The organism is Streptomyces sp. NPDC056128 (assembly GCF_042263835.1).
Lineage (GTDB): Bacteria > Actinomycetota > Actinomycetes > Streptomycetales > Streptomycetaceae > Streptomyces.
Map to the genome: position 1 here is coordinate 1 of NZ_JBHJVQ010000001.1, position 56925 is coordinate 56925.

Annotated in this window: 51 protein-coding genes (1 of these 51 only partly in view); 28 read left to right on the top strand and 23 right to left on the bottom strand. The window is 72.7% G+C overall.

The genetic code is table 11. The features are described 5' to 3' along the window. The first annotated feature begins 341 nt into the window (after nucleotides 1-341). From ACFC1X_RS00005 to msrB, 4 genes are all read left to right on the top strand, one after another. Nucleotides 342-1139: a pyrimidine reductase family protein gene (locus ACFC1X_RS00005; RefSeq protein ID WP_376347268.1), complete on the top strand. Its 798-nt coding sequence runs from the start codon at nucleotides 342-344 to the stop codon at nucleotides 1137-1139. A 215-nt stretch (nucleotides 1140-1354) separates the two neighbouring features. Next, the gene (locus tag ACFC1X_RS00010; protein WP_185832646.1) at nucleotides 1355-1828 is read left to right on the top strand and encodes an indole-3-glycerol phosphate synthase; all 474 of its coding nucleotides are present in this window, start codon (nucleotides 1355-1357) and stop codon (nucleotides 1826-1828) included. A 73-nt stretch (nucleotides 1829-1901) separates the two neighbouring features. Then, nucleotides 1902-3299: a UDP-N-acetylmuramate--L-alanine ligase gene (gene murC, locus ACFC1X_RS00015; RefSeq protein WP_376347270.1), complete on the top strand. Its 1398-nt coding sequence runs from the start codon at nucleotides 1902-1904 to the stop codon at nucleotides 3297-3299. A gap of 14 nt (nucleotides 3300-3313) precedes the next feature. After that, nucleotides 3314-3721, top strand: a complete 408-nt coding sequence (gene msrB, locus ACFC1X_RS00020; RefSeq protein WP_376347272.1) for a peptide-methionine (R)-S-oxide reductase MsrB — start codon at nucleotides 3314-3316, stop codon at nucleotides 3719-3721. 1 nt (nucleotide 3722) lies between these two features. On the opposite strand, the gene ACFC1X_RS00025 is transcribed toward msrB, so the two are convergent. Both ACFC1X_RS00025 and ACFC1X_RS00030 read right to left on the bottom strand, forming a co-directional pair. Then, on the bottom strand, nucleotides 3723-5174 hold the full coding sequence (locus tag ACFC1X_RS00025; RefSeq protein ID WP_376347274.1) for a sensor histidine kinase: 1452 nt from the start codon (nucleotides 5172-5174) through the stop codon (nucleotides 3723-3725). Next, complete coding sequence (locus tag ACFC1X_RS00030; protein WP_376347276.1) at nucleotides 5171-5860, bottom strand: response regulator transcription factor; 690 nt, start codon at nucleotides 5858-5860, stop codon at nucleotides 5171-5173. The genes ACFC1X_RS00025 and ACFC1X_RS00030 overlap by 4 nt, the downstream gene beginning before the upstream one ends. A 124-nt stretch (nucleotides 5861-5984) precedes the next feature. Between ACFC1X_RS00030 and ACFC1X_RS00035 the strand changes: the two genes are divergently transcribed. From ACFC1X_RS00035 to ACFC1X_RS00065, 7 genes are all read left to right on the top strand, one after another. After that, entirely contained in the window at nucleotides 5985-7334 is a 1350-nt protein-coding gene (locus tag ACFC1X_RS00035; protein ID WP_376347278.1) for a ferric reductase-like transmembrane domain-containing protein, read from the top strand. Nucleotides 7335-7350: 16 nt separating this feature from the next. Beyond that, entirely contained in the window at nucleotides 7351-7746 is a 396-nt protein-coding gene (locus tag ACFC1X_RS00040; protein WP_376347280.1) for an FMN-binding protein, read from the top strand. Between the two features lies 1 nt (nucleotide 7747). Further along, the gene (locus tag ACFC1X_RS00045) at nucleotides 7748-8503 is read left to right on the top strand and encodes an FAD:protein FMN transferase (RefSeq protein ID WP_376347282.1); all 756 of its coding nucleotides are present in this window, start codon (nucleotides 7748-7750) and stop codon (nucleotides 8501-8503) included. Between the two features lie 136 nt (nucleotides 8504-8639). Continuing rightward, the gene (locus ACFC1X_RS00050; protein WP_376347284.1) at nucleotides 8640-9791 is read left to right on the top strand and encodes an ABC transporter ATP-binding protein; all 1152 of its coding nucleotides are present in this window, start codon (nucleotides 8640-8642) and stop codon (nucleotides 9789-9791) included. Then, nucleotides 9788-10498: an ABC transporter permease gene (locus tag ACFC1X_RS00055; RefSeq protein WP_376347286.1), complete on the top strand. Its 711-nt coding sequence runs from the start codon at nucleotides 9788-9790 to the stop codon at nucleotides 10496-10498. The genes ACFC1X_RS00050 and ACFC1X_RS00055 overlap by 4 nt, the downstream gene beginning before the upstream one ends. Next, a complete protein-coding gene (locus ACFC1X_RS00060) occupies nucleotides 10495-11160 on the top strand; it encodes an ABC transporter permease (RefSeq protein ID WP_122618303.1) in 666 nt (221 codons plus the stop codon). The genes ACFC1X_RS00055 and ACFC1X_RS00060 overlap by 4 nt, the downstream gene beginning before the upstream one ends. Before the next feature lie 84 nt (nucleotides 11161-11244). After that, nucleotides 11245-12207, top strand: coding sequence for an ABC transporter substrate-binding protein (locus ACFC1X_RS00065; protein ID WP_376347288.1), 963 nt, complete (start codon nucleotides 11245-11247; stop codon nucleotides 12205-12207). A 21-nt stretch (nucleotides 12208-12228) separates the two neighbouring features. Here the strand turns inward: ACFC1X_RS00065 and ACFC1X_RS00070 are convergent, their stop codons facing one another. The 5 genes from ACFC1X_RS00070 to ACFC1X_RS00090 form a co-directional block, all read right to left on the bottom strand. Continuing rightward, nucleotides 12229-12840 carry an ATP/GTP-binding protein gene (locus ACFC1X_RS00070; protein WP_376347290.1) on the bottom strand — a complete coding sequence of 204 codons (612 nt, stop codon included), beginning with the start codon at nucleotides 12838-12840 and terminating at the stop codon, nucleotides 12229-12231. Then, complete coding sequence (locus ACFC1X_RS00075) at nucleotides 12827-13186, bottom strand: DUF742 domain-containing protein (protein WP_376347292.1); 360 nt, start codon at nucleotides 13184-13186, stop codon at nucleotides 12827-12829. The genes ACFC1X_RS00070 and ACFC1X_RS00075 overlap by 14 nt, the downstream gene beginning before the upstream one ends. Nucleotide 13187: 1 nt before the next feature. Further along, entirely contained in the window at nucleotides 13188-13607 is a 420-nt protein-coding gene (locus tag ACFC1X_RS00080; RefSeq protein WP_376347294.1) for a roadblock/LC7 domain-containing protein, read from the bottom strand. Further along, a complete protein-coding gene (locus ACFC1X_RS00085; RefSeq protein WP_376347296.1) occupies nucleotides 13604-16066 on the bottom strand; it encodes a nitrate- and nitrite sensing domain-containing protein in 2463 nt (820 codons plus the stop codon). Before ACFC1X_RS00085 ends, ACFC1X_RS00080 begins: the two co-directional genes overlap by 4 nt. Before the next feature lie 68 nt (nucleotides 16067-16134). Continuing rightward, nucleotides 16135-17148 carry a substrate-binding domain-containing protein gene (locus tag ACFC1X_RS00090; RefSeq protein ID WP_376347298.1) on the bottom strand — a complete coding sequence of 338 codons (1014 nt, stop codon included), beginning with the start codon at nucleotides 17146-17148 and terminating at the stop codon, nucleotides 16135-16137. 329 nt (nucleotides 17149-17477) lie between these two features. Here ACFC1X_RS00090 and ACFC1X_RS00095 point away from each other — a divergent pair, with 329 nt between their 5' ends. The 4 genes from ACFC1X_RS00095 to ACFC1X_RS00110 all read left to right on the top strand — a co-directional run bounded on the left by ACFC1X_RS00095 (nucleotide 17478) and on the right by ACFC1X_RS00110 (nucleotide 22322). Beyond that, nucleotides 17478-18125 carry a ScbR family autoregulator-binding transcription factor gene (locus ACFC1X_RS00095; protein WP_122618297.1) on the top strand — a complete coding sequence of 216 codons (648 nt, stop codon included), beginning with the start codon at nucleotides 17478-17480 and terminating at the stop codon, nucleotides 18123-18125. Nucleotides 18126-18156: 31 nt separating this feature from the next. Then, nucleotides 18157-19365, top strand: a complete 1209-nt coding sequence (locus tag ACFC1X_RS00100; protein ID WP_376347300.1) for a damage-control phosphatase ARMT1 family protein — start codon at nucleotides 18157-18159, stop codon at nucleotides 19363-19365. 95 nt (nucleotides 19366-19460) lie between these two features. Next, nucleotides 19461-21653 carry a germacradienol/geosmin synthase Cyc2 gene (cyc2, locus tag ACFC1X_RS00105; RefSeq protein WP_376347302.1) on the top strand — a complete coding sequence of 731 codons (2193 nt, stop codon included), beginning with the start codon at nucleotides 19461-19463 and terminating at the stop codon, nucleotides 21651-21653. 75 nt (nucleotides 21654-21728) lie between these two features. Beyond that, nucleotides 21729-22322 (top strand): PDZ domain-containing protein, encoded by a 594-nt coding sequence (locus tag ACFC1X_RS00110; protein WP_376347303.1) that lies wholly within the window; start codon nucleotides 21729-21731, stop codon nucleotides 22320-22322. Here ACFC1X_RS00110 and ACFC1X_RS00115 read toward each other — a convergent pair. Then, on the bottom strand, nucleotides 22315-23067 hold the full coding sequence (locus ACFC1X_RS00115; RefSeq protein WP_376347304.1) for a phosphodiesterase: 753 nt from the start codon (nucleotides 23065-23067) through the stop codon (nucleotides 22315-22317). The two genes, ACFC1X_RS00110 and ACFC1X_RS00115, sit on opposite strands and share 8 nt — an antisense overlap. A 169-nt stretch (nucleotides 23068-23236) precedes the next feature. On the opposite strand from ACFC1X_RS00115, the gene ACFC1X_RS00120 reads away from it, so the two are divergent. Together ACFC1X_RS00120 and ACFC1X_RS00125 are read left to right on the top strand one after the other, a co-directional pair. Beyond that, nucleotides 23237-24367: an aminopeptidase P family protein gene (locus ACFC1X_RS00120; RefSeq protein WP_376347306.1), complete on the top strand. Its 1131-nt coding sequence runs from the start codon at nucleotides 23237-23239 to the stop codon at nucleotides 24365-24367. A gap of 55 nt (nucleotides 24368-24422) precedes the next feature. Further along, nucleotides 24423-25367 carry an aminoglycoside phosphotransferase family protein gene (locus ACFC1X_RS00125; protein WP_376347307.1) on the top strand — a complete coding sequence of 315 codons (945 nt, stop codon included), beginning with the start codon at nucleotides 24423-24425 and terminating at the stop codon, nucleotides 25365-25367. Nucleotides 25368-25399: 32 nt separating this feature from the next. Here the strand turns inward: ACFC1X_RS00125 and treZ are convergent, their stop codons facing one another. Next, nucleotides 25400-27145 (bottom strand): malto-oligosyltrehalose trehalohydrolase, encoded by a 1746-nt coding sequence (treZ, locus tag ACFC1X_RS00130; protein ID WP_376347309.1) that lies wholly within the window; start codon nucleotides 27143-27145, stop codon nucleotides 25400-25402. 268 nt (nucleotides 27146-27413) lie between these two features. On the opposite strand from treZ, the gene ACFC1X_RS00135 reads away from it, so the two are divergent. The 3 genes from ACFC1X_RS00135 (at nucleotide 27414) to ACFC1X_RS00145 (ending at nucleotide 30788) form a co-directional block, all read left to right on the top strand. After that, nucleotides 27414-28646: an acetyl-CoA carboxylase biotin carboxylase subunit family protein gene (locus tag ACFC1X_RS00135; RefSeq protein WP_376347311.1), complete on the top strand. Its 1233-nt coding sequence runs from the start codon at nucleotides 27414-27416 to the stop codon at nucleotides 28644-28646. A gap of 60 nt (nucleotides 28647-28706) precedes the next feature. Next, complete coding sequence (locus ACFC1X_RS00140; RefSeq protein ID WP_376347313.1) at nucleotides 28707-29258, top strand: FHA domain-containing protein; 552 nt, start codon at nucleotides 28707-28709, stop codon at nucleotides 29256-29258. Between the two features lie 204 nt (nucleotides 29259-29462). After that, a complete protein-coding gene (locus ACFC1X_RS00145) occupies nucleotides 29463-30788 on the top strand; it encodes a M14 family zinc carboxypeptidase (protein ID WP_376347315.1) in 1326 nt (441 codons plus the stop codon). Between the two features lie 7 nt (nucleotides 30789-30795). Here ACFC1X_RS00145 and treY read toward each other — a convergent pair whose 3' ends face one another. Together treY and glgX are read right to left on the bottom strand one after the other, a co-directional pair. Beyond that, on the bottom strand, nucleotides 30796-33216 hold the full coding sequence (treY, locus tag ACFC1X_RS00150) for a malto-oligosyltrehalose synthase (RefSeq protein ID WP_376347317.1): 2421 nt from the start codon (nucleotides 33214-33216) through the stop codon (nucleotides 30796-30798). Between the two features lie 94 nt (nucleotides 33217-33310). Beyond that, a complete protein-coding gene (glgX, locus tag ACFC1X_RS00155) occupies nucleotides 33311-35428 on the bottom strand; it encodes a glycogen debranching protein GlgX (protein ID WP_376347319.1) in 2118 nt (705 codons plus the stop codon). A 356-nt stretch (nucleotides 35429-35784) separates the two neighbouring features. Between glgX and ACFC1X_RS00160 the strand changes: the two genes are divergently transcribed. Both ACFC1X_RS00160 and ACFC1X_RS00165 read left to right on the top strand, forming a co-directional pair. Then, nucleotides 35785-37032, top strand: a complete 1248-nt coding sequence (locus ACFC1X_RS00160) for an SAV2148 family HEPN domain-containing protein (RefSeq protein ID WP_376347321.1) — start codon at nucleotides 35785-35787, stop codon at nucleotides 37030-37032. 115 nt (nucleotides 37033-37147) lie between these two features. Then, nucleotides 37148-37870: a 3'-5' exonuclease gene (locus tag ACFC1X_RS00165; protein ID WP_376347323.1), complete on the top strand. Its 723-nt coding sequence runs from the start codon at nucleotides 37148-37150 to the stop codon at nucleotides 37868-37870. A gap of 70 nt (nucleotides 37871-37940) precedes the next feature. Here the strand turns inward: ACFC1X_RS00165 and ACFC1X_RS00170 are convergent, their stop codons facing one another. Then, a complete protein-coding gene (locus ACFC1X_RS00170; protein ID WP_376347325.1) occupies nucleotides 37941-38804 on the bottom strand; it encodes a phosphotransferase enzyme family protein in 864 nt (287 codons plus the stop codon). Between the two features lie 170 nt (nucleotides 38805-38974). Between ACFC1X_RS00170 and ACFC1X_RS00175 the strand changes: the two genes are divergently transcribed. The 5 genes from ACFC1X_RS00175 to ACFC1X_RS00195 all read left to right on the top strand — a co-directional run bounded on the left by ACFC1X_RS00175 (nucleotide 38975) and on the right by ACFC1X_RS00195 (nucleotide 44429). Next, nucleotides 38975-39913, top strand: coding sequence for a carbohydrate ABC transporter permease (locus ACFC1X_RS00175; protein ID WP_376347327.1), 939 nt, complete (start codon nucleotides 38975-38977; stop codon nucleotides 39911-39913). Beyond that, nucleotides 39910-40743: a carbohydrate ABC transporter permease gene (locus ACFC1X_RS00180; protein ID WP_122618277.1), complete on the top strand. Its 834-nt coding sequence runs from the start codon at nucleotides 39910-39912 to the stop codon at nucleotides 40741-40743. Before ACFC1X_RS00175 ends, ACFC1X_RS00180 begins: the two co-directional genes overlap by 4 nt. Next, nucleotides 40743-42026, top strand: a complete 1284-nt coding sequence (locus ACFC1X_RS00185) for an ABC transporter substrate-binding protein (RefSeq protein ID WP_376347329.1) — start codon at nucleotides 40743-40745, stop codon at nucleotides 42024-42026. The genes ACFC1X_RS00180 and ACFC1X_RS00185 overlap by 1 nt, the downstream gene beginning before the upstream one ends. A 361-nt stretch (nucleotides 42027-42387) precedes the next feature. Then, nucleotides 42388-43167 carry a 23S rRNA (adenine(2058)-N(6))-methyltransferase Erm(O) gene (erm(O), locus tag ACFC1X_RS00190; protein ID WP_376347330.1) on the top strand — a complete coding sequence of 260 codons (780 nt, stop codon included), beginning with the start codon at nucleotides 42388-42390 and terminating at the stop codon, nucleotides 43165-43167. Beyond that, a complete protein-coding gene (locus ACFC1X_RS00195) occupies nucleotides 43164-44429 on the top strand; it encodes a glycosyltransferase (protein WP_376347332.1) in 1266 nt (421 codons plus the stop codon). The genes erm(O) and ACFC1X_RS00195 overlap by 4 nt, the downstream gene beginning before the upstream one ends. A 77-nt stretch (nucleotides 44430-44506) precedes the next feature. On the opposite strand, the gene ACFC1X_RS00200 is transcribed toward ACFC1X_RS00195, so the two are convergent. Then, nucleotides 44507-46774, bottom strand: a complete 2268-nt coding sequence (locus ACFC1X_RS00200; RefSeq protein WP_376347333.1) for an MMPL family transporter — start codon at nucleotides 46772-46774, stop codon at nucleotides 44507-44509. 373 nt (nucleotides 46775-47147) lie between these two features. Between ACFC1X_RS00200 and ACFC1X_RS00205 the strand changes: the two genes are divergently transcribed. Next, nucleotides 47148-47696 carry a DUF1697 domain-containing protein gene (locus tag ACFC1X_RS00205; protein ID WP_376347335.1) on the top strand — a complete coding sequence of 183 codons (549 nt, stop codon included), beginning with the start codon at nucleotides 47148-47150 and terminating at the stop codon, nucleotides 47694-47696. 21 nt (nucleotides 47697-47717) lie between these two features. Here ACFC1X_RS00205 and ACFC1X_RS00210 read toward each other — a convergent pair whose 3' ends face one another. The 10 genes from ACFC1X_RS00210 to sirA all read right to left on the bottom strand — a co-directional run. Beyond that, nucleotides 47718-48455 carry a sirohydrochlorin chelatase gene (locus tag ACFC1X_RS00210; RefSeq protein WP_376347337.1) on the bottom strand — a complete coding sequence of 246 codons (738 nt, stop codon included), beginning with the start codon at nucleotides 48453-48455 and terminating at the stop codon, nucleotides 47718-47720. An 8-nt stretch (nucleotides 48456-48463) separates the two neighbouring features. Continuing rightward, the gene (locus ACFC1X_RS00215) at nucleotides 48464-49360 is read right to left on the bottom strand and encodes an ABC transporter permease (protein WP_376347339.1); all 897 of its coding nucleotides are present in this window, start codon (nucleotides 49358-49360) and stop codon (nucleotides 48464-48466) included. After that, entirely contained in the window at nucleotides 49347-50141 is a 795-nt protein-coding gene (locus tag ACFC1X_RS00220) for an ABC transporter ATP-binding protein (RefSeq protein ID WP_376347341.1), read from the bottom strand. The genes ACFC1X_RS00215 and ACFC1X_RS00220 overlap by 14 nt, the downstream gene beginning before the upstream one ends. 36 nt (nucleotides 50142-50177) lie before the next feature. Beyond that, nucleotides 50178-51281, bottom strand: coding sequence for an aliphatic sulfonate ABC transporter substrate-binding protein (locus tag ACFC1X_RS00225; RefSeq protein WP_376347342.1), 1104 nt, complete (start codon nucleotides 51279-51281; stop codon nucleotides 50178-50180). Between the two features lie 239 nt (nucleotides 51282-51520). Next, nucleotides 51521-52876 (bottom strand): sulfate adenylyltransferase subunit 1, encoded by a 1356-nt coding sequence (locus ACFC1X_RS00230; RefSeq protein WP_376347344.1) that lies wholly within the window; start codon nucleotides 52874-52876, stop codon nucleotides 51521-51523. Between the two features lie 2 nt (nucleotides 52877-52878). Then, a complete protein-coding gene (gene cysD, locus ACFC1X_RS00235; protein WP_376347345.1) occupies nucleotides 52879-53817 on the bottom strand; it encodes a sulfate adenylyltransferase subunit CysD in 939 nt (312 codons plus the stop codon). After that, the gene (cysC, locus tag ACFC1X_RS00240; RefSeq protein ID WP_376347347.1) at nucleotides 53814-54350 is read right to left on the bottom strand and encodes an adenylyl-sulfate kinase; all 537 of its coding nucleotides are present in this window, start codon (nucleotides 54348-54350) and stop codon (nucleotides 53814-53816) included. Before cysC ends, cysD begins: the two co-directional genes overlap by 4 nt. 43 nt (nucleotides 54351-54393) lie before the next feature. Further along, on the bottom strand, nucleotides 54394-55104 hold the full coding sequence (locus ACFC1X_RS00245) for a phosphoadenylyl-sulfate reductase (protein ID WP_376347349.1): 711 nt from the start codon (nucleotides 55102-55104) through the stop codon (nucleotides 54394-54396). Then, entirely contained in the window at nucleotides 55101-55280 is a 180-nt protein-coding gene (locus ACFC1X_RS00250; RefSeq protein ID WP_376347351.1) for a hypothetical protein, read from the bottom strand. The genes ACFC1X_RS00245 and ACFC1X_RS00250 overlap by 4 nt, the downstream gene beginning before the upstream one ends. Continuing rightward, nucleotides 55277-56925: the 3' portion of a sulfite reductase SirA gene (sirA, locus tag ACFC1X_RS00255; protein ID WP_376347352.1), read on the bottom strand. Its footprint extends 49 nt past the window's final position; the window shows 1649 of its 1698 coding nt (coding positions 50-1698); its start codon lies off the right edge, out of view — the gene reads right to left on this strand; its stop codon occupies nucleotides 55277-55279. The genes ACFC1X_RS00250 and sirA overlap by 4 nt, the downstream gene beginning before the upstream one ends.

A 56925-nucleotide genomic window follows, 5' to 3' on the forward strand; every position in this document is an offset into this window, starting at 1 on the left:
CGGCAGACCCTGTCCCCGCCGGACCGCCGGACCGCCGGACCGCCGGACCGCCGGACCGCCGGACCGCCGGACCGCCGGACCGCCGGACCGACGGACCGCCGGACCGACGGACCGTCGGCCCCACCGCCCCCACCGACGGCTCCGGGGCCGGATCGGCCGCGTGCTCGGACGCTGGGGTGCCGGGCCTGGCCGGGTGCGCGGACCGGGCGCCCCCGGCGCTGCCTGGTGGCTGCGGCCGGTTCGGGCGTGCGGCGCCCCCCGGCGTCGGCTGGTGGTGGATGCGGCCCGGGGCCGCACGACCCGGCCGGTTCGGGGTCCCGGGGCGTGGAAGACTGCATCGCATGCGACGTCTGTTCCCTGTGATCGATCGGACAGCCGGCCCCGGGCCGGGCCCTGGCCCCGACGGGGGTGATCGGGAGTGGAGCCTGGCCGAGCTGGCGGAGGCCTACGCCTACCCCGCGCCGGACGGGCGGCGTGCGGCGTGGCTGCGGGCCAACATGGTGTCCACCCTCGACGGCGCCGCCCAGCACGAGGGCCGTTCCCAGCCCATCTCCAGCGCGGCCGACATGCGCGTCTTCGGCACCCTGCGCGCCCTCGCCGACGTGGTGGTCGCCGGCGCCGAGACCGTACGGCAGGAGGGGTACCGGCCCGCACGCGCGCGTGCGGAGTTCGCCGAGGCGCGGCGGGCGGCCGGGCAGACGCCCGTGCCCGCGGTCGCGGTGGTCAGCGCGAGCCTGGAGTTGGACCTCTCCCTGCCGCTGTTCACGTCCCCGCTGGTGCCCACCCTGATCCTGACCGGGGCCGCCGCGCCCCCTGACCGGATCACGGCCGCAGATAAGGCGGGCGCCCGGGTCGTGATCGCCGGGGACGGTGCCGGTGTGGACCCCGTCCGCGCCGTCAGCGCGCTGGCCGGGCTCGGACACACCCGGCTGCTGACCGAGGGCGGCCCGCGGCTGCTGGGCCAGTTCGTCGCGGCCGATGTGCTCGACGAGCTGTGCCTGACCGTGTCCCCGATGCTCACCGCCGGGGACGCCCAGCGGATCGCGGGCGGGCCCCCGGTGGAGGTGCCGCGCCGGTTCGCCCTGGCGTCGCTCCTGGAGGAGGAAGGTTTCCTCTTCAGTCGCTACCGGCGCGACTAGGACCCCCCGTCCCGGGCAGGCGACGGCCACCGGACACGGGTTCGGTCGTTACCGCACATCCGGGAATCGACGGAATCTCCCGTTCCGTTTAGTCCGCGCCGGGCACACTGATTCCGGCAGTACCCGTGCGATCACGGGGCAGGATGGTTTCCGCAGGGTTCGGTTCGGCCTACGGAGGGTGGGCCCACGGGCCCTCGAAGGAGAAGGGGCGCCTGGTGTTCACAAGCGTTTTGATGATCGAGAAGGCCCTGACGTCCGCCGACGTGGAGTTCGTCACCACCTTGCACGGCGAGGAGACGGTCGCCTTCCACGTGCTGCTCCAGCCGCGCGGCGATCAGGCCGACAGGCTGCTGAGAGCGATCGACGACGTCGCGCTCGGCGAACTGGACGACGCCGTCCGGGAGGGCGAGACGCCGGAGGGCGACGACGCGCAGAGCGTCGGCCGGCGCGCACTGGAGGTGTCCCTCACCGCCCTGCGCGCCTCCGGCGCCGAGGCGGACGGCCGGCTGATCGAGGACCATCCGCTGGACGAGCTGAAGTCCCTGGTCCTGGAGATCGGCGCCGACGAGGTGATCGTCCTGACCGACCCGCACTACGTGGAGGAGTTCTTCCACCGCGACTGGGCCTCCCGGGCCCGGCACAAGGTCGGCGTGCCGGTCCTGAAACTGTTCTCCCACAGCAAGGCATAGGCTGGTGCCGCGCCCCCGCCCAGGGGGCGCGCCCACCAGCAGACCACCCGCCGCACCCCTGGGAGAACAGCACATGGCACCCGGCCTTCCCACCGCCATGGACCGACCGCACTTCATCGGCATCGGCGGCGCCGGAATGTCGGGCATCGCCAAGATCCTCGCCCAGCGCGGCGCCCAGGTGGCGGGCAGCGACGCAAAGGAGTCCGCGACCGCCGAGGCGCTGCGCGCCCTGGGCGCCACCGTGCACATCGGGCACGCGGCGGAGCACCTCGCCGACGACGCGAGCTGCGTGGTCGTCTCGTCGGCGATCCGCGAGGACAACCCGGAGCTGGCCCGCGCCGCCGAGCTGGGCGTCCCGGTCGTGCACCGCTCCGACGCCCTCGCCGCCCTGATGAACGGCGCGCGCCCGATCGCGGTCGCCGGCACCCACGGCAAGACCACCACCACCTCGATGCTGGCGGTCAGCCTGTCCGAGCTGGGCCTGAACCCCTCGTACGCCATCGGGGGCGACCTGGACACGCCCGGCTCCAACGCCCTGCACGGCGACGGCGAGATCTTCGTCGCCGAGGCGGACGAAAGCGACCGCAGCTTCCACAAGTACGCCCCCGAGGTCGCCATCGTCCTCAACGTCGAGCTGGACCACCACGCCAACTACGCCTCGATGGACGAGATCTACGAGTCCTTCGAGACCTTCGCCGACCGGATCGTCCCCGGCGGCACCCTGGTGATCGCGGCCGACCAGCAGGGCGCCCGGGAGCTGACCCGCCGCCTGGCCGGCAAGGTGCGGACCGTGACGTACGGCGAGTCCGAGGACGCCGACGTGCGCATCCTGTCGGTCGTCCCGCAGGGCCTGAAGAGCGAGGTCACGGTGGTGCTGGACGGCACGGAGCTGACCTTCGCGGTCTCCGTCCCCGGCCGCCACTACGCCCACAACGCCGTCGCCGCCCTCGCCGCGGGCGCCGCCCTCGGCGTCCCCGCCGCCGAGCTGGCCCCCGCCCTGGCCGCCTACACGGGCGTCAAGCGGCGCCTCCAGCTCAAGGGCGAGGCTGCCGGCGTCCAGGTCGTCGACTCCTACGCGCACCACCCCACCGAGATGACGGCCGACCTGGAGGCCATGCGCGCCGCGGTCGGCGACGCCCGCATCCTGGTCCTCTTCCAGCCGCACCTCTTCTCCCGCACCCAGGAACTGGGCAAGGAGATGGGCCAGGCGCTGTCCCTGGCGGACGCCTCGGTCGTCCTGGACATCTACCCGGCCCGCGAGGACCCGATCCCGGGCATCACCAGCGACCTGATCATCGAGGCGGCCCGGGCCGCGGGCGCCGACGTCACCCCGGTCCACGACAAGGCCGGGGCGCCCGCGGTGGTCGCGGGAATGGCGAAGGCCGGCGATCTCGTTCTCACCATGGGCGCGGGCGACGTCACCGACCTCGGACCGCGCATCCTGGACCAGCTGTCGAGCACCGGAAACTAAGGGGCTGAGGACTCATGTCGTACGACGTCGAGAAGCCGGACGAGCAGTGGCGCGCGGAGCTGGCCCCGGCCGAGTACGCCGTGCTGCGCCAGGCCGGCACCGAACCGGCCTTCACCGGTGAGTACACCGACACCAAGACCGAGGGCGTCTACTCCTGCCGGGCCTGCGGCGCGGAGCTGTTCACCTCCACCACCAAGTTCGAGTCGCACTGCGGCTGGCCGTCCTTCTTCGACCCGAAGGACACCGACGCGGTCGAGCTGATCGAGGACCGCTCGCACGGGATGGTCCGCACCGAGGTGCGCTGCGCCCGCTGCGGCTCCCACCTCGGGCACGTCTTCCAGGGCGAGGGCTACCCGACCCCGACCGACCAGCGGTACTGCATCAACAGCATCTCGCTGCGGCTGACGCCCGCGGAGGGCTGAGTCACCGGGCGGCGGACGCGTCACGGGCGGCAGCCGGGAGCGTCACGGTGAACATCGTCGCGCCCGGCTCGCCGTCCACCTCGACCGTGCCGCCGTGCGCCCGCACCAGCGAGGCGGCGACGGACAGGCCCAGGCCGCTGCCGCCCCGGTCGCGGCTGCGGGCCTTGTCGACGCGGTAGAAGCGGTCGAAGATCCGTTCCCGGTCCGCCGCCGGGATGCCCGGCCCCGCGTCGGCCACCGACACCCGGACCGCGTCCGCCCCGCCGGAGACGGTGACCGAGACCGCGGTGCCCGGCGGGGTGTGCACGGCCGCGTTGGTGAGCAGGTTGTCGAGCACCTGCCGGATCCGCAGCGGGTCGAGCCGCAGCTTCACCACCGCCGCACCCGTCCGCACCGTCAGCGGACGGTCCGGGTGCCCGGCGCGGAAGGCGTCCGCGGCCTGCCGCACCAGCTCCGTCAGATCCGCGTCCTCCCGGCGCAGCGGCGCCTCCACCTCGTCGGCGTCCAGCCGGGCGAGCAGCAGCAGGTCGTCGAGGAGCACCCCCATCCGGGCGGCCTCGGCCCGCAGCCGGGCCAGGTGCCGCTCCCGTTCCGCGGGCTCGTTGGCCGCCGCGTACTGGAAGAGGTCGGCGTAACCGCGCACCGACATCAGCGGCGTGCGCAGCTCGTGCGAGGCGTCGGCGACGAACCGGCGCAGCCGCTGCTCCGCCTCCGCCCGCACCGCCAGCGACGCGTCGATGTGCTCCAGCATCGTGTTGAACGCGGTCCGCAGCTCCGCCACCTCCTGCCCGCCGTCCCGCCCGTCGGCCCGCAGCGGGAGCCGGGCCGCGGACTCGGTCAGGTCGTGCGAGGCGATGCCGTGCGCCGTGCTCGCCATGTCGCTCAGCGGCTTCAGGCCGCGCCGCAGCATCCGCCGCCCGAACACCACGAGGGCGAGCAGTGCCAGCCCGAAGGCGACGACCTGCACCGTGACGAGCTGGTCGACGGTGTCCTCGACGTCCCCCATGGGCGCCGCGCTGACCAGCACCACCCCGGGCTCCACCTCGCAGGCGCGCAGCAGGTAGGGGCCGTGCCCGCCGATCCGCACGGTGCGGGTGATGTCCTCCTCCGAGCGGGCCATCGTCCGCGCCAGGTCGGTCAGGGCCCGGCTGTCGGCCGGCACCTCGGCGGGCGTGCGCAGGTCGGCCGCGCCGCCGGAGACGTCGTACACGGCCGTGTACCAGCCGTAGTACGGCTTGCGTTGCACCGTGCCGTGCGTCGCCGCGTCCTTGGACTGCACGACCTGCACCAGCTTCATCTGGTCGGCGAGCTGCCGCTCCAGGTAGTCCCGCATGTACGCGGTCAGCACCGTGCCGACCACCGCGAACACCACCAGCGACAGCACCCCGAGGCCCAGCGCCAGCCGGGTCCCGAGCCGCAGCCCCCGGTAGGCGCGCCACCACCGCCGTATCACCGGGCCGCCTCCCGGATCGCGTATCCGAAGCCCCGCACCGTCTGGATCAGCGGCTCACCCGTGTCGTCGAGCTTGCGCCGCAGCCGGCTGACGACCAGCTCGACGACGTTGGACCGGCCGCCGAACCCGTACTCCCACACATGGTCGAGGATCTGCGCCTTCGTCAGCACCGTCGGCGACTTGCGCATCAGGTAGCGCAGCACCTCGTACTCGGTCGGGGTCAGCGACAGCCGCCGCTCGCCGCGCCGCACCTCGCGCGTGTCCTCGTCCATCGCCAGGTCCGCCACCCGCAGCACCGACCGCTGGAACCCCGGCCCGGCGCTGCGCCGCAGCACCGTCCGCAGCCGGGCCATCAGCTCCTCCACCGCGAACGGCTTGACCAGGTAGTCGTCACCGCCCCGGGTCAGCCCCGCCACCCGGTCGGCCACCCCGTCCCGCGCCGTCAGGAACACCACCGGCACCATCGTGCCCGAGCGGCGCAGCCGGTCCAGGACGCCGAAGCCGTCGACGTCCGGCAGCATCAGGTCGAGCACCACGATGTCCGGACGGAACCCGGCGGCCAGCCGCAGCGCCTGCTCGCCGGTGTTCGCGGTGACCGCCTCCCAGCCCTCGTAGCGGGCGACCGTGGCCACGAGATCGGCGATGGGCGGGTCGTCGTCCACCACGAGGAGTCGTACTTTTTCCACCCGCTCATACTGCGCCACCGGCCGCCCGCACCCCATACCCCGCCGACAGCCGTTCCGTGATCGATAAGTACTTGAAAGTCGCCCGACAGGAAAACGACAGGCCCGGCGGGTGAAGCTCGGTGCCGTGACCACTGCTTCGAGCGTCCCCCACCGCAAGCCGCCCCCCACACCGGCCCTCCGCCCCAAGGCGGTCGCCCGGACCGGCCTCCACACGGTCCTCGCCGCCAACGCGGCCGTCGTGGCCGTCCTCTTCGTCCGGGCGGGCTTCGCCGCCAACACGCTCGTCGTCCTCGGCCGGCTCGCCGGGCTCTACGGCGCCCTGCTGATGGCCTTCCAACTGGTGCTGGTGGCCCGGCTGCCCTGGTTCGACCGGCGGATCGGCATGGACCGGCTGACCTCCTGGCACCGCTGGACCGGGTTCGCCGTCCTGTGGACGCTGCTCGCCCACGTCGTCCTCATCACCTTCGGCTACGCCGAGTCGTCCTCCCTGGACCCGCTGAACCAGCTCGTCGACCTCGCCGAGACCGTCGAGGGCGTGCTGCGCGCCCTGGTCGCCCTGGTCCTCCTGACCGTCGTGGGCGCCGTCTCCGCGCGCGCCGCCCGGCGCAGGATGGCGTACGAGACCTGGCACTTCGTCCACCTGTACACGTACGTCGCGGTGGTGCTGGCCTTCACCCACCAGGTCGCCGCCGGGACGACCTTCACCGCCTCGCCCTTCGCGAAGACCTACTGGTACGCGGTGTGGGGCGGGGCGCTCGGCGCGGTCCTGGCGGGCCGGGTCGTGCTGCCGCTGTGGCGGAACCTGCGCCACCGGCTGCGCGTCACCGCCGTCGTCCCCGAGAACGACCACGTCGTCTCCGTGTACCTGAGCGGCCGCGACCTCGACCGGCTGCCCGCGCGCGCCGGACAGTTCTTCCTGTGGCGGTTCCTGACCCCGGGCCGCTGGTGGCAGGCGAACCCCTTCTCGCTGTCCATGGCCCCCGACGGCCGCCAGCTGAGGCTCACCGTCAAGACCGCCGGCGACGGCACCGCCGCCCTGCGCCACCTGACACCGGGCACCCGCGTCTTCGCCGAGGGCCCCTACGGCGCCTTCACCGCCCTGCACCGCACCCGACCGGACACCCTGCTGATCGCCGGAGGCGTCGGTGTCACCCCGACCCGGGCCCTGCTGGAGGAACTGCACGGCCACACGGTGCTCGTCTACCGGGTGGCCACCGACCACGACGCCGTCCTCTACGGCGAACTGCGCGACCTCGCCCACGCCAGGGGCGCCGAACTGCACCTGGTCACCGGGCCCGCCGTGCCGGACCGGCTGGGCCCGCGCGACCTCGCCGCACTCGTCCCCGACATCGCCGAACGGGACGTCTACGTCTGCGGACCGCCCGGCATGACCGGCGCGCTGCTGCGCACCCTGCGCGAACTGGGCGTCCCCCGGCCGCAGATACACGCCGAACGCTTCAGCCTGGCCGGATGAGAGGAACCACCGCACCGTGAAACGCGCACTGCCCGTCCTGGTCCTGAGCATCGCCGGTCTCGTGCCGGTCTGGCGCTACGCCCCCGCCCACCCCACGGCGGACGAGGCCGCCGTCGCCCCGTCCACCGCCCCCTCCGCGACGCCCGCCGGGGCCACCGTGGTCGCGGGCACCACCGTCGACACCGAGAAGGGCCCCGTGCAGGTGGAGGTGACCTTCCAGGACCGGCGCATCACCGCCGTCCGCATGCTCCGGCAGCCCGACCACCCGCAGACCACGGCCGCCGTGCCGACGCTGATCGAGGAGACCCTCGACGCGCAGAGCGCCGACGTGGACACCGTCTCCGGCGCCACCGTCACCAGCGACGGCTACCGGGAGTCCCTCCAGGCCGCCATCGACGCCCGGGGTGCCTGACGTGCGACGGATCGAGCACGTCATGGGCTTCCCGGTGTCGCTGCGGGCCGACGACCCCGGCCTGCCCGTCGAGGCCGCGGACGCCGTCTTCGCGTGGCTGCGGGAAGTCGACGCCCGCTTCAGCCCGTTCCGCCCGGACAGCGAGGTCTCGCGGCTCGACCGGGGCGAAGTGCCGCGCGTCAGCGACGACCTGCGGGAGGTGCTGGCCCTGTGCGAGGAGTACCGGGTCGCGACCGGCGGCGCCTTCGACGTCCGGCTGCCCGGACGGGGCCTGGACCCCTGCGCGGTCGTCAAGGGCTGGTCGGTGCAGCGGGCCGCCGAGTCGCTGCGCGCGGCCGGGGCCCAGCGGTTCTGCCTCAACGCCGGCGGTGACGTGGTCGCCGCCGGCGGCCCCTGGCGGGTCGGCGTCCGCCACCCCGAACACACCGACCGGCTCTGCGCCGTGCTGCGGCTCACCGACGCCGCGGTCGCCACCTCCGCCCGCTACGAGCGCGGCGACCACATCGTCGACGGGCGCACCGGCCGTCCGGCGACCGGGCTGCTCGGCGTGACCGTCGTGGCGCCGACGCTCACCGAGGCGGACGCGGTCGCCACGGCGGCGTTCGCGATGGGCACCGACGGCGTCGAGTGGGCCGCCGCGCGCGAGGGGTGCGAGGTGTTCGCGGTGGACGCGCGGCGCCGGGTGCTGCGGACGCCCGGCCTGCCGCTCGCGGGTGACGACGAGGACGGAGAGGAGCACGGAAACGGCCCGGTGTGAACGCCCGGCCAGGGGGAAGGAGTCGCCCCGGACCAACGGGCCCCGCAGATCCGCCGTCTACACTCGACCGGCGACGGCCCCACCGACCGCGGCCGGAGCGGGCAGCTTCTGCCAGACCCGAAGGGTATTCGGCGTTTTGATACGGATGGACTCAGTCACCAAGCGGTACCCGGACGGCACCGTGGCGGTCGACCACCTGTCGCTGGAGATACCCGACCGCGCGATAACCGTCCTCGTCGGACCCTCGGGCTGCGGCAAGACGACGACCCTGCGAATGATCAACAGGATGGTCGAGCCCACCGAGGGCACCATCCTCCTCGACGGCGAGGACCTCGGCCGGCAGCCGGTCACCACACTGCGCCGCTCGATGGGCTACGTCATCCAGAACGCCGGGCTCTTCCAGCACCGGACGATCCTCGACAACATCGCGACCGTGCCCCGCATGATCGGCTGGGGCAAGCAGAAGTCCCGGGAACGCGCGGCCGAGCTGATGGAACGCGTGGGGCTGGACGCCTCCCTCGGCAAGCGCTACCCGTACCAGCTCTCCGGCGGTCAGCAGCAGCGCGTCGGCGTGGCCCGGGCGCTCGCCGCCGACCCGCCGGTACTGCTCATGGACGAGCCGTTCTCTGCCGTCGACCCCGTGGTCCGCAAGGGACTCCAGGACGAACTCCTGCGCATCCAGGACGAACTGGGCAAGACCATCGTCTTCGTCACGCACGACATCGACGAGGCCATCAAGCTGGGCACCATGGTCGCGGTGATGCGCACCGGCGGCCGGCTGGCCCAGTTCGCGCCGCCCGCCGAGCTGCTGTCCGACCCCGCGGACGAGTTCGTCGAGGACTTCCTCGGCGCCGACCGCGGCATCCGGCGGCTCTCCTTCTTCCCGTCCGCCGGCCTGGAGCTGACCCGCGACCCGGTCGTGCGCACCGGCGCCACCGAGGCGCCGCCCGCCGCGGCCGACGCCCCCCACCTGCTGGTGACCGACGCGGACGACAGGCCGCTGGGCTGGGCCCGGCCGGAGGACCTGACCGCCGGGGACATCGCCCCCGAGCGGCTGCTGTCCCACGGGCGGCCCTTCACGCCCGGCACGGACTCGCTGCGCGCCGCCCTGGACTGCGCCGTCCTCTCGCCCACCGGCTGGGCGGTCGCCGTGGACGCCGACGGCCGGGTGACCGGGGTCGTCTCCCAGCAGACCATCGCCGAGGCGATCCGCGCCGCCCACGACGGCACGGCCACCGCCCGGGCGTCCATCGCCGGGTCCGCCGAGGTCACGAAGGTCGCGCCGTGAACGGCTTCTTCGACATCCCGAGCGACCTCGACAACACCTACTTCGGCCTGATCGGTCTGCACCTGCGCGAGGCGCTGCTGCCGGTGCTGGCCGGACTGCTGGCCGCGCTGCCCGTCGCCCAGCTGTGCGTGCGCTTCCGCTGGCTGTACCCGCCGGTGCTCGGCGTGACCACCGTCTTCTACGCCGTCCCGTCGCTGGCCGTCTTCGTCGTCCTCATCGACTACACCGGCCAGACCGAGCTGACGGTGATGATCCCGTTGGCCGTGTACAGCCTGGTCGTGCTGGTCCCGGCGATCGTGGACGGCGTGCGGTCGGTGCCCGAGGAGACCCTGGCCGCGTCGACCGCGATGGGCTTCGGTCCGGTACGGCGCTATCTCCAGGTGCAGTTGCCGATCGCGGTGCCCGCCATCCTCGCCGGGCTCCGCGTCGCCGTGTCGGCGAGCATCTCGCTGGTCAGCGTCGGCGCCCTGATCGGCAACCAGGGCGCCCTCGGCAACCTGCTCGCGGACGCCCAGAAGTACGGCCGGCCGGAACTGGCGGTCAACTCCGTCCTGACCACCGCCGTACTGGCCGTCCTGTGCGACGCGGTGCTCGTCCTGATCCGGAACCTGCTGACCCCGTGGATGCCGCGCGGCAAGGGCCGGCGCCCCAAGGAGTCCGCCGCCCGGCAGGAACAGCCCGAGCCGAAGGAGGCGTCGGCCCGGTGAACGTACTCAACTTCGTCAACGCCTTCTTCAGCGACAGCGCCCACTGGCACGGCTACGACGGCATCCCGCAGCGCCTGCTGGAGCACGTCCAGTACACGCTGATGGCCCTCGGCCTCGCCACCGCGATCGGCCTGCCCATCGGGCTGCTGACCGGGCACACCGGGCGCGGCGGCAACGCCGTCGCGTTCGTCGCCACCGCCGCCCGCGCGCTGCCCAGCTTCGGTCTGCTGGTGCTGATCGCCGTCGTGGTCGGCATCGGCCTGCTGCCCGTGATGGTCCCGCTGGTCATCCTCGCGATCCCGCCGATCCTGGTGACCACCTACGAGGCGGTCCGCTCCGTCGACCCCTCACCCGTGGACGCCGCGCGCGGCATGGGCATGCACGAGTCGAGCATCCTGTTCCGGGTGGAACTGCCCGTCGCCCTGCCGCTCGTCCTCAGCGGGCTGCGCTCCGCCGCCATCCAGGTCGTGTCGACGGCGACCATCGCGGCGTACGTCTCCCTCGGCGGGATCGGCCGGTACATCATCGACGGCCTCTACCAGCGCGACTACGAGAAGGTGGTCGGCGGCGCCACACTGGTGGCACTCCTGGCGCTGGTCACCCTCGCGGCGTTCTGGGCGGCGGGACGGCTGGCGGTGTCACCGGGCGTGCGGCGGCGCTGAGAAGCGGCGGCTGTGACCGCCGTAAAAGAAACCGTAACCAGGCCGTTCTTGACTGACCGACATGTGGCTCGTTTGGATCGACGGATGACTTCTACCAGGAAGAGCAGCTGGTCCAGGACGAGGCACTCCGGCGCGGCGGCCGTCGCGCTCACCGCCGCGGCGGCGCTGCTCGCGGGCTGTTCCTCCGGCTCCGACGACACGTCCGACAATCCGCTGGCCGGCGAGAAGGCGAAGGCCGGCACCGTCGTCGTCGGCTCGAACAACTTCGCCGAGAGCACCCTGCTCGCCGACATCTACGGCGAGGCGCTGAAGGCCAAGGGCCTCAAGGTCACCTACAAGCACAACATAGGCAGCAGGGAGACGACGTACGGCCTGATGAAGAACGGCTCGGTCACGGTGCTGCCCGAGTACAACGGCTCCCTGCTGGCCTACCTCGACCCCGAGGCCCAGCAGGAGTCCGCCGACGCGGTCAACGAGGCCGTGAAGGCCAAGCTCGACAAGAAGCTGACCGTGCTGGAGTCCTCGCCGGCCGAGAACAAGGACTCGGTGAGCGTCAACGCCGAGACCGCGAAGAAGTACGGACTCACCGCCGAGTCGACCCTCGCCGACCTCAAGGACGTCGCCCCGGACCTGACGATCGGCGGCTCGCCCGAGTTCCAGACCCGGCAGCAGGGCTTGAAGGGCCTGGAGTCGGTGTACGGGCTGAAGTTCAAGTCCTTCAAGGCGCTCGACGCGGGCGGCCCGCTGACCCAGTCCGCGCTGACGAAGAACACCGTGCAGGCGGCGGACGTCTTCACCACCGACCCGACCATCATCAAGGAGAAGTTCGTCGTCCTGAAGGACCCGGAGAACCTCTTCGGCTACGCGAACGTGACCCCGCTGGTCACCAAGGACGGGCTGTCCAAGGAGGGCGTGGCCACGCTCAACGCGGTCTCCGCCAAGCTGGACACCAAGACCCTCCTGGACCTGGACGCCCAGGTCCAGCTGGACAAGAAGGACCCGCTGGACGTGGCCAAGGAGTGGCTCAAGTCCGCGGGTCTCATCTGACGGACGCCCGCAGACGACCGGCTACGACGCCGCGGCCCCGGTCGCGGCGTCGATCAGCTGGTCGATCAGGGCGATGAGGACGTCCCGGCTGGAGGTCCGCTCCCGCGCGTCGCACAGCAGCACCTGCACGTGCTCCGGCAGCGCGAGGGCCTCCCGGATCTCCGCCGCCGGGTACGGATGCCGCCCGTGGAAGCCGTTGACGCCGACCACGAACGGGATGCCCCGCCGCTCGAAGAAGTCGATGGCCGCGAAGCTCGACTCGGGCCTGCGGACGTCGACCAGCACCACCGCCCCGAGCGCGCCGATCGCCAGGTCGTTCCACATGAACCAGAACCGCTGCTGACCGGGCGTGCCGAAGAGGTACAGCACCAGTTCCCGGCCGATGGTGATCCGCCCGAAGTCCAGGGCCACGGTGGTGGCCCGCTTCTCCTCGATGCCGGCGAGGTCGTCGACGTCGAGTCCCGCCGCGGTCAGCGGTTCCTCGGTGCGCAGCGGGGCGATCTCGCTGACCGAGCCCACCATGGTGGTCTTGCCGACGCCGAAACCGCCGGCGATCAGGATCTTGACGGCGTCGGGCGCGGTCGCGCGCGCCGATGCCGTGGGCGCCTCACCGGCGCGGTCAGAGCCGGCCAAGGCCGTCCCTCACTTTCTGCAGCAGGTCCAGGTCCGGGTTGGCGCGGGAGACGAGGTGCGGCGGCCGGGCGGTGATCCGGCCGGCCTCCAGCAGGTCGGAGAGGAGGATGACCACCACGCTCACCGGCAGGTCGAGGCGGGCCGCGACCTCCGCCACGGCCACCGGCTCGGCGCACAGCCGCAGGATCCGCAGGTGCTCGGGCTGCGGCCGCGCGCCCCGGGTGGGCTGGGGGTCGACCGCGGTCACCGTCGTGATGAGGGTGAAGTCGGCGCGGCTGGGCCGGGTCCGGCCGCCGGTCAGGGTGAACGGCCGCACGAGCCGGCCCCCCGTCTCGCCTCCGGTCACGTCACTCGCCGGGGCGGGCGGTGGCCCGCGGTGCCGCGCTCAGGTGCTCGCCGATCTTCTTCACCAGCATGTTCATCTGGTACGCCACCACACCGACGTCCGCGTTCGGCCCGGTGAGCACGACCAGGTGGGCGCCGGGACCCGCGGAGCTGAGGATCAGGTAGCTGTTGGCCATCTCGATCAGCGCCTGACGCACCGGGCCGCCGCGGAAGTCCATGCTGACGCCCTTGCTGAGGCTCATCAGGCCCGACGCGGTCGCCGCCAGCCGCTCGGCGTCGTCCCGCAGGAACCCGGTGGACTTGCTGACCACCAGCCCGTCCTCGGAGAGCACCACCGCCTGGTTCACGTCGGCGACCCGCTCCACGAGTCCGGTGAGCAACTGGTCCAGCTCGGTGTGCGTGGCGGGGGAGGGTCGGGTCATCGGGTGTCCTTCGTCGGCGGTCGGCGGTCGGCGGTGGGAGTGGAGGGGGCGGCGGAGGAGGAGAACACCTGCTCGTCGGTGTCGTCGGTGTCGTCGGAGGCGTCGTCGGCCTGGGCCCGCAGCGTGCCGCGCTGGAATCCGCCGAGGGACGACGCGGCGCGCTCGGCCGTGAAGTCGGCATAGTCGTCGGGCGCGTCGTCCCGGCCGCCGACGGTGTCCTCGTCCCGCAGTTCGGCGGCGAGGCTGGTCTGCGGAACCCTGCGGGGCAGCGGCGCGAGGCCGTTCGGCTCGGCGGCAGAGGCAGAGGCAGAGGCAGGGGCAGGGGCAGAGGCGGAGCCTCCTGGGGCGGCGGGCGTGGCGGGTTCGGCCCGGCTCGCCGGTACCGGCCGCGGCCGTACGATCGGCCCGGCGGGGACCGGGTCCCGCTCCGACGGGCCCGACGCGGCGGGGCCGATGGACTCACCGGACGTGGAGCCCCCGGAGCCCGGCCCGTCCGCCAACGCCGACGCGGCTGCGGCGGGCGCCTCGTCGACCGGCTCCCGCACCACGATGTCGTGCGGGATCAGCACGATCGCCGTGGTCCCGCCGTAGGGCGAGGAACGCAGCGTGACGGTGATGCCGTGCCGGTGCGCGAGGCGGGCGACGACGAACATGCCGAGCCGCAGGTCGTCGGCGAGCGCCACCACGTCGAACTGCGGGGCCACCGCCAACTGCTCGTTGAACGCCGCGTAGTCCTCCTCGGACAGCCCGAGCCCGCGGTCCTCGATCTCCACGGCCAGCCCCTTGGCCACCAGCGCCGCGCGCACCCCGACCGGGTTGGGCGCGGGGGAGTAGGCCGTCGCGTTGTCGATCAGCTCGGCGAGCAGGTGGATCACGTCGGCGACCGCGGGCGGCGCGAGCGCCACCTCCTCGTCGGTGTGCAGCTCCACGCGCTGGTACTCGGCCACCTCACCGACGGCGCTGCGCAGGATGTCGACCAGCGAGACGGGCTCGCGCCAGGTGCGCCTGGGCTGCTCGCCGCTGATGATGACGAGGTTCTCCTCGTACCGGCGCAACTGGCTGGCCGTGGAGTCCAGTTCGTACAGACCCTTCAGGATCTCGGGGTCGGTGTGCTCGCGCTCCAGGGCGTCCAGCTTGCCGAGCTGCATGTTGACCAGGTTCTGGCTCTGCCGGGCGATGCCCAGGATCACCTTCTGGAAGCCGCGCCGGGTGTCGGCCAGTTCGACGGCGGTGTGCACGGCGGTGCGCTGCGCCGTGTTGAACGCCTGGGCGACCTGGCCGAGTTCGTCGCGGCCGTAGTCCAGCGGCGGGGTCGCCGACTCCACGTCCACCTTCTCGCCCCGCTCCAGTCGCGCCACCACGTCCGGCAGCCGCTCCTCGGCCAGGCTCAGCGTGGCCAGCCGCAGCCCGCGCAGCCGCCTCGACAGCGAGCGCGTGATGCGCCAGGACATGCCGACGCACAGGAGCAGGGCGACCAGGCCGCCGGCGCTGAGGGAGGCGGCCGTGATCAGCAGCTGGCGCGCCTCGTCGGCGCTGCGGTCGAGGAGCCCGCCCGTCTGCTGCCGGATCAGTTTCCCGTACGCGTCGGAGACCTTCGCGAACGCCGCGGTCCACTGCTCCCGCAGGTCCGGCAGGTCGATCCGGTCCGCGCCGTCCGCCGCGCGGGCCGCGAGCACCTGGTCCTCGACCTTCTGGAGGGTCTGCCACTCGGGGCTGGCGAGGATCCGCTCGGTCTGCGTCTTCGCGCTGCCGCTCAGGGAGGGGACGATCTGGTCCTGGACCAGCCAGCGCCGGGTGTGCACCAGTTGCGCGAAGTGCGCCCACTGCTGCTCGTCCATCCGGTCGGACGGCCAGGCCAGGGTGAGCCGGGCGTCCTCCTGGGAGGCCAGTTCCGCCGCGTGCTCCAGGGCGACCAGCGGGCCGGCCTGCGAGGTGAGGTCGCCGTCGTCGACCTGGGACAGTTCCTGGAAGGCGTGGACCTGCTCGTCGACGATCGAGGTGTACTGGTCGAGCGCCTGCTCCGGGGTGATGTCGCTCGGGTCGTCGACCTGGTTGCGGTAGTACTCCAGGCTGCCCACCGAGCCGAGCACCGAGTACAGCCGGTCCGAGACCCGGGAGGGCGCGTGCTCGATCGCGTCGGACTGGCCGACCAGCTGGGCGACCGCCTCGTCCGTCTTCCTGCGCTGCGCCTCCAGTTCCGCCCGGTCGCCCTCGGGCGCGGCCAGCCAGGCGGCCGACAGGCTGCGCTCCTTCTGCAGGGCGAGCGTCGCCTCGGTGCCCATGGCCCCGGTGTCGCGGCTCAGTTCCGTCTGCGCGCGCAGCCGCAGGCCCTCCGAGAACATCTGGATCGTCGTCACCCCCCACACGGCGGCCAGCGTGACGCCGGGAACCAGGGCCAGGAGGATCAGGGAGAGACGTATGGAGCCGAGGCGGCGCCGGGCTCCCTTCCGTGCGGGCATCGTCGTCCTAGGCGATCATCGGGGGAGGATGTCGGAGCTGCGGGGGAGCCGGCGGCGGCGGGGCCCGGTCACCGGGTGCCGCCCGCGGCGAACTTCGCGACCGTGTCGGCGTTCGTGCGGGTCACGAACGCGGGGCCGGTCAGCACGGGCGCCACTCCGCCGCCGCTGACGTTGCCGTTGGTCTTGTACAGCCAGAGCGCGTCCACCGCGAGATAGCCCTGGAGATACGGCTGCTGGTCCACCGCGAACTGGACGTCCCCGCGTTTGACGGCGGCGACCAGGTCGTTGTCGAGGTCGAAGGTGGCCACGTTGGCGCTGCTGCCCGCCTCGTCGACCGACTTGACCGCGGTGAGGGCGAACGCCGCGCCGTTCATGACGACTTCGTCGATGCTGGGGTCCTGGCGCAGCCGCGCGGTGACCGCGGCGCCGACCGCCTTCATGTCGGTGCCCTCGACGTAGAGCATCTCGGTCTCGCCCTTGAACGTCTTCTTCACGCCGGCGCAGCGGGCCTCCACGGCAACGTTGCCACGCTCGTGGATGACGCACAGGGCGTGTTTCGCCTTGAGGTCGTTGAGTTTGTCGCCGACGGCCCGGCCCGCGACGCTCTCGTCCTGCCCGAAGTATCCGAGGAGTCCCGTCGACCGCCAGGCGTCCATACCGGAGTTGAGGCCGACCACGGGGATCCCGGCCGCCTTGGCCTCGGCGACCGGCGCCTTCATCGCCTGCGGCTTGGCCAGCGTCAGGGCGATGCCGTCCACCTTGTCGCGGACCGCGTCCCGCACCAGGTCGGCCTGGTCGGCGGTGTCGGCGTCGCCCGCGTATGTCAGGTCGATGCCGTCCTTGGCCGCCGCCGCCTCGGCGCCCTTGCGCACCCGGTCCCAGAACGCGTCGCCCTCACCGCCGTGGGTGACCATGACGACCTTCATCCGGTCGGCGCCGGACCCGCCGGCGGCGTCCGCCGTCGAGCCGTCCTCGTCCCCGCCGAGGGCGGAGCAGCCGGCCGCCAGCAGACAGACGGCCGCGGCGAGGGCCGCGGCGCGCAGCGGGCCGGGGGAGTGGGTGGGCGGGGGAGGAGTACTCATGGGGGTGGGGGCACCTCGCTGTGCGGCCGAGCAGGAGGAACGGGGCGAGGTGGCCCGGAGCCACGTGTCGCTGCGCCAACCGGGTGAATCTCGCCTGGCCGGAGCAAACCGTGAGTGACCGCTGGTAGTCAAGTGACCAGCGACCAGGTGTGAGTTGTCGGTGCCGCATCGTGATGAACGGGACAGGTGGCCAACGGTGCTTTCCCGACGTCCGCGACGGGGGTCGCAAGGAGGACTATCTGACGGTCAGTTATCGGTGAGTTATCGTGTACAGGGGGTAAAGGCAGGCCGCACGGCCTGTTGCGTTCCAGCCCAGGAGAGTTCAGCCGATGGCGAGGCAGCTACGCGCCGAGCAGACCCGCGCGACGATCGTCGGCGCCGCCGCCGACCTGTTCGACCGTCACGGCTACGAGTCGACCAGCCTCAGCGAGATCGTGGCCCACGCCGGGGTCACCAAGGGCGCCCTGTACTTCCACTTCGCGGCGAAGGAAGACCTCGCCCACGCCATCATGGAGATCCAGTCCAGGACCTCGCGCCAACTCGCCACGGACCTGGGCGGGCGCGGCTACACCTCGCTGGAGGCGCTGATGCGCCTCACCTTCGGCATGGCCCGGCTGTGCGAGGAGGGGCCGGTGCTCCGCGCCGGTCTGCGGCTCGCCACCGCGGGCGTGCCGGTACGGCCGCCGCTGCCGCACCCCTTCACCGAGTGGCGGGAGATCGCCACCTCCCGGCTCCTCGACGCCGTCCGGCAGTCCGACCTGCATCCGGACATCGACGTCGACTCCGTCGCCCACACCCTCGTCTGCTCCATCGTCGGCACCCGCGTGGTCAGCGGGACCCTGGAACCGGCCGGGCGCCAGCCCCGCCGCCTGGCCGAGATGTGGCACATCCTCATCCGCGGCATGGTGCCGGTGACCCGTCGCGCCCGCTACGTCACCCTCGCGGCGCGCCTGGAGCGCGAGACCGCGTCCGCCTGAACGGACCGGCCCGCGCGATACGGTGAGGCGCATGCCCGACACCCCGTCCGCGCCCGCCCCCGTCATCCTCGCCGACGAGCCCGGGTCCTTCCCGCACGGTGTGCTCGCCGACCGGCACCCCGCCATCGTCCGGCAGGTGCGCGACGCGTTCCCCTACGGCCCCGAACGGCTGCGCGCCCTCGACGCGCTGCTCGCATGCTGTGCCGACGGCGTGATCGAACCGCTGCCCGCCGACGCCGACCCCCGCGACCGGGACCGCTGGGCGCGGTGGGGCCTGGACGCGTACGCCGGCCGCTCCTGGTACGACGTGCCCTGGCTGTGGGCCGAGAGCCACTTCTACCGCCGGCTCCTCGACGCCGTCGGGTACTTCGCCCCCGGCACCTGGCAGGGCGTCGACCCCTTCCGCCCCGCCAAGCTCGCCGAACTCGACGACCCCGCGACGGACGAGGAACTCGCCGCGCTCGACGGCCTCGCCGCCCTGCCCGCCGACGAGCGGACCCGGGCCCTGCTGCACGGCTCGCTCTGGGGCAACCGGGCGGACCTCGGCTTCCGTCTCTCCGAGGGCGGCACCGGCACCGGGGAGCAGGTGGAGGCCCTCGTGTGCGACGACAGCGACGCCCTGTGGTCCCTGCTCCCGCCCTCCGCAGGACCGGGCACGGCGGGACCGCACACCCTGTGCCTCGTCGCCGACAACGCGGGCCGCGAACTCGTCCCCGACCTGCTCCTCGTCTCCCACCTGCTCGCCGAGGGCCGCGTCGACCGGGCGGTCCTGCACGTCAAGCCGCATCCGTACTACGTCTCCGACGCCACGCCCACCGACGTGCTCGACGCGCTGCGGCGGCTGGTGGCGGCGGGCGGCACGGCCGAGGAGTACGGGCGGCGGCTGTGGACCGCGCTGCGGGACGGGCGCGTCACCGTCCGCGCCCACCCCTTCTCCTGCGCCCCGCTGCCGTACGCGGACATGCCCGACGACCTGCGCGCGGAGTTCGCCGCGGCCACCGTCACCGTCCTCAAGGGCGACCTCAACTACCGCCGCCTGGTGGGCGACCGGTGGTGGCCGCCGACCACGCCCTTCGCGGACGTCACCGCGTACTTCCCGGGTCCCGTCGCCGCCCTGCGCACCCTCAAGTCCGATGTGATCACCGGCCTGACGGGGAAGACCGAGGCGGCGCTGGAGTCCGGCGCGGATCGGCGCTGGCGGACCGGCGGGACGCACGCCCTGATCCAGGTCAGGACCTGAGCGCGGAGTTCCCGCGTTCCGCGCTCTTTCACGCGATGGTGTGATCATGTGCCGTCGGGTGGATGTGCCCTCGGGGCCCTGGGTAGTGCCGGGCCATGACGCAACAGCCCTTCGAACTCCCGCACTTCTACCTGCCGCATCCCGCGCGGCTCAACCCGCATCTCTACGAGGCCCGCGCCCACTCGACGGCGTGGGCGCGCGAGATGGGCATGCTGGAGGGCTCCGAGGTCTGGGAGCAGTCCGACCTCGACGCACACGACTACGGACTGCTCTGCGCCTACACCCACCCCGACTGCGACGGGCCGGCGCTCTCCCTGATCACCGACTGGTACGTGTGGGTCTTCTTCTTCGACGACCACTTCCTGGAGCGGTTCAAGCGCACCCAGGACCGCGTCGGGGGCAAGGCCCACCTGGACCGGCTGCCGCTGTTCATGCCGCTCGACCTCACCACCGGGACGCCCGAGCCGGAGAACCCGGTCGAGGCCGGACTCGCCGACCTCTGGACCCGCACGGTGCCCGCGATGTCGGCCGACTGGCGCCGCCGCTTCGCCGTCGCGACCGAGCACCTGCTCAACGAGTCCCTGTGGGAGCTGTCCAACATCAACGAGGGGCGGATCGCCAACCCCGTCGAGTACATCGAGATGCGCCGCAAGGTCGGCGGCGCCCCCTGGTCGGCGGGGCTCGTGGAGTACGCGACCGCCGAGGTGCCCGCGGCCGTCGCCGGGACCCGGCCGCTCCGGGTGCTGATGGAGACGTTCTCCGACGGCGTGCACCTGCGCAACGACCTCTTCTCCTACCAGCGCGAGGTCGAGGACGAGGGTGAGCTGAGCAACGGGGTGCTGGTCCTGGAGACCTTCTTCGGCTGCACCACCCAGGAGGCCGCCGAACTGGTCAACGACGTCCTCACCTCCCGCCTGCACCAGTTCGAGCACACCGCGTTCACCGAAGTGCCCGCCGTGGCCCTGGAGAACGGACTCACCCCGCCCGAGGCCGCCGCCGTCGGGGCGTACGCCAAGGGCCTCCAGGACTGGCAGTCCGGCGGCCACGAATGGCACATGCGCTCCAGCCGGTACATGAACAAGGGGGCCAGGCCCGCCGCCGGCTGGCAGGCGCTCACCGGCCCCGGCACCTCCGCCGCCGACGTCGGCGCCCTGCTCGCCGCCACCGCCGCCCGGCGGGTCCGGCCCTACACGCACGTCCCCTTCCAGAAGGTCGGCCCGTCGGTCATCCCCGACATCCGCATGCCGTACCCCCTGGAGCTGAGCCCCGCCCTGGAGGGCTCCCGGCTCCATCTCCTCGCCTGGTCGCACCGGATGGGCATCCTCGGCGAGGGCGTCTGGGACGAGGACAAGCTCGCGAGCTGCGACCTCCCCCTGTGCGCCGCCGGTCTCGACCCGAACGCCACCCAGGACCAGCTCGACCTGGCCTCCGACTGGCTGGCCTTCGGGACCTACGGCGACGACTACTACCCGCTCGTCTACGGACACCGCCGCGACCTGGCCGCCGCCCGGCTCACCACGGCCCGGCTCTCGGCCTGCATGCCGCTCGACGGCGAACCGGTCCCGCCGCCCGGCAACGCCATGGAGCGCTCCCTGATCGACCTGTGGGCGCGCACGACGGCCGGGATGACGCCCGAGGAGCGACGCCCCCTGAAGGCGGCCGTCGACAAGATGACCGAGGCCTGGGTGTGGGAGCTGGCCAACCAGATCCAGAACCGCGTCCCCGACCCGGTGGACTACCTGGAGATGCGGCGCGCCACCTTCGGCTCCGACCTCACGCTGGGCCTGTGCCGCGCCGGACACGGGCCCGCCGTACCGCCCGAGGTCTACCGCACCGGCCCGGTCCGCTCCCTGGAGAACGCGGCGATCGACTACGCGTGCCTGCTCAACGACGTCTTCTCGTACCAGAAGGAGATCGAGTACGAGGGCGAGATCCACAACGCGGTCCTCGTCGTGCAGAACTTCTTCGGCGTCGACTACCCGGCCGCCCTGCGGGTCGTACAGGACCTGATGAACCAGCGCATGCGCCAGTTCGAGCACGTCGTCGCGCACGAACTGCCCGTCGTATACGACGACTTCCAGCTCTCCGACGAGGCGCGCGGCATCATGCGCGGCTACGTGACCGACCTGCAGAACTGGATGGCCGGCATCCTCAACTGGCACCGGAGCGTCCCGCGCTACAAGGCCGAGTACCTGGCGGGCCGCACCCACGGCTTCCTCCCCGACCGGATCCCGGCCCCGCCCCTGCCCTCGCCCGTGCCCAGGGGGCCCCTCGTGCCGACGCCCTGACCGACGTTCAGTCTCACTCGTTCGTGGCTCGTCACGCGCCGGTGCGCCGGGTAGAGCACCTGCCGGAGGCGATCCATGGAACAGACAGCGTTGCGGCCCAAACCGATGCCCGGCCGGGAACCTGCCGCCCGAACCGAACCCGACGGCCCCCGGCGTCCGCACGCCGGGCGCCGGCGCCGTCGGCGGCTGACCACCATGCTGCTCGGCGTGTTTGCCGCGACCGTGCTGCTCCTGGCGGGCGTGGGACTGGGCACGGTGGGCGCCACGGTGATCGGCATGAGCGAACTCGCCGCACTGCGACAGCGGCCGGGAGCGACGGGGCCCGGACCGGGGGCGGGGGACCGGACCGGTTCCCTCACCGCCCCGGCGCCCCCGGCGGCGGCGTCCCCCTCCCCGGCGCGGGCCGCCGCGACCCTCGGCGTGGAGGCCGTGGACCACGAGAAGCCGGGAGCCCTGGTCGTGGGCGTCCACGTGCCCGGCCCCGGCTACGCGGCGGGGCTGGTCCGGGGCGACGTGCTCCTGGCGTTCGGCACGACCCGCGTCGACTCGGCCGCCGACCTCGCACAGGCGGTGGCCCGCGCACGGCCCGGCAAGAACGTCAAGATCACCGTCCGCCACGAGAGCGGCGGCTACCAGCAGTTGACGGCCGTACCGGGTGTCGTCACGTGACGGTGCGGAAGTGGCTGGTGAGCCGTCCGGCGTCGTCCAGCACGTGGTAGGCCAGCCCGACCGGCGCGTCCCGGTCCGCGACCTGCTCGCCCTCCCAGGGCAGCCGCAGGGTCCAGGTCACCCCGGGGCCGACCATCACGGGCCGCCCGGCGAAGAGGGTGGCGGCGGGGGTGTGGGCGTGCCCGGTGATCAGCCCGGCCACCCGGGGCCGCCGTTCCAGCAGCGCGGCGAGGCGCTCGGGCCGGCGCAGCGGGTACGAGTCGGGCAGGGGGTGGTGCAGGGCCGTCGGCGGGTGGTGGAAGGCGAGCAGGGCCGGGCGGTCGCCGAGGCCGTCGAGCGTCGACTCGATCCAGCCGTACGTCTCCTCGTCCAGCTCCCCCTCGTCGCTCCCCGGGACGCTGGAGTCGCACATCAGCACCGCGCCGCCGGCGAAGACACGCACCTCGTTGACCGGACCGTCGGCGGCGGGCCGGCCCAGCAGGGCCTTGCGGTAAGGGGCGCGGACGTCGTGGTTGCCCGGGCAGGTGAGCACGGGGAACGGCGCGGTGCCGTCGCGCAGCCCGAGGAGTCCGGCGGCCTCCTCGTACTCCGCCTCCGTGCCGTGGTCCGCGATGTCCCCGGTCACCAGCAGCGCGTCCACCCGCCCCGGCAGCCCCCACAGGTGGTCACGGACCCGCGCGGCACGCTCGGTCGAGCGCGGGCTCCCGTCGAGGTGAAGATCGCTGATGTGCGCGAGTACGAGCACGGTGCCCCCTCCTTCGGGCGCCCGGACGGCACGCCCCCTGACTAATGCTTGCGACGCATCAAACCATTAGTCAGGGTCGTCGATCAATGCCAATCGGCTCGCGCCGCCCCCGCGCTCCGGGCAGGATGCTGCCCGTGGTCCCTTCACTCTTTCGCCCAGGGAGGCCCGGATGACCGGCAGCAGGCCCGCCGCTTCCTTCACCGCCGACGACTACCGGGCCCGCATGCAGCGCGCCGCGGGCGCCGCCGCAGACGCCGGTCTCGCGGGGTTGCTGGTGGCGCCGGGCCCGGACCTCGTCTGGCTCACCGGCTACGCGCCCACCGCGGACACCGAACGGCTCACGCTGCTCGTCCTCGCCCCGGACCGCGACCCCGTGCTGATCGTCCCCACGCTGGAGGCCCCCGACGCGGCGAAGGCGACCGGCGCGCCCGCCCTCACCCTGCGCGACTGGACCGACGGCAAGGACCCCTACGCCGCCACCGCCGACCTCCTCGACGGATCCGGGCGGTTCGGCATCAGCGACAACGCCTGGGCGATGCACCTGCTGGCCCTGCAACGCGCCCTGCCCGGCACCTCCTACGCCTCCCTCACCGACGCGCTGCCCATGCTGCGCGCCGTCAAGGACGCGGCGGAGCTGGAGCTGCTGGCGGCGGCCGGCGCGGCGGCGGATGCCGTGTTCGAGGAGATCCGCGCCGTCCGCTTCGGCGGCCGCCGGGAGTCCGAGGTCGCCGCCGACCTCGCCGGTCTGCTGCTGGGCTTCGGCCACTCCCAGGTCGACTTCACCATCGTCGCCTCCGGCCCGAACGGCGCCAATCCGCACCACGAGGTCGGCGACCGCGTCATCGAGGACGGCGACATGGTCGTCCTCGACTTCGGCGGCCTGAAGGACGGCTACGGCTCGGACACCTCCCGCACCGTCCACGTGGGCGAACCCACCGACGAGGAGCGCCGGGTGCACGACCTGGTCCGCGAGGCCCAGGAGGCCGGTTTCCGGGCGGTGCGGCCCGGCGCCGCCTGCCAGGACGTCGACCGGGCCGCCCGCGCGGTCATCGCCGAGGCCGGGTACGGCGAGTACTTCATCCACCGCACCGGGCACGGCATCGGCGTCACCACGCACGAACCGCCGTACATGATCGAGGGCGAGGAGCGGCCCCTCGTGCCCGGCATGTGCTTCTCCGTCGAGCCCGGCGTCTATCTGCCCGGCCGGTTCGGGGTACGCATCGAGGACATCGTCACCGTCACGCAGGACGGCGGCCGGCGTTTCAACGACACCACCCGGGAGCTGGTCGTGGTGGAGTGACCGGCGACAGAAGGATCCGACCGCCCCGGCAGACCCGGAGGACGACGGCGCGACCATGACCCAGGCACCGACACCCACCGCGGACACCGTCCGCCGACTGGTCGGCTCCCTGCTGGGCGGGAGCACACGACCCGACGTACGGCCCGTCGCCGCGGGCGCGGGACCCGCCACCTGGTGGGTCGGCGCCCGGCACGTGCTGCGGCTGGCCCCCGACCGCGACGCGGCCGTACGCCAGCGCCGCGAGCTGCGCCTGCGCGAGCTGGTGCGGCCGTACCTGCCCGTCGCGGTGCCCACCAGCGTGGCGCACGGCGAGTGGGCACCGGGGCTGACCTACACGCTGGACGCCAAGGTGCCCGGCGGTTCCGGCGAGGACCACGACGTGTCCGCGCTGGGCGAGGCGGACCTCGCGGCGCTGCTCACCGCCGTGCGCGAGGTGCCGGTCCGCCAGGCCGAGACCCTCGGCGTGCCCCGGTCCGCCCCGCGCTCCCTGGAGGCGCTGCGCGGGATCGCCGAGCGGGCCGCCGGACGCCTCGCCGAGGCCGACGAGTTCGACGCCACGCGTCCGGAGCGGCTGACCCGGCAGGCGGCCGCCCAGCTCGGCGCGCAGCCGGGTGCGGCGGTCCTCGTCCACCACGGACTGACCGGCGAGCACCTGGTGGTCAGCGCCGACGGCCGGGTCCGCGGCGTCCTCGGCTGGACCGACGCCGTCCTCGGGGACCCGGCCGAGGACATCGCCGGACTCGCGCTCTCCGTCGGTTCACCGGCCGCGGTGCGCGCCGCCACGCTCGCCGGGTACGGCGCCCGGCCCTGCCTGCGCGGCCTGTGGCTGGCCCGCTGCGACACCGCCGTCCAGCTCGCCGACGCCCTCGCGGGCCGCTCCGCCACCGCCCTGCCCTTGCTGAGGACGCGGCTGCGGCGCGCCTGGGAGCCGATCCTGCTGGAACGGGTGACGGAGCTGCGCGAGGACGACGGGGACGGCACGGACGACGCGCCCGCCTGACCCCGGCGTCGCCGAGACATCGGGCGCCCCCGTCACTCCTGTTCGAGCACCACGCTCGACTCGCCCGGCACCCGCAGTATCCCGTCCGCGCCCGGCCCCTCCACCGGCTCCCACGCGGCGAGCACGCGCGCGGGACGGTTGCCCAGCGGGATCTCGGCCGGTTCGGGGCCCAGGTTGACGGCCACCCGGATGTCGCCGCGCCGGAAGGCCAGCCAGCGCGCCCCACCGTCGTACGCCACCCTGGTGTCGGCCAGGTCGGGATCGGTGAGGTCCGGCTGCTCGGCGCGCAGGGCGATCAGCCGCCGGTACCAGTCCAGTACGCGCGCGTGCGGCTCGCGCTCCGGCTCGGACCAGTCGAGGCAGGAGCGCTCGCGCGTCGCCGGGTCCTGCGGGTCGGGCACGTCCTCCTCCTTCCAGCCGTGCGCGGCGAACTCCCGCCGCCTGCCGCTCCGTACTGCCTCGGCCAGCTCCGGGTCGGTGTGGTCGGTGAAGAACTGCCACGGTGTCCCGGCGGCCCACTCCTCGCCCATGAACAGCATCGGCGTGAACGGCGCCGTCAGCGTCAGGGTGGCCGCGCAGGCCGCGAGGCCGGGGGAGACCAGCGTGGCGAGCCGGTCGCCCTGGGCGCGGTTGCCGATCTGGTCGTGGGTCTGGCTGTAACCGGTCAGCCGGTGCGCGGCCACCCGCCCGCGGTCCAGCGGACGGCCGTGACCGCGCCCCCGGAAGCTGGAGTAGGTGCCGTCGTGGAAGTAGCCCCGGGACAGCGTCTTGGCCAGCGCGGCCAGCGGGTCGCGCGCGAAGTCGGCGTAGTAGCCCTGCGACTCCCCGGTCAGCGCGGTGTGCAGGGCGTGGTGGAAGTCGTCGTTCCACTGCGCGTGCACGCCCAGGCCGCCCTCCGCGCGCGGGGTGATGATCCGCGGGTCGTTGAGGTCGGACTCGGCGATCAGGAACAGCGGGCGGTCCAGGTCGGCCGCGAGCTCGTCCACGGCGGCCGACAGCTGCTCCAGGAAGTGGCACGCGCGCGTGTCCACCAGGGCGTGCACCGCGTCCAGGCGCAGGCCGTCGATCCGGTAGTCCCGCAGCCACGCCAGCGCGCTGTCCACGAGGTACGCGCGCACCTCGTCGGAGCCGGGCGCGTCCAGGTTGACGGCGATGCCCCAGGGCGTGTGGTGGGTGTCGGTGAAGTACGGGCCGAAGACGGGCAGGTAGTTGCCGGACGGGCCCAGGTGGTTGTGCACCACGTCCAGGACCACGCCCAGGCCCAGCTCGTGCGCCCGGTCGACGAACCGTTTCAGCGCCTCGGGTCCGCCGTACGGCTCGTGCACCGCCCACAGCGAGACCCCCTCGTACCCCCAGCCGTGCCGGCCCGGGAAGGGGCACAGGGGCATCAACTCGACGTGCGTGACGCCCAACCGCTCCAGATGCCCGAGCCGCTCGGCGGCGGCGTCGAGCGTGCCCTCGGCCGTGTACGTGCCGACGTGCAGCTCGTACAGGACGCCGCCGGGCAGCGGCCGCCCCGCCCACTCGGCGCGCCAGGCGTGCCGGCCGTGGTCGACGACGGCACTGAGCCCGTCCGGTCCGTCCGGCTGCCGTCGCGAGCGGGGGTCCGGCAGCACCGGCCCGTCGTCCACCGCGAAGCCGTACCGCGAGCCGTCACGCGCCTCGCTCTCCCCGCACCACCACCCCGGCCGCACGGGATCGCGCTCCAACGCGCGCGCGGCGCCGTCGCACTCCAGCGTCACTCGACCGGCCTGTGGTGCCCACACCTCGAACTGCACGGACGGTTCCCCTTCGTCTGCTCACCGTGATGTAGCGCGTCCATGGTCCTCCATGGGGGAGCGGGGGCGCGTCAAATACCTCGGTTCTCGTGTTCGGTTCCTTGGCAAGTGCTCCAAAAGCGTGAGTAATCAGGCGAGTTGGTTTCGTCTGTCAGGCCGATGGTCGGCGCGGCCTTCCCACGGGTTTGTTGGTGGAATGACAATCGGGGCGGGGCCCGCGCGTGGAAGCGGGCCGACACAGGTGCGGAAGATCGCGTTCTTACGATCGGTGGACGTCCAGCGGGCCGACCCCTACATCCAGCGGGCCGTACGCGAACTCGCGGCCGACGGGATCGAGGCCGGGCTGTTCCACACCAGCGGCACCGCCGGTGACGACGACTTCCCCGGCCACCGGGAACGGCTGGACCGGGGGGTGACACCGCGGGAGATCGCGGACGCCGTCGCCGCCTGGGGCGCGGACGCGGCGGTGTCGATCTCGCTGCCGTGCGAGAACGCGCTCCGCGACGCCGCGGCGAAGGCCTTCCTGGACGCCGTCGGCATCCCGACGGTCATGACCCCGCTCGCGGCCACGATGCTGCTGGTGGACAAGTGGGAGACGAAACAGCTCTGCAGGCGGGCCGGGCTGGACGTACCCGACGGGTTCCGCGTCGACTCCGACCTCCTCGCCGGACGGGGCCTCCCGGTGCCCGGCTACCGCGACGCACTGCGCGTCCAGGCCGAACGCGTCGGCTACCCGCTGATGTCGAAGCCCGTGTGGGACTCGACCAGCATGGGCATCCGCACCCTGCGCTCACCCGCCGACCTCGACGCCCACCTCACACCCGGCCCGGAGACGGTGTCGACGGTGGTGGAACAGGTGATCGAAGGCGACCTGTGCAGCGTGGACATCGTGGGCCGCCCCGGCTCCTACCAGGTGCTCCCCCTGTGCTGGACCGGGCGCGCCGGTGCGGAACCGGTGTTCACCTTCGCCGACCTGCGCTGGTGCGGCCCCCGCGAGGAGGCCGACACCGCGTTCGCCGAAGTGGCCCGCACCCTGGCCGGCCTCTGCGGGAACCTCGGGGTCCACGGGTCGGTCAACGTCGACATGATCTACACCGGCGGACGGTTCGTCGTCCTGGAGATCAACCCGCGCATCGGCGGCGCCACCACCCTCTCGTGCGCGGCGTCCGGCACCAACACCTTCACCTCCCTCGCCCGCATGGCCCGCGGTCTCCCCCTCGCCGGAGGCATGGCGCGACGGACCTGCTGGGCGGTCGAGTTCCTCGCCGACGACGGCATCCCGCCTGCGGTGCCGGCCGAACTCCGGCGGCGCGTGCGGGTGGTCACCGCGCACGAGCTGGTCATCGACGGCGTCTCCCACGGAGACATCGTCGTGTTCACGCTCGCCCGGGGCGAGGAGGACCGGACCGTCAAGGCTCTGTGGGAGCTGCACGAGGCGTCCGGATTTCCCACCACCGAGGTCATGGCCAAGATCAGTGCCCTGCTGGACCCGAACCGGTGAGGCCACGGGCCGCAGCCGTGTCCTGGACACTCCACCCCCGGCTGACCGACAATCACCTGCGTGACGTCGTCCTTCGAGTTCCCCACGCACCCCGCGCGGTTGTCCGACGCGGAGCGCGACAAGGCGCTGAATCTGCTCCGGGACGGTGTCGTCATGGGGCGGCTGTCGCACGACACGTTCGTGCGCCGGATGGAACTGGCGCTCGCCGCCCGCCGCCTGGAGGAGCTGGCCCCGCTCACCGCCGACCTGCCCACCGAGGGCCGGCTGTCCCGGCTGGTGTTCGGCACCGTCGAGGCGGTGTCCGGGTTCGGCGTGCGGCTCGGCAGGGCGTGGCGGGCCGAGCGGCTGCCCAAGCTGCTGCTGCCCCATCCCGCCACCGGCCGCCCGCTGCGGATAGGGCGCGACCCCTCCAGCGGCCTGCGGCTGAATCACGAGACGGTCTCCCGGGTGCACGCGGAACTCAGCCGCCAGGGCGGCATGTGGGTGCTGCGCGACCTCGGCTCCACCAACGGCACCACGGTCAACGGACGGCGGGTCATCGCGGCGGCCGTCGTCCGCGAGGGCGACCAGATCGGCTTCGGCCGGATGACCTTCCGCCTCGCGGTGAACTGAGGGCGGCGGAAAAGCCCGCGCACAGCTCTGGCCTGGGCTTCACGCGTTGTCATGTGGTGATCCGTGGCGTACTTCCCATTGCGTTGCGTGGTGTTGACGTACCCCCCAAGTCGTGACTGACTGTGCGTACACCGCGCACGCCAGGTGAACCGTCGGCCCACTTCGTGGAGGTGTGCCCTGCCGCCCCTCCTGCGCTATCCGACCGTGGACGAGCTGGGTGCCCGGGCCGCCGCCTTCGTCGCCCGCCATCCCCGACACGCGCGGCTGCGCCAGGTCGGCACCTCCCGCGCGGGCACCCCGCTGCTGCTGCTCTCCGTCGGCCACGGCGGCCGTCAGGTCCTCGTCGTCGCCGGACCGCACGCCAACGAGCCCGTGGGCGGCGCCACCGCCCTCCGGCTGGCCGAGCGGGCCGCGGCCGACCCGCGGCTCACCGAGGGCGCCGACGCCACCTGGAACCTGCTGCTCTGCGCCGACCCCGACGGACTGCGCCGCAACGAGGGCTGGCTGTCCGGCCCGTACACCCTCGGCCGCTACGCCCGTAACTTCTTCCGGCCCGGGTTCCTGGAGCAGCCCGAGTGGCTGCCCGACGGCCCCGACCGCGCCACCCTGCCCGAGACCCGCACCCTGCTCGACCTCCACGACGAACTGCGGCCCTTCCTCCAGTGCTCCCTGCACGGAGTGGACGTCGGCGGCGGCTTCGTCGAGCTGACCCACGACCTGCCCGGCATCGCCCAGCGCATCGCCCACACCGCCGCCCGGCTCGGCATCCCCCGCGAACTGGGCGCCTACGACACCCTGTACTGGCCCGACCTCGGCCCCGCCGTCTACCGCATTCCGCCGCCCCGCCGCGGCGACCTCACCGCGGCCATCACGGAGGCCGCCGTCGACTCGACCTGGTGCCACCCGGGGCGCTACGGCACGGTCACCGCGGTCGTCGAGGCGCCCATGTGGGGGGTCGCCGCCGTGGCCGACGGCACGCCCCCGGCCGACCGGGACGGGGTGCTGCGCGCCGTGAGCCGCGCCCTGCGGCACGACACCCGGCGCCTGCAGCGCGTCCTCGCCCGCGTCCGGCCGCACTTCGCCGGGGTGCCGGAGGCGGCGCACCTGCTCGCCCCGGTCGACGACTACCTGCTGGTCTGCCCGCGGCTCGCCGACGCGTGGGACCCCGACACCGACGACGGGTCGGGCCGCTCCCTGCCGACGATGAGCACCGCCCACCTGGCCGCCCTGCGCCTGGCCGGACGGCGCCTGGCCCTGCGCACCGCGGGACTGCTGCACCAGCTGGTGACCCGCGCGGGGGGCGACCCGGCGGGCGTCCTGCCCGAACTGGACCGGCTCGTCGACGAGGGCTGCGCCGACTACCGCGACGGCTGCGCGGCCCGCTGGATACCGATCGCACGCCAGGTGGAGTACCAGACCCGGGTCGTCCTCGCCGCCTTCGCCCTTGCCGGACGGCGCTCCACCGCGGGTTCCCGGTCGGGGGAGCCCGGCTGGGGCTCCGAGGCCGCCGTGCCGATGCACCGGGACTGACCGCGCGTCAGCCGTCCTCCCCGGCGTCCTCCACCCGTTCCAGCAGCGCGACCGGCGTTTCCGCGAACAGGTCCGCCACGCGCGCGTGCCCCTTGAACTCCCTCTCCGGCGCCAGCGCGTCGGCCCACCGGCCCGGCGGCAGCGGAAGGGCCGTGGCGCCCCAGCCGCCCGCCTCCTCCAGCCGCAGCGACAGCCGGGTGACGGCCGTGACGGTCTCCCCGGAGCGGACGAACGCCAGGCAGTGTGCCGCCGCCGGGCCCTCGGCGGGCAGCGGCTCGTACGTCGCCGCCCCGCCGAAGGCACCGGGCCGCCGCGCGCGCAGCGCGAGCGCCGCTCGCGTCACGGCCGCCTTCTCGCCGGACGCCCCGGGCTCCGTCGGCCCTCCGTGCCCCCGCGGGCCGGCCGGGAAGTCCACCGGCCGCCGGTTGTCCGGGTCGACCAGCGCCAGATACTCGTGCTCGGTGCCCTGGTACAGGTCCGGCACGCCCGGCATCGTGAGGTGGGTGAGAGCCGTGCCGAGGACGTTGGCCCGGATGTGCGGCGCCAGGGCGTCGCGCAGCGCGGCCACCCGCTCGCCCGGCGCGCCGCACGGCCCCGCCGCCACGAACGCCGCCACCGCCTCCTCGTACGACGGCTCCTGCTCCGTCCAGCTGGTGTGCGTCCCCGCCTCGCGCACGTGCTTCAGGAGCGCCTCCCGCACCCGCCCACCGTCCGCCGGGCCCAGCCCGAACACGGTCTGCCAGGCCGCCCACGCCAGCTGCGCGTCCGGCCCGTCCTCGCCGGTACGGGTGGCCTCCGCGAGGACGTCCGCCCACCGCTCGGGGCACTCGGTGAGCACCGCCAGCGCGGCGCGCACGTCGGCGCTGCGCTTGGTGTCGTGCGTCGAGACGACCGTGCCCGTCGTCGGCCAGTCGCGCTGCACGCGCGCGCAGTAGGCGTGGAACCGCTCCGGGGACAGCGCCGGACCGCCCGGGTTCCCGCCCACCTCCGTCGCCGACAGCAGCGCCACGTAGCGGTAGAAGGCGGTGTCCTCGACGGACTTGGCGCGCAGCGCCGACGCGGTCTGCGCGAACCGGTCCCGGAACTCCGCGTGCTCCGGCCCGTCGCCGTACCGCCCCAGCAGGAGGTCCCGTACGACGTCCACCGCGCCGGCCTCCTCCGGCACCGCGAAGACGGCGCGCGCCTCGGCCGCCGCCTGTTCGGTCACCACGGATGCCGCGTCCCCGGCGCCGTACGGCCGGTACACCTCCAGGCGCACCAGCAGCTCGCACAGCGCCGTGCGCAGCGCCCAGGGGGCCCGGTCGCGCAGCGCGGGCTCCGGCGAGGCGACGCACAGGCGGTGCGCCACCCGGGTCAGCCGGTCCGTCTCGGTGGCCAGCTCGTGCCCGAGCACCCGGTACGCCGCCCGCCGCACCGTCGCCGCCCACTCCCCGCCCAGGTCCCCCTGCGGCGCGGCGAACGCGCGGTAGTGCCCGAGCAGTTCCCCGTACCCGTCGGGGTCCGTGAACACCCCGTCGACGTGCCGCAGGGCGTCGTATCCGGTCGTGCCCGCGACGGGCCAGGCGGCCGGCAGCCGCTCCCCGTCCGCGAGGATCTTCTCCACCACAGTCCACCGCCCGCCGCTCGCCTCGTGCAGCCGCCGAAGGTAGGCGCCGGGGTCCGCGAGGCCGTCGGGGTGGTCGACGCGCAGCCCGTCCAGCACCCCCTCGTGCAGCAGCCGCAGGATCGTGGCGTGCGTGGCCTCGAACACCTCCGGGTCCTCCACGCGTACGCCGATCAGCTCCGAGATGCTGAAGAAGCGCCGGTAGTTCAGCTCGGTGCGGGCGAGCCGCCACCACACCGGGCGGTACCACTGGGCGTCCAGGAGCTGCGGCAGCGGCAGGTCCGCGGTGCCGTCCCGCAGCGGGAAGGCGTGCTCGTGGTAGCGCAGTACGTCGCCGTCCACCCGCAGCTGGTCGAGGACCTCGCCGACGGGAGCGCCGAGCACCGGCACCAGGAGCTGCCCGCCCTGCGCCTCCCAGTCGACGTCGAACCACCGCGCGTAGGGCGACGCCGGGCCCTGGCGCAGTACGTCCCACAAGGCGCCGTTGTGGCGGGGGGACATCGCCATGTGGTTGGGCACGATGTCCACCACCAGGCCGAGACCGTGCTCCCGCGCGGTGCGCGACAGCGCCCGCAGCCCCTCCTCGCCGCCCAGTTCCGCGCGTACACGCGCGTGGTCCACGACGTCGTAGCCGTGGCCCGACCCCGGCACCGCCTCCAGCACCGGCGACAGGTGCAGGTGGGACACGCCGAGCGAGGCCAGGTACGGCACGGCCGCCGAGGCGGCGGCGAAGGGGAAGTCGGGCTGGAGCTGGAGCCGGTAGGTGGCGCGGGGAGCGGAGAAGGAGGCCGTGGACGTCACCGGGTCGGGTCGCTCAGGTGTCATGCAGAGCTACGTACCCGCCCCGCCGCCTTTCGTGTCACCGGCCCCCTGCACGGGTGAGGGGCGTCCGCGCCGGGCGGACGCCCCTGCGCCCGCGCTAGACGGGCCGCTGGAGCACCACCAGGCTGCGGTCCACCAGGGTCAGCCGGTCCCCGGCCTGCACCTTCGGGCCCGTCTCCGAGGGCACCCCCTCCGGGAGCGCGGTGTCCACGACGACCTCCCACTGCCGGCCGTGATCCACCGGCACCACGAATTCCAGCGTCTTGGGCGCGGCGTTGAACATCAGCAGGAACGAGTCGTCGGCGACGCGTTCCCCGCGCGGACCGGGCTCGGAGATCGCGTTGCCGTTCAGGAAGACGGTCAGCGCCGACGCCCGCGCGGAGTTCCAGTCCTTCTGCGTCATGTCCGCGCCCTCCGGGGTGAACCAGGCGATGTCCGACAGCTCGTCGCGGGTGCCCTCCACGGGGCGCCCGTGGAAGAAGCGGCGCCTGCGGAAGACCGGGTGGTCCTTGCGCAGCCAGACCATCGACCGCGTGAACTCCAGCAGTTCGGTTGCGGCCTCCTCGCCGTCCGGCCAGTCCACCCAGGCCAGTTCGTTGTCCTGGCAGTAGGCGTTGTTGTTGCCCCGCTGGGTGCGGGCGAACTCGTCGCCGTGGCTGATCATCGGGACGCCCTGGGAGAGCAGCAGGGTGGCGGTGAAGTTGCGCATCTGCCGCGCCCGCAGCTCCAGGACCGCCGGGTCGTCGGTGTCCCCCTCGACGCCGCAGTTCCAGGAGCGGTTGTGGCTCTCGCCGTCCCGGTTCTCCTCGCCGTTGGCCTGGTTGTGCTTGTCGTTGTACGCCACCATGTCGTGCAGGGTGAAGCCGTCGTGGCAGGTCACGAAGTTGATCGAGGCCAGCGGGCGGCGCCCGTCGTCCTGGTAGAGGTCGGAGGAGCCGGTCAGCCGGGAGGCGAACTCCGCGAGCGTGCGCTGCTCGCCGCGCCACAGGTCGCGCACCGTGTCCCGGTACTTGCCGTTCCACTCGGTCCACAGCGGCGGGAAGTTGCCCACCTGGTAGCCGCCCTCACCCACGTCCCAGGGCTCGGCGATCAGCTTCACCTGCGAGACCACGGGATCCTGCTGCACCAGGTCGAAGAACGACGACAGCCGGTCCACCTCGTGGAACTGCCGGGCCAGGGTGGCCGCGAGGTCGAAGCGGAAGCCGTCGACGTGCATCTCGGTGACCCAGTACCGCAGCGAATCCATGATCATCTGGAGGACGTGCGGGGACCGCATCAGCAGCGAATTCCCGGTCCCCGTGGTGTCCATGTAGTAGCGCGGGTCGTCGGTCAGCCGGTAGTAGGAGGCGTTGTCGAGGCCCTTGAAGGACAGCGTCGGGCCCAGGTGGTTGCCCTCGGCGGTGTGGTTGTAGACCACGTCCAGGATCACCTCGATCCCGGCCTCGTGCAGCGCCTTGACCGCCGACTTGAACTCCAGCACCTGCTGGCCGCGGTCGCCCCAGGAGGCGTACGCGTTGTGCGGGGCGAAGAAGCCGACCGTGTTGTAGCCCCAGTAGTTGTTCAGCCCCATGTCCACCAGGCGGTGGTCGTTGACGAACTGGTGGACCGGCATCAGCTCCAGCGCGGTCACCCCCAGCTCGGTGAGGTGCTCGATCAGCGCGGGGTGCGCGAGGGCGGCGTAGGTGCCGCGCAGCTCCTCGGGCAGGCCGGGGTGACGCATGGTCAGGCCCTTGACGTGGGCCTCGTAGATCACCGTGTGGTGGTACTCCGTCCGGGGGCGCCGGTCGTCGCCCCAGTCGAAGTACGGGTTGACCACGACCGACGTCATCGTGTGCGGGGCCGAGTCGAGGTCGTTGCGCCGTTCGGGCTCGCCGAAGTGGTAGCCGTAGACCTCCTCCCCCCACTGCACCGCGCCGCTGATCGCACGCGCGTACGGATCGAGGAGCAGCTTGGCGCTGTTGCAGCGCTGCCCGTGCTCCGGCGCGTACGGGCCGTGCACGCGGTAGCCGTACCGCTGCCCCGGCATCACGCCCGGCAGGAACGCGTGCCGTACGAACGCGTCGCTCTCCCGCAACTCGACGGCGGTCTCCGAGCCGTCGTCGTGCAGCAGACACAGCTCTACTCGGTCGGCGGCCTCCGTGAAGACCGCGAAGTTGGTGCCGGCGCCGTCGTACGTGGCACCCAGTGGATACGCCTCTCCAGGCCAGACCTGCATGAACACGACTCTTTCAGGTGTGGGGCGCCGGTGCGGACGCCTTGGCTGCGAGTCTCCCCGAAAGTGAGGCGACCACCTAGCACGTACGTCTCCCTACCCACCCTTCGGCGTTCTGCTCCACACACGCCGCGGGACGGGCGCGGGGAAGTCTTCCCCGTACCCGGCCACGTCACCGCTATGACTCCGCTCACTCGCCGGTGGGGCGCGACCCGGAACGGGCCGGTGGATCAAGGACGTTGGGAAAACCGGCCCGTCCATCGGGCTGCACCGCGGACCGCTCCCGGAGTACCCTTCCTTGATCGTTGGGACGGGGTGTCCCCGGGAAGCGTCCGGGGGAGCGGAAGGCGGTAACACGGGTGGGCTCGGGAGGGCTGGAGCTGCCTCCTGGTGACGACGGTCACCAGGAGACCTCCACGGACGTCCCGCCCGGTGCGGTGTCCCTGGCGCGGCCGATGAACGCGGGCGCGATCGGTCCGGAACTGGACTGGGACGGCGGCGCCTGGCACGAGGTGCGCACCCGCGCCCAGCGGGCCGGCCGCGCCTACATCTGGTTGAACCTCGTCGAACAGCGGCTGCGCGCGGTCGTGGCGGCCGTCCTGAGGCCGATCTACGAGCCCGTCCACGGCGACGACTGGGTGGTCGCCGCCGCCGGACCCGCCGGCCAGGAGTGGGTGCAGCGCGCCGTCGCGGTCCGCGAGGTCAGCCGCCGCAAGGGCTACCTGCTGGACCCGGCCGACGACAACGTCCTCAGCTTCCTCACCCTGCCCCAGCTGCGCGAGCTGATGGTGCAGCACTGGCCCTGCTTCGAGCCCTACGTGGACGAGCGCCGGGACGTCGAACTCGCCCTGGACGAGCTGGAGGTCACCCGCAACGTCGTCTCCCGCAACCGGGCGCTGTCCGAGGCGGTGCTGAGCCAGGCCGAGCGGGCCTCGGCACGGCTCCTCGAGGTCCTCGGCGCGGGTGGCGACGTGCCCTCCGCGCGCCGGCTGCCGGTGGACGCGGTCGAGGACCTGGTCGGCGACCGCTACGCCGACGTCGTCGCCGTCCACTCGGACCGGGTGCGGCTGCTGCGCCAGTTCCCGGCCGAGGACCTGTTCGGCGGGGCCCGCCGCGTGGACGCCCTCGGGATCGGCCTCAACCTGCTCGTGCAGAACTTCTCCGGCCGCCGTCTGCTGCGGCTGGCCGAGTCCGGCGGCCGGGTGCGGCTGCTCTTCCTGAACCCGGCCTCCAGCGCGATCAAGCGCCGCGAGCGCGAACTGGGCATCAAGCGGGGCGAGCTGAGCCGGGCCGTGGAGATGAACATCCTGCACATGCGCCGGGTGCGCGCCCGGCTGCGGGACCCGGGGGCGTTCGAGATCCAGGTCTTCGACGAGACGCCCCGCTTCACCGCCTACCTCGTCGACGGGGACGGCGCCGACGGCATCGCGGTCGTGCAGTCCTATCTGCGCCGGACGCGCGGGATGGAGGCACCGGTCCTCGTCCTGCGCAACGGGCGGGGCGGCGGCCGAGTGGTGAAGGCGGACGAAATCGACGAAGGCGGACTCTTCCCCACCTACCGTGAGGAGTTCGAGTTGATGTGGGCGGATTCGCGGCCGGTGTCGTGAACGTCTGCCAGGGGTGCCGCGTGGGCGTAAGCGGAATGCGATCCTCTGATTGTCAGTGGCCCGTGCGAAGGTGGAGACCACTGGGGGAACGCACCACCAAGAAGGGGGACCGCCCATGGGCTGGCACCGGGAGCTGCTGATCGGCTTCGACCTGGAGACGACGGGCACCGATCCGCGCGAGGCGCGCATCGTCACGGGGGCCGTGATCGAGGTCAGGGGCGGGGAGCCGCAGGGCCGCCGGGAGTGGCTGGCCGACCCGGGCGTGGAGATCCCGGCCGAGGCTGTCGCGGTGCACGGCATCAGCAATGAGCGGGCGGCCGCCGAGGGCCGGCCCGCCGACCAGGTCGCGGACGCCATCGCCGCCGTGCTCACCGACCACTGGCGCACCGGCGTCCCGGTCGTCGCCTACAACGCGGCCTTCGACCTCACCCTGCTCGCCGCCGAGCTGCGGCGCCACGGACTGCCGTCCCTGCGCGACCGCCTGGGCGGCACGGACCCCGCCCCGGTCATCGACCCGTACACCATCGACCGCTCCGTCGACCGCTACCGCAGGGGCAAGCGCAATCTGGAAGCGGTCTGCCGGGAGTACGGCGTCCCGCTCGACGCGGCCCACGACGCCACCGCCGACGCGCTCGCCGCGGCCCGGCTGGCCTGCGCGATAGCCGACCGCCACCCCAAGGTCGCGGGCCTCGGCCCGGCGGACCTGCACCACCGCCAGGTCGAGTGGTACGCCGAGTGGGCGGCGGACTTCCAGAGCTTCCTGCGCCGCAAGGGCGACGCCACGGCCGTCGTCGACGCGACGTGGCCCCTGCGCGAGCCGGCCGACGAGCGCGTCTGACCGGGCCGCGAGCCGGACCGCCGCGCGGCCGCCCGGGACGGTCGCACGTCAGACCAGGGGCGGTCGCACGTCAGAAGGGATACCAGCGCACCGTCGGGTCCCCGTCCCGCAGCGACGCCACCCTGCGCTCGAACTCGGCCAGCGCCTTCGGATTGCTCGGCGCGTGCTGGGCCACCCACGCGCAGCTGGCCGTCTCCCGGGCGCCGCGCAGCACCGCACAGCCGTCCCACTCGCGCACGTCCCAGCCGTAGGTGGCCGTGAAGGCGTCGTACGCCTCGGCGGGCAGCCCGTAGCGGTCCCGGCTCAGCGCCAGCACCACCAGGTCGTGCTCGCGCAGGTCGGCGGAGAAGGTCTCCAGGTCGACCAGGACCGGCCCGTCGGGACCGACGTGCACATTGCGGGGCAGCGCGTCGCCGTGGATCGGGCCCGGCGCCAGGTGCGGGGTGAGCGCGGCGGCGGCCGAGGCGAATCCGTCCCGGCGCTCGCGCAGATACGCGGCGTCCGCGGGGTCGATCACGTCGCCCGCGAGCCGCAGCCAGCGCTCCACACCGCCCAGCAGCTCGCGGGGCGGCAGCTCGAAGGAGGAGGGGAGGGCGAGTTCGTGGACCAGCCGCAGCAGCACGGCCACGTCCCGCGGCTCGGCGGGCCGCACCGGCTCGGGCAGCCGCCGCCACACCGTCACCGGATGCCCGTCGACGAACAGCGCCGTCGGACGGGCCGCCCGCACCGCCGGCACGCCGGCCTCCTCCAGCCAGAGGGCGACGGCCAGTTCCCGGCGCGCCCGGTCGAGGAGTTCCGCGTCCCGGCCCACCTTGACCGCGAGGTCACCGGCGGCGAACACCGCGTTCTCGCCGAGGGCCAGCAGCCGCGCCTGAGCCGGTCGGGGCAGTACGCCCGCCCCGGCCAGCACCTCCCGGGCCCGTGCCTCGTCCATCGTCGTACGCCTCCGTGTCCGTCATGTCCGCCGGGTTCCCGCCGTCCGTCGGCCAGTGTCGCATTCACACAGGTGGGAGCGGATGCGCGGGCTCTTGACGGGTCGCGGTCACTTCACGACCATGACGGGGCCCGTCCGAGCAGCGCAAAGGGGCTGATTCCGTGGCATTGGTGACCGATTCGAGGAAACCGGCGCGCCCTGCGCCCGGCACGGAGCGGGGACGCCGCGGGCCGGATCACGGTGCCTGGTTCCTCGTGCTGCCCGCGCTGATCCCCATCCTGGTGCTCAGCGTCGGACCGCTGGTCTACGGCATCCTGCTGGCGTTCACCGACGCCCAGTCCGGCCGCACCGAGCCCACCCGGTGGATCGGCACGCTGAACTTCCAGGACCTGCTGCACGACACGCTGTTCTGGGAGTCCTTCCGGATCGGGCTCGTCTGGGCGGTCGGGGTGACGGTGCCGCAGTTCCTGCTCGCACTCGGTCTCGCCCTGCTGCTCAACCAGAACCTCCGCCTGCGCTGGCTGGCCCGCGCCCTCGCGATCATCCCCTGGGCGATGCCCGAGGTCGTCGTCGGCGTCATGTGGCGGCTGGTCTACAACACGGACGCGGGCATCCTCAACGAGACGCTGCGCGACCTCGGCCTCGGAGGCGGACACGACTGGCTCAGCGGCCTCGGCACCGCCCTGCCCGCCGTCATCGTCGTCGGCGTCTGGGCCGGCATGCCGCAGACCACGGTGGCGCTGCTCGCCGGACTCCAGAACACCCCGCGCGAGCTGCACGAGGCGGCCGCGGTCGACGGCGCCGGAGCCTGGCGCCGCTTCCGCACGGTCACCTGGCCCGCCCTCAGACCCATCGCGCTCGCCATCACCGCGCTCAACCTCATCTGGAACTTCAACTCCTTCGCCCTGGTCTACGTGCTGACCAACGGCGGCCCCGGCGGCCGCACCCGGCTGCCCATGCTCTTCGCCTACGAAGAAGCCTTCCGCTACGGGCAGTTCGGCTACGCGGCGGCGATGGGCTGCGTCATGGTGGCGGCGATCTCGGTCCTGCTGGCCGTCTTCCTCGCCGGCCGGCTGAAGGGCGGACTCAAGGGAGGTGACCAAGCGTGAGGACCTCGACCACGGCCCGCGTCGGCCAGTACGCCGCGCTGCTCGCGTATCTCGTCTTCCTGGCCTTCCCGTTCCTCTGGCTGATCTCCACCGCGTTCAAACCGCCACGCGAGCTGGGCAGTCTGCACCCCACCTGGATCCCGGAGAACCCCACCCTCGACAACTTCCGGCAGGCCTTCGACGAACAGCCTCTGCTGCACGCCGCGCTCAACTCCCTGCTCGCCGCGCTCGGCGCCGCGGTGATCGCCGTGGTGATCGCCACCCCGATGGCCTACGTCATGGCCCGCCGCCGCGGCCGGCTCGCCAGGGCCGCCACCGGGTGGGTCGTGGTCAGCCAGGCCTTCCCCTTCGTCCTGCTGATCATCCCGCTCTTCCTGGTCCTGAAGAACCTCGGACTGATCAACTCCGTTCCCGGGCTGGTGATGGTGTACGTCGTGTGGTCGCTGCCGTTCGCGCTGTGGATGCTCGCCGGGTACGTCCGCGCCGTGCCGGCCGAGCTGGAGGAGGCGGCGGCGGTCGACGGCGCCGGGCGGCTGCGGACGCTGGTCTCGGTGACCGCGCCGCTGCTCGCGCCGGGGATCGTGGCGACGGCCCTGTTCGCGTTCATCACCGCGTGGAACGAGTTCTTCTTCGCGCTGGTGCTGCTGAAGACCCCGGAGAAGCAGACCTTGCCGGTGATCCTCACCCACTTCATCGGTGCCGAGGGCGTCGCCGACCTCGGCCCGCTGGCCGCGGCGGCCTTCCTCGCCACGCTGCCCTCACTGGTGATCTTCGCGCTGATCCAGCGGCGGATCACGGGCGGCATGCTCGCCGGGGCGGTGAAGAGCTGATGCGCACCCGCACCGCGACCCTGCTCGTCGCCCTCGCCCTGCTGCTCGCCGGCTGCACCTCGGGCGGCGGCGAGACCGACGACGGCCGGATCAACCTGCGCTTCCAGTCGCTGGCCTGGCAGGAGGAGTCGGTCGAGGCCAACAAGGAACTGGTCCGGGAGTGGAACGCCGCCCATCCGGACGTGCGCGTCGAGTACGTCCAGGGCAGCTGGGACAGCGTCCACGACCAGCTCCTCACCTCCTTCGAGGGCGGCGAGGCGCCCGACATCATCCACGACGCCTCCGACGACCTCGCCGACTTCGCGTACGGCGGCTACCTCGCCGACCTGACCGAGCTGCTGCCCGACCGGCTGAAGTCGGACATCCCCGAGCGCAGTTGGGAGACGGTCACCTTCGGCGACGGGGTCTACGGCGTGCCGTTCCTCCAGGAACCCCGGGTGCTGATCGCCAACGCCGACCTGCTGCGGAAGGCGGACGTCCGGATCCCCACGCCCGAACACCCCTGGAGCTGGGCGGAGTTCCGGCAGGTGACGAAGCGGCTCAGCGGTGACGGCAGCTACGGGGTGGCCTGGCCGCTCAAGGAGCCCGTCTCCGCGACGCTCAACCTCTCCCTGTCCAACGGCGGCCGGATGTTCCACCGGGACGCGGACGGAAAGGTCACCGTCCGCTTCGAGGAGGGCGACCAGGTGGTGCCCCGCACCATCCACGACCAGGTCGAGACGGACCGCAGCGCCTCGTCCGACACCCTGGGCAGCGGCGGCTCCGACACCCTGCCCGGCTTCTTCGCGGGGAAGTACGCGATGGTGCCCCTCGGCTTCTCCTACCGCCAGCAGATCGAGCAGCAGGCCCCGGAGGGCTTCGACTGGCAGGTGCTGCCCGCCCCCGCCGGCACCGACGGGCTCGCCCAGGGCGTCAGCCCGCAGACCCTGTCGATCGCCGAGGACACCCCGCACAAGAAGGAGGCCGCCGCCTTCCTCGACTTCCTCCTCCAGCCGGACAACATGGTGCGCCTGGCCCTCGGCGACTGGATGCTGCCCACCGGCACGCGGGCGCTGAAGGACCCCGACCTGCACACGGCCGAGCGGGGCTGGGCCACCGGCACCGCACTCGCCGGCCACCTGCGCTCGGCACCCGCGCAGTCCGTCCGGGGGTACCCCGAGTGGAAGGACAAGGTGGCCACCCCCGCGCTCCAGGAGTACTACAGCGGGGCGATCGGCATGGACGAGCTGCGCGACAGACTGGAGGAGGACGGCAACCTCGTACTCGCCCGGTACCAGCGCTGACGGCGGGCGGTGGGCGGCCCGCGCCCGGGGCCCGCGCCCGGGCCCGCGCCGAAAACCCGTTGCCCGCCCGGCGCGCGGCCGCCTACCGTCACCTCCGTGGCAGCTTTCAACGCGATCTTCAACTCCGGTCTCGGCCGGGGCTGCACGTACTCCATCAGGATGCGTCGTGGCCCCGGAGCCCTGACCGGCCCGGGGTCCCCCCGCCGCTGAGGCACGTCACCGCTGACACACGTCAGGTGCTGACGCACGTCTCCCATCCGCGGCGGGGCTGAGCCTCCGCGTTCTTCTTTCGCCTTCGTCTTCCGGTCAGGGCCTTCGGCTGCCCTTTCCCCTCTCCACGGAAGACAAAGGACCGCAGGCCATGGCCCGCCCCACCCAGCGTGCCCGCACGCTCTCGCAGAACTTCCTCGCCGACCGCGCCACCGCCGAGCGCGTCGCCCGGCTCGCCGCACCCGACAGCCGGCACCCTCCGCTCCTGCTCGAAGTGGGCGCCGGACAGGGCGCCCTCACCGAGCCGCTGGCCCGCCGCAGCCGGGAACTGCGCGCCTACGAGATCGATCCCCGGCTCCTGCCGGGGCTCCGCGCCCGCTTCGCGCACGCACCCCACGTCCGCGTCGTCGCCGGTGACTTCCTCGCCGCGCGGCCGCCGCGCACCCCGTTCGCCGTCGCGGGGAACGTGCCCTTCTCGCGCACCGCGGACATCGTGGACTGGTGCCTCACCGCCCCCGCGCTCACCCACGCCACCCTGATCACGCAGCTGGAGTACGCCCGCAAACGCACCGGTGACTACGGCCGCTGGACCCTGCTGACGGTGCGGACCTGGCCGAGCCACGAGTGGCGTCTGGCGGGCAGGGTGGGCCGGTACCGCTTCCGCCCGGCGCCGCGCGTCGACGCCGGGATCCTCCGCCTCGAACGCCGCCCCGCCCCGCTGCTCACCGGCGCCGCCCGCCGGAGCTGGGACGACCTGGTCGAGCTGGGCTTCTCGGGGGTCGGCGGCTCGCTGCACGCGTCCCTGCGGCGGGCCCGCCCGGCCCGGCGCGTGGACGCGGCGTTCCGGGCCGCGCGGCTCGATCCGCGCGTGCTCGTCGGCGAGGTCCCGCCCGCGGCGTGGCTGCGGCTGCACGAGGAGCTGGCGGCATGATCCGAGAAGATGCGCGCCAGAACTTGCACGAGACGTCTCGTCTCGCGTACGGTCGGCGCATGACCAGTCCCGCGCACATCGCCATGTTCTCCATCGCCGCCCACGGCCACGTGAACCCCAGCCTGGAGGTGATCCGCGAGCTCGTCGCGCGAGGACACCGGGTGACGTACGCGATCCCGCCGCTCCTCGCGGAGAAGGTCGCCGGGGTGGGGGCCGAACCCAAGCTCTGGAACAGCACGCTGCCCGGCCCCGACGCCGACCCGGAGGCATGGGGGAGCACCCTGCTGGACAACGTGGAGCCGTTCCTGGACGACGCCGTCCAGTCGCTCCCGCAGCTCGCCGAGGCGTACGAGGGCGACGAACCGGACCTCGTCCTGCACGACATCGCCTCCTACACCGCCCGCGTCCTCGGCCACCGCTGGGACGTCCCCGTGGTCTCCCTCTCGCCCTGCATGGTCGCCTGGGAGGGGTACGAGCAGGAGGTCGGCGAGCCGATGTGGGAGGAGCCGCTGAAGACCGAGCGCGGCCAGGCGTACTACGCCCGCTTCCACGCCTGGCTGGAGGAGAACGGGATCACCATGCACCCCGACCCCTTCGTCGGCCGCCCCGAGCGCTCCCTGGTGCTGATCCCCAAGGCCCTCCAGCCCAACGCCGAGCGGGTCGACGAGAAGACGTACACCTTCGTCGGCGCCTGCCAGGGCGACCGCACCGCCGAGGGCGACTGGACGCGCCCCGAGAGCGCGGAGAAGGTCGCGCTGGTCTCCCTCGGGTCCGCCTTCACCAAGCAGCCCGGTTTCTACCGGGAGTGCGTCAAGGCCTTCGGTGAGCTGCCCGGCTGGCACACGGTGCTCCAGATCGGCCGGCACGTCGACCCGGCCGAGCTGGGCGAGGTGCCGGACAACGTGGAAGTCCGCTCCTGGGTGCCGCAGTTGGCGATCCTTCAGCAGGCCGACCTGTTCGTCACCCACGCGGGCGCCGGCGGCAGCCAGGAGGGCCTGGCGACCGCCACGCCGATGATCGCCGTACCGCAGGCCGCGGACCAGTTCGGCAACGCCGGGATGCTCCAGGGGCTCGGCGTCGCCCGGCAGCTCGCCACCGAGGAGGCCACCGCCGAGGCGCTGCGCACCGCCGCCCTCGCCCTGGTCGACGACCCGGAGGTGGCCCGGCGCCTCAAGGAGATCCAGGGCGGGATGGCCCACGAGGGCGGCACCCGGCGGGCCGCCGACCTGATCGAGGAGCGACTGGCCGCCGCGAGGGCCTGACCGCACCCGGCACAGCACGCCGCGGGCCCGCCGGTTCCGAGAGGAACCGGCGGGCCCGCGGCAGGGGTGGTGGCCGCTCACACCCCCACCCGCTCACCCCGTTCCCCGCGCTCGCCCTCGTCGTCGCGGATCGTCGTCGCGATCGCCTCGGGAGCCTCGTCGTGGGTGAGGTCCGGCAGCCGGTGCAGCCACTTCGGCAGGTACCAGTTGCGCTCACCGAGCAGGGACATCACGGCCGGCAGCAGGACACCCCGGATGATCGTCGCGTCGATCAGCACCGCCGCCGCCAGGCCCACGCCCATCTGCTTCATGGACTGCATGGACAGCGTCCCGAAGATGGCGAACACCGCGACCATGATGACGGCCGCACTGGTGACGACCCCCGCCGTGGTGACCACCCCGTGCCGGATCGCGTCCGCCGTGCTCCGCCCGCGCAGCCGCGCCTCACGGATCCGCGAGACCACGAACACGTGGTAGTCCATCGACAGGCCGAACAGGATCACGAAGAGGAACAGCGGCAGCCACGTGATGATGGCGCCCACGCCCTCCGCGCCCACCAGCGACGCGCCCCAGCCGTGCTGGAAGACGGCGACCAGGATGCCGTAGGCGGCGCCCACCGACAGCAGGTTGAGCACGATCGAGGTGAGCGCGACGGTCAGCGAACGGAAGGACAGCAGCATCAGCAGGAAGGCGAAGACCACCACGAAGACGAAGACCGGCAGGACCGAGCCGACCAACTGGTCGTTGAAGTCCTTCGACCCGGCGACCTGACCGGTGATCGGCGCCTCGACGCCGTCGACCTTGCCCAGCGTGGCCGGCCGCACCTCGTCCCGTAGCTTGTCGAGGCTCTCGCCCGCCTTGTCCTGGTCGGAGCCGCCGACCAGCGGGACGTAGACCAGGGCGACGTTCTGCTCGTCGTGCATCGTCACGTCGACCGGTCCGCGCGAAGCGCCCGAACTCACCGCCTGCTCACGGAAGTCGGCGAGCGCGGCCCGCACCTCCGGCGCGTTGATGTCGTCGGCCTTCACGACCACCTCGGCCGGGTCCGACCCGCCCGGGAACGCCTCGTTGACCCGGTTGTACGTCTGCACGATCGGCAGCGAGTCGCCGAACTCCTGGTCCAGCGTGAGGTTCTCCGTCTTCATGCCGATCGCCGGCGCGGCCACGGCCAGCAGCGCGCCGGTGGCCACCACGGCGGCGAGCAGCGGCTTGGCCAGGACGCGGTTCAGGACCGCCGTCCAGAACCGGCTGCCCTCGGAGGCGCCGTCCTTGCGGCGCCGGCGCAGGAACGGCAGGCGGCCCTTCTCGACCCGGTCGCCCAGCAGCGACAGCAGCGCGGGCAGCACCGTCACCGAGCCGACCATGGCGACCGCGACCACCATGAGCGAGGCCAGGCCCATCGCCTCGAACTCGGCGATGCCCGTGAACAGCATGCCCGCCATGGCCACGCACACCGTGACGCCGGAGACGACGATCGCCCGGCCACTGGTGGCGGCGGCGATCCTGAGCGCGGTCTGCGCGTCCCGGCCCGCGGCGCGCTCCTCGCGCTCACGGCGCAGGTAGAACAGGCAGTAGTCGACGCCGACGGCCAGACCGACCAGCAGCATCACGGAGTTGGCGGTCTCGCTCATCGGCTGGAAGTGGCTCACCAGGGCCATCAGACCCATCGTCGCGATGATCGCGGTGATCGCCAGTGCCACCGGCACCAGCGCCGCCACCAGCGCCCCGAACGCGACGAGGAGGATGCCGAGCGCCACCGGCACCGCCGAGTACTCGGCCTTCTTGAAGTCGTCGCCGAACGCGTCGTCGAACGTCTTCATCATGCTGGCGCCGCCGATCTCCTCGATCCGCAGCGACTCGTGCTCCTTCTGGACGTCCGCGACGGCGTTCAGCACCGGCTCGACCCGGTCGCCCGCGGTGTCCGCCTCGCCGCGCATGTCGAACCGCACCAGCGCGCTGCGGCCGTCCTTCGAGATCGTCTTGGCCTCGTACGGCGAGGTCACCCCCGTAACCTGTCCGGTCCCCTCCACCGCCGTGACGACCGCGGCGACCGCGGCGCGGAACTCGGTGTCTGTCGCCTTGAGCCCACCGTCCTTCGCCTGGATGAGGACGGACTCACCGGCCGGCTCCTCGATCCCGGCGTCCTCGACGATCTGCGCGGCGGTGTGCGTCTCGCCGCCCATCTGGTCGCTGTCCTTGACGTCGACCCGCCCGGCCGCCGACCCGAGCCCCATCGCGAGGACGACGAACAGCACCCAGATCCCGACGGCGGCCCATCGGTGTCTGGCGCTCCAGCCGCCGGCCCGCGCGGCTATGCCCCGCACCCGTGTGTCTCGGTTCCGCATGACCGGCCTGCCCCCCAGTGAGCGGCGACGACCCCTGCCGTCACCTTGCGCTTCGAAGGTATGACCCACGTAAGAACACCGCGTCGTGCTCCTTGGTGACGTACCCCGGCCACGGGTCATCCCTCCGTACCGCCGTGTCTCACCGCTGAGGAGGATCCCGGTCCCTTACATCTACCGGGTCGCCGGGGTGTGGGGTCAGGGTGCGCCGGGGCGCCGGAACCTTTTCGCAGGCTTGTTGTTTAAGTCACAGGTGCGTGTAGTGGTTGAACCCCGCACGCCGCATCGGCGAGAGTGGCGCGCACGTTCGCCGTCGTGCGGACCCGGCCGTCGTGCCCGCCCCCACGGGGCACGACGGCCGTTCTAGGGTGTGCCCATGACGACGATGTACGCGGCGCTGCTGCGCGGGGTCAATGTCGGCGGGGCGCGGAAGCTCCCGATGGCCGACCTGCGCGCGCTTCTGACGGACCTCGGCCACGACGCCGTGCGCACGCATCTGCAGAGCGGGCAGGCCGTCTTCGCCGCCGCGCAGGGGGACGAGGAGCCCCTGGCCGCCGAGTTGGCGGGGGCGGTCGAGAAGCGCTTCGGCTTCACCGTGGACGTGATCGTGCGCGACCACGCCTATCTGGAGGCCGTCGCCGAGGCGTGCCCCTTCCCGGCCGCCGAACTCGAGGCCAAGCAGTTGCACGTCACCTACTTCTCCGCCCCCGTGGACGCGGAGCGCTTCGCGTCGGTCGACGCGCCGGCCTTCCTCCCGGAGGAGTTCCGCCTCGGCGACCGCGCCCTGTACCTCTACGCGCCCGACGGTCTCGGCCGCTCCAAGCTCGCCGAGGCCCTCGCGCGGCCCCGCGTGAACAAGGGCCTGGTCGCCACCACCCGCAACTGGAACACCGTCGTCAAACTCGTGGAGATGACCGGTCCCTAGGGGCGGGGCTGCGGGCTTGCCTCAGGCCCCGACCGCCGCCAGTACCGGCGTCCGCGCCGCGTCGTACCGCTCCAGCAGGACCCGCGCCACCTCCGGGGAGGGGCCGAGGACGTCCGCCAGTACGTCCGCCCCGGCCGCGCACCGCGCGATCCGGTCCGGCAGGCGGCCGGGCGCGAGGACGTACGGGGCGACGGCGACGCGTGCGCAGCCCAGGGCGCGCAGCTCCCGTACGGCGTCCTCGGTGCGGGGGAGGGATGCGGAGGCGAACGCAGGCCGCACGGCGCACCAACCGGAACGCCGCCACTCCCGCGCGATTTCTGCGATCACTGCGATCGCCTCCGGGTCGGAGGACCCCGCCGAGGCCAGGACGACCCCGGTCGAGGACATGTCGGCGGGCGTGAGGCCCGCCTCGTACAGCCGCCGCTCCAGCGCAGCCAGCAGCAGCGGCGAGGGGCCGAGCACCTCCGCCTGACGGATCCTGAGCCGCGGCGGCGCGTCCGCCAGGACCGCCGGGATGTCCGCCTTGGCGTGGAAGGCGCGGGTCAGCAGCAGCGGCAGCGCCACCACGTCCCGCACCCCCTCCGTCGCCAGGGATTCCAGCACACCCGGCACGGAGGGCACGTTGAAGTCCAGGAAGCCCGTCTCCACCCGTACGTCGGGTCGCAGCGCCCTGACCCGGCGGACCAGGGCGTGCACGGTCGCGGCGTGCCGCGGGTCGCGGCTGCCGTGGGCGATGACCAGAAGGACCGGCGCGGACATGTCGTACCTCAGCTCTTCACCAGCAGGCCGCGGCTGCGCAGTACCCACCGCTCCAGCGGGCTGAAGATGAGCAGGTCGATGGCGATGCCGACGATCAGGATGAGGAGGATGGCTTCGAAGACCATGGCCATGTCGCTGGCGTTGCGGCCGTTCTCCAGCAGCTGGCCCAGGCCCACCCCGAGGTCGGGGAAGGAGGCGATGATCTCGGCGGCCATGAGCGAGCGCCAGGAGAACGCCCAGCCCTGCTTGAGGCCGGCGACGTAGCCGGGCAGCGCGGCCGGCAGGACGATGTGCCAGGTGCCCTTCAGCCCCGTCGCGCCCAGCGTGCGGCCGGCGCGCAGGAAGAGGGGGGAGACCTGGTCGACGCCGGAGACGAGGCCGTTGGCGATGGAGGGGACGGCGCCGAGGAGGATGACGGCGTACATCATCGAGTTGTTCAGGCCCAGCCAGATGACGGCGGGGGGTACCCAGGCGACCGAGGGCAGGGACTGGAGGCCGGACAGGATGGGTCCGATGGCGGCGCGGACGACCTTGACGCGGGCGACCAGCAGCCCGAGGGGGGTGCCGATCACCAGGGCGAGCAGGAAGCCGGAGAGTCCGCGCGAGACGCTGGTCCAGATGTAGCCGAGCAACTCGCCCTGGAGCCAGGCGTCCTGCGCCACCCGCCACACGTCCGCCGGGGCCGGCAGCTTGGTCGGGTCGTCGACGATCTTGAAGGAGACCAGGCCCTGCCACACCGCGAGCACCAGCAGCACGGCGACGGTGGGCGGCAGGATCTTCTCCACGAAGGTCTGCCGGAAGGGCGTACGGGCCTTCTGCCGGGTCTCCAGCGCGTCGAGGCCCGCCTCCAGACCGGCGAGATCTCCCGCGTCCTTGGCGGGCGTGGTGGTCTCAGTGCTGGCCATGACGGCGGATCTCCCCACGCAGTTCTTCGGTGATCTCGACGGACAGCTCCGCCACGGCGGTGTCCTCGATGCGGCGCGGCTGCGGAATGCCGACCGTCCACTGGCGGGCGATGCGCCCGGGGCGGGAGGACAGCAGCACCACGCGCTCGGCGAGGCGGACGGCCTCGCGCACGTTGTGCGTGACGAACAGGACGGACAGCTGGGTCTCGCGCCAGATGCGGGTCAGTTCGTCGTGCAGCACGTCCCGCGTGATGGCGTCCAGCGCCGCGAACGGCTCGTCCATCAGCAGCAGCTTGCTCTCCTGGGCCAGCGCCCGGGCGAGCGCGACCCGCTGGCGCATACCGCCGGACAGCTCGTGGACGCGCTTGCCGTGCGCGCCCTTGAGCCGGACGAGTTCGAGGAGTTCCTCCGCCTTGTCGCGGCGCTCTGCCTTGGGCACGCCGCGCAGTTTCAGGGCGAGTTCGATGTTCTTGCCCGCCGTGAGCCACGGGAACAGGGCGTGCTCCTGGAACATCAGGGCGGGGCGTCCGTCCGTGGTGATCTCGCCGGTGCTGGGCCGGTCCAGGCCCGCCACCAGGTTGAGCAGCGTGGACTTGCCGCAGCCGGAGGCCCCCAGGAGGGTGACGAACTCGCCGGGCGCGACATCGAGGGTGATGTCGTCCAGCACGAGCTGCTGCCCGGTGGGGCCCGCGAAGGACTTCGAGACATGCTCGATACGGGCGGCGTGGACGGCCGACTCGGTGCCGTCGGCGGCCTTGGCGAGGGTCGTGGTCGTGGCCATGGTCGTCACCTCCTGGGGAACGGTCGGATCCGGGCTTTACTGGGCGCCGAGTCCGGCGTCGTCGACGGTGGGCTTGCCCTTGGCCTTGAGGACCTTGTTGAGCAGGGTGAGGTCGTAGATGCCGCTGAGGTCGGGCTTGTCGAGCAGGCCGGCCTTGACGGCGTGCTCGGCCTGGGCGTCGAGGGTGGCGGCCAGCGGGTCGTCGGTGAGCTGGATCGACTTCCACGCCGGGTCGAGGACGTCGGCGGGCAGGGCCTTGCCGGTGTCCTTCTCCAGCTGCTTGTTGGCGGCGGCCTTGGCCTCGTCCGGGTTGGCCTTGATCCACTCGTTGGTCTCGACCGACGCCTTCAGCACCGCCTCGACCGCCTTCGGGTGCTCCTTGAGGAACTTCTGCGACACGATGATGTTCGTGATCACGAACTTCTTGTCCGGCCACAGCGTCGACTCGTCCAGCAGCACCTTGCCGCCCTCGGCGACCAGCTTGGACGCGGTCGGCTCGGGCACCCAGGCGCCGTCCAGCGAGCCGGACTTGTAGGCGTCCGGGGTGACCTTGTTGTCGCTGCGGACGACGGTCACGTCGCCCTTGCCGCTCTGCGCGTCGGTCTTCCAGCCCTGCTCGGCGATCCAGTGCAGGAAGGCCACGTCCTGGGTGTTGCCGAGCTGCGGGGTGGCGATGCGCTTGCCCTTGACGTCCTTCAGCGACTTGATCTTGTCCGGGTTCACCACCAGCTTCACGCCCCCGGACGCCGAACCGCCGATGATGCGCAGGTTCTTGCCGCCGGACTTGGTGTAGCCGTTGATCGAGGGGGAGGGGCCGATCCAGCCGATGTCGATGGAGCCGGAGTTCAGCGCCTCGATCTCGGACGGTCCGGCGTTGAACGTGGCGTACTTGGCCTCGGTGGCGCCCAGGGCCTTCTGGAAGAAGCCCTTCTGATTGCCGACCAGCGGCGTGGCGTGGGTGACGTTGCCGAAGTACCCGATCCGGACGGAGTCCAGTCCGTCGATCTTCTCGGCACCGGCGGCGACCTTGGCCCCGTCGTCCTTCTCGGCCTCGGAGCCGTACCCGCAGGCGGCGAGGGCCAGCAGCGGCAAGGCGGCCAGGACCGCGACGGTGCGGCGCAGAGCGGTGGTGGCAGGCACGGGAGGTGTTCCTCTCGTTGGTCCGGCTCTCACGCCTGTCGGTTGGTCCGAGGTGTCAGGTCGTGGCCGGGAGGTCGGCTTGTCTTCGGCTGTGCGGGTGGGGGGTGTGGGCGCGCAGGCAGTGCGCGTACGTCAGCGCGCACATCGCGCCACTCCGCCCTGCCCGCTGCCGAGGGCGCCGCTGCCGACGCGGCCGCCCTCCTTGGCGAACGTGGAGTAGAAATCAGGGGAGTTCATACTCAGAAGTCCCACCCGTCTTCGTCCGCCTCTTCCTTGACCGGCTCCGGCGTGGCGAAGGACTCACCGGCCATGCCGGCGGTGAGGGTGGTGCCGTCGCTGGGGTCGATGAGGATGAAGGACCCGGTGCGGCGGGAGTCGGCGTAGGAGTCGGCGGGCAGGGGCTCGGCGGTGCGGATGGTGACCCGGCCGATGTCGTTGGCGACGAGCTGCCCGGGGTGCGGGTGCAGGGACAGGTCGTCCAGCGTGAGCCGGGCCGGGATGTCCTTCACGATCGCCTTGACGGTGCGGGTGCCGTGCTTGAGCAGGACCCGGTGGCCGACGGTGAGCGGCGCGTCGGCGACATGGCAGACGGTGGCCTCGACGTCCTGGCTGGTGGCCGGGGCGTCCTTGCGCGGCACGATCAGGTCGCCGCGGGAGACGTCGATGTCGTCCTCGAGCAGCAGCGTCACCGACTGCGGCGTCCAGGCCTCCTCGACCGGCACCCCCAGCAGGTCGATCCCGGACACCTTCGACGTCCGCCCGGACGGCAGGACGGTGATCTCGTCGCCGACGCGGAAGGTGCCCGCGGCGATCTGCCCGGCGTAGCCCCGGTAGTCGGGATACTCGGCGCTCTGCGGCCGGATCACGTACTGGACGGGCAGCCGGGCGTGGCAGTGCGCCAGGTCGTGGCTGACCGGCACCGTCTCCAGGTGCTCCAGCACCGTCGGTCCGCCGTACCAGTCCATGACCGCCGACGGCTCGACCACGTTGTCCCCGGCCAGCGCGGAGATCGGGATCGCGGTGACCTCGGGGACGCCCAGCTCGGTGGCGTAGGCGGTGAACTCCTCGGCGATCGCGGCGAACACGGGCTCGCGGTAGTCGACCAGGTCCATCTTGTTCACGGCGAGGACGACGTGCGGCACCCGCAGCAGAGCGGCGATCGCCGCGTGCCGGCGGGTCTGCTCCACGACCCCGTTGCGGGCGTCGACCAGAATCACCGTCAGCTCCGCGGTGGAGGCGCCGGTGACCATGTTCCGCGTGTACTGCACGTGCCCCGGCGTGTCGGCGAGGATGAACCGGCGCCTGGGGGTGGCGAAGTAGCGGTAGGCGACGTCGATGGTGATGCCCTGTTCGCGTTCGGCGCGCAGGCCGTCGGTGAGCAGGGCGAGGTCGGGGGCGTCCTGGCCGCGGCTCGCGGAGGCCCGCTCCACGGCCTCCAGCTGGTCGGTGAGGACCGACTTGGAGTCGTGCAGGAGGCGTCCGACGAGGGTGGACTTGCCGTCGTCGACGGAGCCGGCGGTGGCGAACCGCAGCAAAGTGGTTTCGGACAGCTGCCAGACCGACAGGGCCCCGGTGGGTTCGGTGGTGCGGGTCATGTCTAGAAGTACCCCTCGCGCTTGCGGTCTTCCATCGCGGCCTCGGACATCTTGTCGTCGGCGCGGGTGGCGCCGCGTTCGGTGAGCCGGGTGACGGCGATCTCGGCGATGACCTTCTCGATGCTGTCGGCGTCGGAGTCGACGGCGCCGGTGCAGGACATGTCGCCGACGGTGCGGTAGCGCACCAGCCGCTTCTCCACGCTCTCGCCGGACTTGGGCCCGCCCCACTCACCCGCGGTCAGCCACATCCCGGAGCGGGCGAAGACCTCGCGCTCGTGGGCGTAGTAGATGGCGGGCAGTTCGATGTTCTCGCGGGCGATGTACTGCCACACGTCCAGCTCGGTCCAGTTGGACAGCGGGAAGACGCGGACGTGTTCGCCGGGGGCGTGGCGGCCGTTGTAGAGGTTCCACAGTTCGGGGCGCTGACGGCGCGGGTCCCACTGGGAGAACTCGTCCCGCAGCGAGAACACCCGCTCCTTGGCGCGGGCCTTTTCCTCGTCGCGGCGGCCGCCGCCGAAGACGGCGTCGAACTTCTCGGCCTGGATCTTCTCGGTCAGCGGCAGGGTCTGCAGCGGGTTGCGGGTGCCGTCCGGACGCTCGCGCAGCACACCGCGGTCGATGTAGTCCTGGACGGAGGCGACGTGCAGCCGCAGCCCGTGCTGCTCGACGGTGCGGTCGCGGTAGTCGAGGACCTCGGGGAAGTTGTGCCCGGTGTCCACGTGCAGCAGCGAGAACGGCACCGCCGCGGGCGCGAACGCCTTGAGCGCGAGGTGCAGCATGAGGATGGAGTCCTTGCCGCCGGAGAACAGGATCACCGGCCGCTCGAACTCACCCGCCACCTCACGGAAGATGTGCACCGCCTCGGACTCGAGAGCATCGAGGTGGGAGAGGGCGTAAGGGCTGTCGGTGCCCTCCGCCACGGCCGCCACGGACGTCGTCATGCCAGTCCCCTTTCGGTGAGCAGGGCGTGGACCGCCGCGGCGGACTCCTGAACGGTCTGGTGCTGCGACTCGATGCGCAGATCGGGCTTGAGGGGCTGCTCGTACGGGTCGTCGACGCCGGTCAGCCCGGTCAGTTCACCCGCGGCCTGCTTGGCGTACAGGCCCTTGACGTCACGCACCGAGCACACCTCGACCGGGGTGGCCACGTGCACCTCCACGTAGGCCGTGCCGTTCGCCTCGTGGCGCTCGCGGACCGCGTCCCGGCTGTCCGCGTACGGGGCGATCACCGGAACCAGCGCCGTGACGCCGTTGCGGGCGAGGAGTTCGGCGACGAAGCCGATGCGCTGCACGTTGGTGTGCCGGTCCGCGCGGTCGAAGCCGAGGCCCGCGGAGAGGAACTCGCGGATCTCGTCGCCGTCGAGCAGCTCGACGCGCCTGCCCTCCTCGCGCAGGCGGCCGGCCAGCTCGTGGGCGATGGTGGTCTTCCCGGCGCTGGGCAGGCCCGTGAGCCAGACGGTGGCTCCGGTCGTCACGTGGTTCTCCCTGAAACTCGATGGTCCGGTGGTCGTCGTCATGTCAGCCGTGCAGTCCGCACTCGGTCTTGGTGAGGCCCGCCCAGCGTCCGGAGCGGGCGTCCTCGCCCTCCAGCACACGGCGGGTGCACGGCGCGCAGCCCACGGAGGCATAGCCGTCCATGAGCAGCGGGTTGGTGAGGACGCCGTGCTCGTCGACGTACGTTTGCACATCTTCCTGTGACCACTTGGCGATGGGAGAGATCTTCACCTTCCGCCGCTTCTCGTCCCACCCGACCACGGGGGTGTTCGCCCGGGTCTCGGACTCGTCGCGGCGCAGTCCGGTCGCCCAGGCCTGGTAGCCGGCCAGCCCCTCCTCCAACGGCCTGACCTTGCGCAGCGCGCAGCACAGGTCGGGGTCGCGGTCGTGCAGCCTGGGTCCGTACTCGGCGTCCTGCTCGGCGACGGTCTGGCGTGGGGTGAGCGTAATGACGTTCACGTCCATCACGGCCTCCACCGCGTCCCGGGTGCCGATAGTCTCCGGGAAGTGGTAGCCGGTGTCGAGGAATACGACGTCCACTCCTGGCAGGGCGCGGGAGGCGAGGTGGGCGACGACCGCGTCCTCCATCGAGGAGGTCACGCAGAAGCGGCTGCCGAAGGTGTCGGCCGCCCACTGGAGGATCTCCAGGGCGGAGGCGTCCTCCAGTTCGCGGCCCGCCCGCTCGGCCAGGGCCTTGAGTTCGTCGGTCGTACGCTCTTCCCGAACCGCGGTCATATCGGTTCCCCTCCCGTGGAGTTGGGCTGAAGTCCCCGGGTCAGCAGGCCGAGGAACTTCAACTGGAATGCGCGGTTGCACGCCGCGCATTCCCAGGCGCCGTGGCCCTGCTCGTGCGGACGCAGGTCCTCGTCACCGCAGTAGGGGCAGTAGAAGGGCGCGGCACGCTCGGTCATGACAGGGCCTCCTCGGAGGCGCGGGCCGCCCAGGTGGCGAAGCGCTCGCCGTCCTCGCGCTCGGCCTCGAAGCGCTTGAGGACGCGCTCCACGTAGTCCGGCAGCTCCTCCGCCGTGACCTTCAGGCCGCGCACCTTGCGGCCGAAGCCGGGCTCCAGGCCGAGGGCGCCGCCCAGGTGCACCTGGTAGCCCTCGACCTGCTCGCCCCGGTCGTTCAGGACCAGCTGGCCCTTGAGGCCGATGTCCGCGGTCTGGATGCGGGCGCAGGCGTTGGGGCAGCCGTTGAGGTTGATGGTGAGGGGCTCGTCGAAGTCGGGGAGGCGGCGCTCCAGCTCGTCGATGAGGGAGGCGCCGCGCGCCTTGGTCTCGACGATGGCAAGCTTGCAGAACTCGATGCCGGTGCAGGCCATGGTGCCGCGCCGGAAGCTGGAGGGCCGGGCGGTGAGGTCGAGCGCCTCCAGGGACTCCACCAGGGAGTCGACCCGCCCCTCCTCGACGTCGAGGATGATCATCTTCTGCTCGACGGTCGTACGGACCCGGCCCGAGCCGTGCGCCTCCGCCAGGTCCGCGACCTTGGTCAGGATGGTGCCGTCGACGCGGCCGACGCGCGGGGCGAAACCGACGTAGAAACGGCCGTCGCGCTGCCGGTGCACGCCGATGTGGTCGCGCCAGCGGCTGGTGGGATCGGCGGGCGCCGGGCCGTCGGTCAGCTTCCGCTCGAGGTACTCGTCCTCCAGGACCTGGCGGAACTTCTCCGCGCCCCAGTCGGCGACCAGGAACTTCAGGCGGGCGCGGTTGCGCAGCCGCCGGTAGCCGTAGTCGCGGAAGATCGAGATGACGCCCTCGTAGACGTCGGGGACGTCGTCGATCGGCACCCAGGCACCCAGGCGCACACCCAGCTTGGGGTTGGTGGACAGACCGCCGCCGACCCACAGGTCGAAGCCCGGCCCGTGCTCGGGGTGGTCCACACCGACGAACGCCACGTCGTTGATCTCGTGCACGACGTCGAGGACCGGCGACCCGGAGATCGCGGTCTTGAACTTGCGGGGGAGGTTCGAGTACGCGGGGTTGTTCAGGACGCGGCGCTTCATCTCCTCCAGCGCCGGCGTGCCGTCGATGATCTCGTCCTCGGCGATGCCCGCCACCGGGGAGCCGATCATCACGCGGGGCGTGTCGCCGCAGGCGGTCACCGTGGACAGGCCGACGCCCTCCAGGCGGTTCCAGATCTCGGGCACGTCCTCGATCCGGATCCAGTGGTACTGGACGTTCTGCCGGTCGGTGATGTCGGCCGTGCCGCGCGCGAACTCCTGCGAGATCTCGCCGACGACCCGCAGCTGCGCGGTGGTCAGCGCGCCGCCGTCGATGCGGACCCGGAGCATGAAGTAGCTGTCGTCCAGCTCCTCCGGCTCCAGGACGGCCGTCTTTCCGCCATCGATGCCCTGCTTGCGCTGGGTGTACAGCCCCCACCAGCGCATACGTCCGCGCAGGTCGCCGGGGTCGATCGAGTCGAAACCCCGCTTGGAGTAGATCGTCTCAATCCGTGTCCGTACGTTGAGACCGTCGTCGTCCTTCTTGGTCTGCTCGTTGGCGTTGAGCGGGGTGAAGTGACCCGCCGCCCACTGGCCCTCACCGCGGTGACGGCTCA

What these genes read in the sequence shown, in the direction of transcription:
- ACFC1X_RS00005 (WP_376347268.1), top strand. Translation starts at nt 342, where the DNA reads ATGCGACGTCTGTTCCCTGTGATCGATCGGACAGCCGGCCCCGGGCCG.
- murC (WP_376347270.1), top strand. Translation starts at nt 1,902, where the DNA reads ATGGCACCCGGCCTTCCCACCGCCATGGACCGACCGCACTTCATCGGC.
- msrB (WP_376347272.1), top strand. Translation starts at nt 3,314, where the DNA reads ATGTCGTACGACGTCGAGAAGCCGGACGAGCAGTGGCGCGCGGAGCTG.
- ACFC1X_RS00065 (WP_376347288.1), top strand. Translation starts at nt 11,245, where the DNA reads ATGACTTCTACCAGGAAGAGCAGCTGGTCCAGGACGAGGCACTCCGGC.
- ACFC1X_RS00080 (WP_376347294.1), bottom strand. Translation starts at nt 13,607, where the DNA reads ATGACCCGACCCTCCCCCGCCACGCACACCGAGCTGGACCAGTTGCTC.
- ACFC1X_RS00085 (WP_376347296.1), bottom strand. Translation starts at nt 16,066, where the DNA reads ATGCCCGCACGGAAGGGAGCCCGGCGCCGCCTCGGCTCCATACGTCTC.
- ACFC1X_RS00090 (WP_376347298.1), bottom strand. Translation starts at nt 17,148, where the DNA reads ATGAGTACTCCTCCCCCGCCCACCCACTCCCCCGGCCCGCTGCGCGCC.
- ACFC1X_RS00095 (WP_122618297.1), top strand. Translation starts at nt 17,478, where the DNA reads ATGGCGAGGCAGCTACGCGCCGAGCAGACCCGCGCGACGATCGTCGGC.
- ACFC1X_RS00100 (WP_376347300.1), top strand. Translation starts at nt 18,157, where the DNA reads ATGCCCGACACCCCGTCCGCGCCCGCCCCCGTCATCCTCGCCGACGAG.
- cyc2 (WP_376347302.1), top strand. Translation starts at nt 19,461, where the DNA reads ATGACGCAACAGCCCTTCGAACTCCCGCACTTCTACCTGCCGCATCCC.
- ACFC1X_RS00110 (WP_376347303.1), top strand. Translation starts at nt 21,729, where the DNA reads ATGGAACAGACAGCGTTGCGGCCCAAACCGATGCCCGGCCGGGAACCT.
- ACFC1X_RS00120 (WP_376347306.1), top strand. Translation starts at nt 23,237, where the DNA reads ATGACCGGCAGCAGGCCCGCCGCTTCCTTCACCGCCGACGACTACCGG.
- ACFC1X_RS00125 (WP_376347307.1), top strand. Translation starts at nt 24,423, where the DNA reads ATGACCCAGGCACCGACACCCACCGCGGACACCGTCCGCCGACTGGTC.
- treY (WP_376347317.1), bottom strand. Translation starts at nt 33,216, where the DNA reads ATGACACCTGAGCGACCCGACCCGGTGACGTCCACGGCCTCCTTCTCC.
- glgX (WP_376347319.1), bottom strand. Translation starts at nt 35,428, where the DNA reads ATGCAGGTCTGGCCTGGAGAGGCGTATCCACTGGGTGCCACGTACGAC.
- ACFC1X_RS00165 (WP_376347323.1), top strand. Translation starts at nt 37,148, where the DNA reads ATGGGCTGGCACCGGGAGCTGCTGATCGGCTTCGACCTGGAGACGACG.
- ACFC1X_RS00170 (WP_376347325.1), bottom strand. Translation starts at nt 38,804, where the DNA reads ATGGACGAGGCACGGGCCCGGGAGGTGCTGGCCGGGGCGGGCGTACTG.
- ACFC1X_RS00185 (WP_376347329.1), top strand. Translation starts at nt 40,743, where the DNA reads ATGCGCACCCGCACCGCGACCCTGCTCGTCGCCCTCGCCCTGCTGCTC.
- ACFC1X_RS00195 (WP_376347332.1), top strand. Translation starts at nt 43,164, where the DNA reads ATGATCCGAGAAGATGCGCGCCAGAACTTGCACGAGACGTCTCGTCTC.
- ACFC1X_RS00200 (WP_376347333.1), bottom strand. Translation starts at nt 46,774, where the DNA reads ATGCGGAACCGAGACACACGGGTGCGGGGCATAGCCGCGCGGGCCGGC.
- ACFC1X_RS00205 (WP_376347335.1), top strand. Translation starts at nt 47,148, where the DNA reads ATGACGACGATGTACGCGGCGCTGCTGCGCGGGGTCAATGTCGGCGGG.
- ACFC1X_RS00210 (WP_376347337.1), bottom strand. Translation starts at nt 48,455, where the DNA reads ATGTCCGCGCCGGTCCTTCTGGTCATCGCCCACGGCAGCCGCGACCCG.
- ACFC1X_RS00215 (WP_376347339.1), bottom strand. Translation starts at nt 49,360, where the DNA reads ATGGCCAGCACTGAGACCACCACGCCCGCCAAGGACGCGGGAGATCTC.
- ACFC1X_RS00220 (WP_376347341.1), bottom strand. Translation starts at nt 50,141, where the DNA reads ATGGCCACGACCACGACCCTCGCCAAGGCCGCCGACGGCACCGAGTCG.
- ACFC1X_RS00230 (WP_376347344.1), bottom strand. Translation starts at nt 52,876, where the DNA reads ATGACCCGCACCACCGAACCCACCGGGGCCCTGTCGGTCTGGCAGCTG.
- cysD (WP_376347345.1), bottom strand. Translation starts at nt 53,817, where the DNA reads ATGACGACGTCCGTGGCGGCCGTGGCGGAGGGCACCGACAGCCCTTAC.
- ACFC1X_RS00245 (WP_376347349.1), bottom strand. Translation starts at nt 55,104, where the DNA reads ATGACCGCGGTTCGGGAAGAGCGTACGACCGACGAACTCAAGGCCCTG.
- ACFC1X_RS00250 (WP_376347351.1), bottom strand. Translation starts at nt 55,280, where the DNA reads ATGACCGAGCGTGCCGCGCCCTTCTACTGCCCCTACTGCGGTGACGAG.